This is a genomic window from Rhodanobacter ginsengiterrae, from assembly GCF_050026815.1.
Classification (GTDB): domain Bacteria; phylum Pseudomonadota; class Gammaproteobacteria; order Xanthomonadales; family Rhodanobacteraceae; genus Rhodanobacter; species Rhodanobacter ginsengiterrae.
The window spans coordinates 56,247-108,336 of the sequence record NZ_JALBWO010000043.1; the positions used below are offsets into that span (position 1 = coordinate 56,247).

Annotated in this window: 46 protein-coding genes (1 of these 46 running past the window's edge); 32 read left to right on the plus strand and 14 right to left on the minus strand. The window is 65.9% G+C overall.

All coding sequences use genetic code 11. From position 1 onward, the window contains the following. A protein-coding gene (locus tag ACQGNJ_RS03065) for a hybrid sensor histidine kinase/response regulator (RefSeq protein WP_426687762.1) crosses the window boundary here: on the plus strand, positions 1-570 show its 3' portion. The gene continues 1,866 nt to the left of window position 1, outside the view; the window shows 570 of its 2,436 coding nt (coding positions 1,867-2,436); its start codon lies beyond the left edge, outside the window; it ends in the stop codon at positions 568-570. A 59-nt stretch (positions 571-629) separates the two neighbouring features. Next, positions 630-986 carry a response regulator gene (locus ACQGNJ_RS03070; RefSeq protein ID WP_426687763.1) on the plus strand — a complete coding sequence of 119 codons (357 nt, stop codon included), beginning with the start codon at positions 630-632 and terminating at the stop codon, positions 984-986. A 9-nt stretch (positions 987-995) separates the two neighbouring features. Here ACQGNJ_RS03070 and ACQGNJ_RS03075 read toward each other — a convergent pair whose 3' ends face one another. Then, positions 996-2,471 (minus strand): AAA family ATPase, encoded by a 1,476-nt coding sequence (locus ACQGNJ_RS03075; protein ID WP_426687764.1) that lies wholly within the window; start codon positions 2,469-2,471, stop codon positions 996-998. 100 nt (positions 2,472-2,571) lie between these two features. On the opposite strand from ACQGNJ_RS03075, the gene ACQGNJ_RS03080 reads away from it, so the two are divergent. The 7 genes from ACQGNJ_RS03080 to ACQGNJ_RS03110 all read left to right on the plus strand — a co-directional run bounded on the left by ACQGNJ_RS03080 (position 2,572) and on the right by ACQGNJ_RS03110 (position 7,018). Further along, positions 2,572-3,660 carry a PQQ-dependent sugar dehydrogenase gene (locus ACQGNJ_RS03080; RefSeq protein WP_426687765.1) on the plus strand — a complete coding sequence of 363 codons (1,089 nt, stop codon included), beginning with the start codon at positions 2,572-2,574 and terminating at the stop codon, positions 3,658-3,660. Between the two features lie 25 nt (positions 3,661-3,685). Then, positions 3,686-4,309: a YbhB/YbcL family Raf kinase inhibitor-like protein gene (locus ACQGNJ_RS03085; RefSeq protein ID WP_426687766.1), complete on the plus strand. Its 624-nt coding sequence runs from the start codon at positions 3,686-3,688 to the stop codon at positions 4,307-4,309. Positions 4,310-4,446: 137 nt separating this feature from the next. Then, the gene (locus ACQGNJ_RS03090; RefSeq protein WP_007809737.1) at positions 4,447-4,602 is read left to right on the plus strand and encodes a DUF1328 domain-containing protein; all 156 of its coding nucleotides are present in this window, start codon (positions 4,447-4,449) and stop codon (positions 4,600-4,602) included. A 55-nt stretch (positions 4,603-4,657) separates the two neighbouring features. After that, positions 4,658-5,020: an ElaB/YgaM/YqjD family protein gene (locus ACQGNJ_RS03095; protein ID WP_426687767.1), complete on the plus strand. Its 363-nt coding sequence runs from the start codon at positions 4,658-4,660 to the stop codon at positions 5,018-5,020. Positions 5,021-5,043: 23 nt separating this feature from the next. Next, entirely contained in the window at positions 5,044-5,517 is a 474-nt protein-coding gene (locus ACQGNJ_RS03100; RefSeq protein WP_426687768.1) for an ABC transporter ATP-binding protein, read from the plus strand. Then, positions 5,514-5,840 carry a hypothetical protein gene (locus tag ACQGNJ_RS03105; protein ID WP_426687769.1) on the plus strand — a complete coding sequence of 109 codons (327 nt, stop codon included), beginning with the start codon at positions 5,514-5,516 and terminating at the stop codon, positions 5,838-5,840. Before ACQGNJ_RS03100 ends, ACQGNJ_RS03105 begins: the two co-directional genes overlap by 4 nt. Beyond that, positions 5,837-7,018, plus strand: a complete 1,182-nt coding sequence (locus tag ACQGNJ_RS03110; protein WP_426687770.1) for an AI-2E family transporter — start codon at positions 5,837-5,839, stop codon at positions 7,016-7,018. The genes ACQGNJ_RS03105 and ACQGNJ_RS03110 overlap by 4 nt, the downstream gene beginning before the upstream one ends. A 21-nt stretch (positions 7,019-7,039) precedes the next feature. Here the strand turns inward: ACQGNJ_RS03110 and ACQGNJ_RS03115 are convergent, their stop codons facing one another. Genes ACQGNJ_RS03115 through ACQGNJ_RS03125 form a run of 3 tightly spaced genes read right to left on the minus strand, consistent with a single transcriptional unit; the run spans position 7,040 to position 9,885 of the window. Beyond that, positions 7,040-7,867: a hypothetical protein gene (locus tag ACQGNJ_RS03115; protein ID WP_426687771.1), complete on the minus strand. Its 828-nt coding sequence runs from the start codon at positions 7,865-7,867 to the stop codon at positions 7,040-7,042. A gap of 49 nt (positions 7,868-7,916) precedes the next feature. Then, positions 7,917-8,897 carry a TolB family protein gene (locus ACQGNJ_RS03120; RefSeq protein WP_426687772.1) on the minus strand — a complete coding sequence of 327 codons (981 nt, stop codon included), beginning with the start codon at positions 8,895-8,897 and terminating at the stop codon, positions 7,917-7,919. 28 nt (positions 8,898-8,925) lie between these two features. Next, the gene (locus ACQGNJ_RS03125; protein ID WP_426687773.1) at positions 8,926-9,885 is read right to left on the minus strand and encodes a TolB family protein; all 960 of its coding nucleotides are present in this window, start codon (positions 9,883-9,885) and stop codon (positions 8,926-8,928) included. Between the two features lie 793 nt (positions 9,886-10,678). Between ACQGNJ_RS03125 and ACQGNJ_RS03130 the strand changes: the two genes are divergently transcribed. From ACQGNJ_RS03130 to hsdR, 8 genes are all read left to right on the plus strand, one after another. Then, positions 10,679-12,130, plus strand: a complete 1,452-nt coding sequence (locus ACQGNJ_RS03130) for a class I SAM-dependent DNA methyltransferase (protein ID WP_426687774.1) — start codon at positions 10,679-10,681, stop codon at positions 12,128-12,130. 2 nt (positions 12,131-12,132) lie between these two features. Next, entirely contained in the window at positions 12,133-13,359 is a 1,227-nt protein-coding gene (locus ACQGNJ_RS03135; RefSeq protein ID WP_426687775.1) for a restriction endonuclease subunit S, read from the plus strand. Positions 13,360-13,489: 130 nt separating this feature from the next. Further along, the gene (locus tag ACQGNJ_RS03140) at positions 13,490-13,921 is read left to right on the plus strand and encodes a UPF0158 family protein (protein ID WP_426687776.1); all 432 of its coding nucleotides are present in this window, start codon (positions 13,490-13,492) and stop codon (positions 13,919-13,921) included. Between the two features lie 68 nt (positions 13,922-13,989). Further along, entirely contained in the window at positions 13,990-14,877 is an 888-nt protein-coding gene (locus ACQGNJ_RS03145; RefSeq protein WP_426687777.1) for a DUF3800 domain-containing protein, read from the plus strand. A 502-nt stretch (positions 14,878-15,379) separates the two neighbouring features. Further along, positions 15,380-15,553 (plus strand): hypothetical protein, encoded by a 174-nt coding sequence (locus ACQGNJ_RS03150; protein WP_426687778.1) that lies wholly within the window; start codon positions 15,380-15,382, stop codon positions 15,551-15,553. Between the two features lie 49 nt (positions 15,554-15,602). Continuing rightward, on the plus strand, positions 15,603-15,887 hold the full coding sequence (locus ACQGNJ_RS03155; protein WP_426687779.1) for a type II toxin -antitoxin system TacA 1-like antitoxin: 285 nt from the start codon (positions 15,603-15,605) through the stop codon (positions 15,885-15,887). A gap of 1 nt (position 15,888) precedes the next feature. Beyond that, entirely contained in the window at positions 15,889-16,185 is a 297-nt protein-coding gene (locus tag ACQGNJ_RS03160; protein WP_426687780.1) for a type II toxin-antitoxin system RelE/ParE family toxin, read from the plus strand. Next, the gene (hsdR, locus tag ACQGNJ_RS03165) at positions 16,182-18,497 is read left to right on the plus strand and encodes an EcoAI/FtnUII family type I restriction enzme subunit R (RefSeq protein WP_426687781.1); all 2,316 of its coding nucleotides are present in this window, start codon (positions 16,182-16,184) and stop codon (positions 18,495-18,497) included. The genes ACQGNJ_RS03160 and hsdR overlap by 4 nt, the downstream gene beginning before the upstream one ends. A gap of 63 nt (positions 18,498-18,560) precedes the next feature. Here hsdR and ACQGNJ_RS03170 read toward each other — a convergent pair whose 3' ends face one another. The 3 genes from ACQGNJ_RS03170 to ACQGNJ_RS03180 all read right to left on the minus strand — a co-directional run bounded on the left by ACQGNJ_RS03170 (position 18,561) and on the right by ACQGNJ_RS03180 (position 21,474). Further along, a complete protein-coding gene (locus ACQGNJ_RS03170) occupies positions 18,561-19,319 on the minus strand; it encodes a LytR/AlgR family response regulator transcription factor (protein WP_426687782.1) in 759 nt (252 codons plus the stop codon). After that, positions 19,316-20,428 (minus strand): sensor histidine kinase, encoded by a 1,113-nt coding sequence (locus ACQGNJ_RS03175; RefSeq protein WP_426687783.1) that lies wholly within the window; start codon positions 20,426-20,428, stop codon positions 19,316-19,318. Before ACQGNJ_RS03175 ends, ACQGNJ_RS03170 begins: the two co-directional genes overlap by 4 nt. 101 nt (positions 20,429-20,529) lie before the next feature. Next, complete coding sequence (locus ACQGNJ_RS03180; protein WP_426687784.1) at positions 20,530-21,474, minus strand: TolB family protein; 945 nt, start codon at positions 21,472-21,474, stop codon at positions 20,530-20,532. 353 nt (positions 21,475-21,827) lie between these two features. On the opposite strand from ACQGNJ_RS03180, the gene ACQGNJ_RS03185 reads away from it, so the two are divergent. Further along, positions 21,828-22,331: a nuclear transport factor 2 family protein gene (locus tag ACQGNJ_RS03185; RefSeq protein WP_426687785.1), complete on the plus strand. Its 504-nt coding sequence runs from the start codon at positions 21,828-21,830 to the stop codon at positions 22,329-22,331. Between the two features lie 28 nt (positions 22,332-22,359). Here the strand turns inward: ACQGNJ_RS03185 and ACQGNJ_RS03190 are convergent, their stop codons facing one another. The 4 genes from ACQGNJ_RS03190 to ACQGNJ_RS03205 all read right to left on the minus strand — a co-directional run bounded on the left by ACQGNJ_RS03190 (position 22,360) and on the right by ACQGNJ_RS03205 (position 29,171). Beyond that, positions 22,360-23,103: an SDR family NAD(P)-dependent oxidoreductase gene (locus ACQGNJ_RS03190; protein WP_426687786.1), complete on the minus strand. Its 744-nt coding sequence runs from the start codon at positions 23,101-23,103 to the stop codon at positions 22,360-22,362. Next, positions 23,100-24,542 (minus strand): efflux transporter outer membrane subunit, encoded by a 1,443-nt coding sequence (locus tag ACQGNJ_RS03195; protein ID WP_426687787.1) that lies wholly within the window; start codon positions 24,540-24,542, stop codon positions 23,100-23,102. Before ACQGNJ_RS03195 ends, ACQGNJ_RS03190 begins: the two co-directional genes overlap by 4 nt. Beyond that, the gene (locus ACQGNJ_RS03200; RefSeq protein ID WP_426687788.1) at positions 24,542-27,733 is read right to left on the minus strand and encodes an efflux RND transporter permease subunit; all 3,192 of its coding nucleotides are present in this window, start codon (positions 27,731-27,733) and stop codon (positions 24,542-24,544) included. The genes ACQGNJ_RS03195 and ACQGNJ_RS03200 overlap by 1 nt, the downstream gene beginning before the upstream one ends. A gap of 193 nt (positions 27,734-27,926) precedes the next feature. After that, positions 27,927-29,171 (minus strand): efflux RND transporter periplasmic adaptor subunit, encoded by a 1,245-nt coding sequence (locus ACQGNJ_RS03205; protein WP_426687789.1) that lies wholly within the window; start codon positions 29,169-29,171, stop codon positions 27,927-27,929. A gap of 144 nt (positions 29,172-29,315) precedes the next feature. On the opposite strand from ACQGNJ_RS03205, the gene ACQGNJ_RS03210 reads away from it, so the two are divergent. Beyond that, complete coding sequence (locus ACQGNJ_RS03210; RefSeq protein WP_426687790.1) at positions 29,316-30,284, plus strand: LysR family transcriptional regulator; 969 nt, start codon at positions 29,316-29,318, stop codon at positions 30,282-30,284. Positions 30,285-30,482: 198 nt separating this feature from the next. Then, on the plus strand, positions 30,483-31,517 hold the full coding sequence (locus ACQGNJ_RS03215) for a serine hydrolase domain-containing protein (protein ID WP_426687791.1): 1,035 nt from the start codon (positions 30,483-30,485) through the stop codon (positions 31,515-31,517). Here ACQGNJ_RS03215 and ACQGNJ_RS03220 read toward each other — a convergent pair. Further along, positions 31,514-33,058: a tetratricopeptide repeat protein gene (locus ACQGNJ_RS03220; RefSeq protein ID WP_426687792.1), complete on the minus strand. Its 1,545-nt coding sequence runs from the start codon at positions 33,056-33,058 to the stop codon at positions 31,514-31,516. The two genes, ACQGNJ_RS03215 and ACQGNJ_RS03220, sit on opposite strands and share 4 nt — an antisense overlap. Positions 33,059-33,064: 6 nt before the next feature. Continuing rightward, on the minus strand, positions 33,065-33,862 hold the full coding sequence (locus ACQGNJ_RS03225) for an undecaprenyl-diphosphate phosphatase (protein WP_426687793.1): 798 nt from the start codon (positions 33,860-33,862) through the stop codon (positions 33,065-33,067). 368 nt (positions 33,863-34,230) lie between these two features. Here ACQGNJ_RS03225 and ACQGNJ_RS03230 point away from each other — a divergent pair, with 368 nt between their 5' ends. The 4 genes from ACQGNJ_RS03230 to glnA all read left to right on the plus strand — a co-directional run bounded on the left by ACQGNJ_RS03230 (position 34,231) and on the right by glnA (position 38,285). Next, complete coding sequence (locus ACQGNJ_RS03230; protein WP_426687806.1) at positions 34,231-34,977, plus strand: TorF family putative porin; 747 nt, start codon at positions 34,231-34,233, stop codon at positions 34,975-34,977. A 23-nt stretch (positions 34,978-35,000) separates the two neighbouring features. Beyond that, complete coding sequence (locus tag ACQGNJ_RS03235; protein WP_426687794.1) at positions 35,001-35,339, plus strand: P-II family nitrogen regulator; 339 nt, start codon at positions 35,001-35,003, stop codon at positions 35,337-35,339. A gap of 89 nt (positions 35,340-35,428) precedes the next feature. Then, positions 35,429-36,688, plus strand: coding sequence for an ammonium transporter (locus ACQGNJ_RS03240; RefSeq protein WP_426687807.1), 1,260 nt, complete (start codon positions 35,429-35,431; stop codon positions 36,686-36,688). A gap of 187 nt (positions 36,689-36,875) precedes the next feature. Beyond that, positions 36,876-38,285, plus strand: coding sequence for a type I glutamate--ammonia ligase (gene glnA, locus ACQGNJ_RS03245; RefSeq protein WP_426687795.1), 1,410 nt, complete (start codon positions 36,876-36,878; stop codon positions 38,283-38,285). A gap of 114 nt (positions 38,286-38,399) precedes the next feature. Here the strand turns inward: glnA and ACQGNJ_RS03250 are convergent, their stop codons facing one another. Beyond that, on the minus strand, positions 38,400-39,722 hold the full coding sequence (locus ACQGNJ_RS03250; RefSeq protein WP_426687796.1) for an NAD-dependent epimerase/dehydratase family protein: 1,323 nt from the start codon (positions 39,720-39,722) through the stop codon (positions 38,400-38,402). Between the two features lie 61 nt (positions 39,723-39,783). On the opposite strand from ACQGNJ_RS03250, the gene ACQGNJ_RS03255 reads away from it, so the two are divergent. The 8 genes from ACQGNJ_RS03255 (at position 39,784) to ACQGNJ_RS03290 (ending at position 51,691) form a co-directional block, all read left to right on the plus strand. Further along, positions 39,784-40,830: a glucokinase gene (locus ACQGNJ_RS03255; protein ID WP_426687797.1), complete on the plus strand. Its 1,047-nt coding sequence runs from the start codon at positions 39,784-39,786 to the stop codon at positions 40,828-40,830. A 12-nt stretch (positions 40,831-40,842) separates the two neighbouring features. Further along, on the plus strand, positions 40,843-44,043 hold the full coding sequence (locus ACQGNJ_RS03260) for a TonB-dependent receptor (RefSeq protein WP_426687798.1): 3,201 nt from the start codon (positions 40,843-40,845) through the stop codon (positions 44,041-44,043). A 162-nt stretch (positions 44,044-44,205) separates the two neighbouring features. Beyond that, the gene (locus ACQGNJ_RS03265) at positions 44,206-45,591 is read left to right on the plus strand and encodes an APC family permease (RefSeq protein ID WP_426687799.1); all 1,386 of its coding nucleotides are present in this window, start codon (positions 44,206-44,208) and stop codon (positions 45,589-45,591) included. Between the two features lie 4 nt (positions 45,592-45,595). Then, positions 45,596-48,322: a glycosyl hydrolase 2 galactose-binding domain-containing protein gene (locus ACQGNJ_RS03270; RefSeq protein ID WP_426687800.1), complete on the plus strand. Its 2,727-nt coding sequence runs from the start codon at positions 45,596-45,598 to the stop codon at positions 48,320-48,322. 16 nt (positions 48,323-48,338) lie between these two features. Next, positions 48,339-49,352 (plus strand): LacI family DNA-binding transcriptional regulator, encoded by a 1,014-nt coding sequence (locus tag ACQGNJ_RS03275; protein ID WP_426687801.1) that lies wholly within the window; start codon positions 48,339-48,341, stop codon positions 49,350-49,352. Positions 49,353-49,433: 81 nt separating this feature from the next. Beyond that, a complete protein-coding gene (locus tag ACQGNJ_RS03280) occupies positions 49,434-50,276 on the plus strand; it encodes a sulfotransferase family protein (RefSeq protein WP_426687802.1) in 843 nt (280 codons plus the stop codon). A gap of 474 nt (positions 50,277-50,750) precedes the next feature. After that, positions 50,751-51,134, plus strand: a complete 384-nt coding sequence (locus ACQGNJ_RS03285) for a hypothetical protein (RefSeq protein WP_426687803.1) — start codon at positions 50,751-50,753, stop codon at positions 51,132-51,134. Between the two features lie 155 nt (positions 51,135-51,289). After that, a complete protein-coding gene (locus ACQGNJ_RS03290; RefSeq protein WP_426687804.1) occupies positions 51,290-51,691 on the plus strand; it encodes a hypothetical protein in 402 nt (133 codons plus the stop codon). Positions 51,692-52,090 lie beyond the last annotated feature (399 nt).

The window sequence follows — 52,090 nt, forward strand, 5'->3', positions numbered from 1 at the left end:
TTCTACACCACCAAGCCACTCGGCCAGGGTACCGGCCTGGGCCTGTCGATGGTCTATGGTTTCGCGCGTCAGTCCGGCGGTTTCGTGCAGATCGACAGCAAACCGGGCGCGGGCACCACGGTGAGGCTGTATCTGCCGCGCAGCCACGCCGCAGTGACCGATTCGGCGGAGCAGGCGGCTGCGGATCCGCTACCCGTGGCCACGCCGCGCACCGTGCTGGTGGTCGATGACGAAGCGCATGTGCGCGAACTGATAGTGGCCCTGCTCAATGATCTGGGACATCGCGGCCTGGAAGCGCAGGACGGCCCCGGCGGCCTGGCGATCATCGGCATGCTGGAACATCCCGTCGACCTGCTGATCACCGACGTCGGCCTTCCCGGGTTCAATGGCCGCGAGCTGGCGGCAAAGGCGCGCGCACTGCGCCCCGAACTGAAGATACTGTTCATCACCGGCTATGCCGGCGAGGCCCTTTTCGATGTCGAACCCGGATCGGGCGTGGAACTGCTCAACAAGCCGTTCACCATGGCCGAACTGAGCCGCCGCATCGAGCACCTCACCCGCACCGGCTGACTATCTGGCGCACCGTCGTGCTTGCTGCCAGACTCACGGTCGAACAGGGGAGTGCGCACGTGTCACCAACCACCGCGAGACGGGTATTGGTCGTCGAAGACGATCCGGTCGTGGCCATGCTGGTCGAAGACATCGTGCGCGACATGGGGCACGAGGTGTCGATCAACCTCACCCTCGAGCACGCGCTGTTCGAGATCGAGGATGGCCAGATCGATGCCGTGCTGCTGGACATGCGGCTGCGCGGCGAAGACGCCCGCCCGATCCTGCTCGATCTGCTGGCGCGCAAGATCCCGTTCATGGTGTTGTCCGGGTCCGACCAGAGCGCCCTGAAGAGCGAGTTCCCCGACATCCGCTTCCTGGCCAAGCCGTTCAGCAAGGTCGACCTCGAGGCCGCGGTGCGCGACCTGCTGGCCTGAGCGCCGGCGTCAGTCCGCTGCCACGCAACGGCCTCGCGCCCACCCCCGCAACGTATCGACCTGTTCGCGCATCAGCACCGACAGCGGTCGGGTCTGTTGCAGGGCGTGGATCAGGGTTGCCTGGTCCGGCGGCTTGCCGCTGCCGGCGGCGTCGTACAGTGCACTGACGATGGTCTGTTCGATCTCGGCACCGGAAAAGCCTTCACTGGCGGCCGCCAGCGCCGGCAGCTCGAAGCCGGCGGGATCGAGTTTGCGTCGCGCCAGATGCATCCCGAAAATCTGCTCGCGCACCAGGGCCACCGGCAGGTCGACGAAGAAGATCTCGTCGAAGCGGCCCTTGCGCAGCAGCTCGGCGGGCAGTTCCTGCACGGCGTTGGCGGTGGCCACCACGAACACCTTGGCCTTGCGCTCGGCCATCCAGGTCAGCAGGTAGCCGAGCACGCGGCGCGACACGCCGCCGTCGTCGCCACCGCCGGCCAGGCCTTTCTCGATCTCGTCGATCCACAGCACGCAGGGCGACAGCAGTTCGGTGCTGGCCAGCGCCTCGCGCAGGTTCTTCTCGGTCTCGCCCTGGTACTTGTCGTACAAGGTGCCGAAATCCAGCCGCACCAGCGGCACGCCGAAGCCGCCGGCGATCGCCTTCGCCGCCAGGCTCTTGCCGCAACCCTGCACGCCAAGCAGCAGCACGCCCTTGGGCGGATCCAGCGCGGGGTCGGGCGTGGCGGCAAGAAATACCGCGCGGCGCCGCTGCACCCATTCACGCACGCGGCTGACGCCGGCGATGTCGGCGAAACTGGCGGTGGCGTATTCGTAATGCAGCAGGCCGGAACGGTTGAGCAGGTCGAACTTCGATTGCATCAGCACCGGCAAATCGCTCGCGCCGAGCGCGCCGTCGGCATAGATCAGCTTGCGCACGATCCGCCGCGCGTCCGGTGCCGACAGCCCGAGCAGGTTGCGCACGATGGTGCGCGCGGCATCGTTGTCGACCTCGACCTTGCGGTTCTGTTCGCGCTGCCAGGCCACCGCCTCGCCGCGCAGGATGCCGGCCAGCTCCTTGAGATCGGGCAGCGCCAGCGGCACGCGCAGCGCCAGCGCCTCCAGCTCCTCGGGCAGTTCCACCCTGGCCCCGACCAGCACGATGGTATGCGCGGCCGAGCGATGCCGCTGCACGATTTCGCGCAGCTGGCGCAGGCTCATGGCGTAACGCAGCAGGCTGTGGAAATCGAACATCAGGTAGATGCCGCGTTCGTCCTGCGCGCGGATCGCGTCGAGCGTGGCGGTGGCGTCCGCCGCAACCTCACCGTCGAGTTGGGCGAAGTCGAGCCGGCGCAGGCCGTCGGTCAGCGTCCAGCGCCACAGCGGATGCAGCGCCTGGGCGATCACGTGGCGGAAGCACTCGATCACCCGCTGCTCGTCCACCGTTTCGATCACCAGCAATGGCGTGGCCGCGCGCACCAGCGTGGTGAGATCCTGCAATTCGCTCATGTATTCCCCTCGGAGAACGCAAGTTTACAGAGCGCGGACGCTTCTGGCTTCACGCGCGCCGGTATACGCTGGCCGTTCCGCACGCCGAAGGAGCGCTGCCATGCGCCTGCTGTTGTCGTTGTTGCTGATCCTTTCGTCACTGCCCGCGCTGGCCGCGTCCGCTCCGGACAAACTGGTGCTGCCGCAAGGTTTCCATGTCGCGCTGTATTCCGGCCAGGTGCCGAACGCCCGCGAAATGGCCGTCGGCGCGAAGGGCACGGTGTTCGTCGGCTCCACCGACGCCGGCAAGGTCTACGCGCTCACCGACAGCAATGGCGACGGCGTGGCCGAGCAGGTGCGGGTGATCGCCAGCGGGCTGCAGCTGCCGATGGGCGTGGCCTTCCACGATGGCGACCTGTACGTCTCGGCGGTGAGCCGGATCCTGCGGTTTCGCGACATCGAGCAGCACCTGGATGCGCCGCCCAAGCCCGAACTGGTCACCGACAAGCTGCCCACCGAAACCCATCACGGCGGCAAGTTTCTCGCCTTCGGTCCCGACGGCAAGCTGTATGTGCCGATCGGCGCGCCGTGCAATATCTGCGACCCCGCGCCGGATCACGGCAAGCTGATCCGCATGAACGCCGATGGCAGCGGCTGGGAAGACGTCGCGCGCGGCATCCGCAATACGGTCGGCTTCGACTGGCAGCCCGGCAGCGGCCACCTGTGGTTCACCGACAACGGCCGCGACCTGCTCGGCGACGATGTGCCCAGCGACGAACTGAACGAGATCACCGCCGTCGGCCAGCATTTCGGCTATCCGTATTGTCACCAGGGGGATGTGCCCGATCCTGATTTCGGCAAGGGCAAAAGCTGCAAGAACTATGTGCCACCGGTGCTGAAGCTGGGCGCCCACGTGGCCTCGCTGGGCATGCGCTTCTACACCGGCAGGCAGTTCCCGGCCAGTTACCGCGGCGCCATCCTGGTGGCCGAACACGGCTCCTGGAACCGCACGCAGAAATCAGGGTACCGGGTGATGACGGTGCGTCTGAACCGCGGCAAAGTGATCTCCTACCAGCCGTTCATCACCGGTTTCATGCGCGACGAAAGTGCCTGGGGCCGCCCGGTCGACGTGCAGCCGCTGCCGGATGGCAGCGTGCTGGTCAGCGATGATCTGGCCGGCGCCATCTATCGCGTCACCTATCAACCGTAGCGTTCCCCGTTCCCGAGGCAATCCCATGCAACTACGCAGCGACAGCTTTGCCAATGGCCAGCCGATTCCCGCCCGCTTTGCCTTCGGCAAAGCCGGTGATCCGGTGGCCCTGTCCGACAATCACAGCCCGCACCTTGCCTGGAAGAACGCGCCATCGGCCACGCGTTCCTTCGTGCTCAGCTGCATCGACCCCGATGTGCCCAGCCGCGGCGACGACGTGAATCAGGCCGGTCGCACGGTGCCGGCGGAGCTGCCGCGGGTGGAATTCGTGCACTGGCTGATGGCCAACATCCCGGCTGAGTGCGGCGAGCTGGGCGCGGGCGCGTGCAGCGACGAGATCACCCCACGCGGCAAGCGCGCACCGTTCGGTCCGCCCGGTAGCGTGCAGGGCGTGAACGACTTCACCGGCTGGTTCAGCGGCGATCCGGAAATGGGCGGCGAATACCTGGGCTACGACGGTCCGTGTCCGCCGTGGAACGATGCGCTGCTGCACCACTACCACTTCACCGTGTATGCGCTGGACGTGGCCGCGCTGCCGCTGGTCACCGGTTTCTCGCTGGCCGACCTGCGGGCGGCGATGGCCGGCCATGTACTGGAGCAGGCACAGCTGGTCGGGACCTACACGCTCAATCCTGCCGTGGTTTCCTGAACCGGCACGACGCCGAACGTGGGCGCTGCGTGCACGCCCGCGCCGGTTCTCTTCACACGCGAAAGGCATGGGCTATGGGTGAATGGCGGCACGCGGGTTCAACGCGGGCACCCCTTCACTACAAGAGGATTCCTCCCATGCTTCATTACGCCCTGGTCTTCCTGGTCATCGCCATCATTGCCGCCGTGCTCGGCTTCGGCGGCATTGCCGGCGCGGCGGCCGGCATCGCCAAGATCCTGTTCGTGATCTTCCTGATCCTGGCGATCATCGCCTTCTTCCGTCGCGCCAGTTGACCCCCTCCCGGTTGCGATGCACCAGCGTCATACTGAAGTCTTTCCGGAGCAAGCAATGAACAAGCAAGTCAGCAGCACCGAACAACCGGTCAATGACCGCATCGACGAGCGCGCCGAGCGCATCAAGCAGGCCACCTCCGCCGCCGTTGCCAGCACCAGGGACACCGTCGATCGCGCGGCTGAGCATGTCGAGGAAGGTCTGCATCACGCCACCGACAAGGCCGCCAGCGCAGCGCACAAGGCCAGCGACAAGGTGGCCGAAGTGAGCGAGCGCGGCCGCGAGGTGTATGACCACACCATGGACCGTGCCGACGAATGGCTGGAGCAGGCGCGCGACTACGTGCGCGAAAAGCCGGTGCAGTCGGTGGCCATCGCGCTCGGCGCTGGCTGGTTGCTTGGCCGCATCCTGCGACGGTGAGCAGGCCCGGCCCAGCTGACTCCATGCACGCTGACGGAGCATCAAACCAGACGGCGGCACCGGATCCGGTGCCGTCGTCCGGTTTGTTGACCGAACTGGGCCAGTTCGGGCGAGCCATGCGGCGTCTGTTTGGCGCGCAGCTGGAATTGCTCGCCGCGGAACTGGGGCTGGCCCGCAGCGCGGTGTCGTGGGCGCTGCTGGCAGCGCTGGCCGCCACGGTGGCCGGGGTCGGCCTGGGCCTCACCTTGCTGGGTCTGGTCGGCGTGATGCTGGCGGCATGGTGGGGTTCGTGGTTCTGGGCCCTGCTGGGCCTGGCCGTGTTGCAGCTGTTGTTCCTGCTTGGCGCGATCGTGCTGTTCCGGCGTTGCATGCACTGGATGAGCCTGCCTGCCTCACGCGGTCAGTGGAGTGCGATGATGCGCGAAACCCGGCACAAGGCCGGGCCAGCCGCTGCCGCGCAGGCGCCGCCCGGGTCGCAGGAAGGGGAGACGAGATGAGTCTGTTCAATCGCATCGCCCGGGTGAAAGCCGCCCAGTTGCGCATGGAGCTGGCGCGGCACGACGTTGCCAGGCCGGCATCGGCCTTGCTCGCGCGCGGGCGCAAATATCCGCTGACCACCGTCGGCGTGGCCGCTGGCGCCGGCGTGGTGCTGGGCTCGCTCGACGTGCATCCGCTGCGCGTGCCCGGACTCGGTCCGCTGCTGAGCGGCGGTTTCGCCGAGGTGGTGGCGCAAGGCACCCGCCTGGCGGCCGAGTTCGCCGAAACCGCGATCGTGGCGCACGCGGCGGCAGGGGCGGTCGAGCCCGGCGAAACGGCATGATCGAGGCGGAGCCCTTGCCGACCCCGGCGCCGGACGCGTCAGCACCGACCTTGGACGACGCCATCGCCGCAGAAGCCGCCGAGGCATCGGCCGAACTGGCGGTTTCCCCGCTGCGCCGGCGCAACCCCGCGCTCGGCATACGCCGCCACTTGCGCGCGATGCGCCTGGTGTTCAACGTCCTGCTGCTGCTGGCCCTGCTGTACACCATCACCCTGACCAAGGCCTTGCTGATACCGCTGGTGCTGGCGGCATTCATTGGTCTGGCCCTGAACCCCATCGTCGCTTTTGGCGCCCGCTTGCACGTCCCGCGCTGGCTTACCGCACTGGTTCTGATGATCGGGTTGATCGCCGGCATCAGCACCGGCGTGGGCCTGCTCGCGCAGCCGGCGGTCGGCTGGTTCCACGGCGCACCGGCCGCGATCAAGAGTTTCGTGCCGAAACTGCGCAGTGTGACCCAGCCGCTGGAGGCGGCCAACCGCGCCACGCAAACTCTGGTCAACGGCACCAACCGGGCCCAGGTTCCGCAGCCGACATCGGTATCGATAACCGCCTGGGACGTGGTTTCCACCGCGCCCAAGGTGCTCGCGGCGGTGCTGAGCGTGTTGTTGCTGGTGTTCTTCTTCCTGATCTATGGCGACTCGATGCTGCGCCGGCTGGTCGAGATCACCCCCAGCTTCGCCTACAAGCGCCATGCGGTGACGATCGTGCGCGGGATCCAGGCCGAGATCTCGCGCTACCTGCTGACCGCCTTCGTGATCAACGCCAGCCTCGGCGCGATCACCGCCGGCATGTTGTGGCTGTACAAGGTGCCCGACCCCTTGCTGTGGGGCGCGGTGGCAATGTTCGCCAACTTCATTCCGTACGTCGGCGCGTTCGTCACCACCACCGTGCTGGCCATCGTTTGCATGCTGTACGCCAAGGACGCCAACCTGGAAGTGTTCCTGCCGGCGCTCACCTTCGCCGGCATCACCGCGGTGGAAGGCAACCTGATCACCCCGTTGATCCAGGGCGCCAGCATGCGGCTGAGCCCGATCGCGATCCTGTTGTGGTTGCTGATCTGGGGCTGGCTGTGGGGCATCCCCGGCGCCTTGCTCGCCGTGCCGATGCTGACCTGCACCAAGCTGATCTGCGAACGCGTGCGTGGCTGGGAGTGGTTCGCGCACATCGTGCAGCGCTGAGCGCGGTCGGTACCGTGCCGCTCAGAGCGCATCCTGTACCAGGTTGAGCAAGGTATAGGCGCGCTGCTGGCCTTCGAATCTGTCGCCGCTTGCGGCTACCAGCGTCACCTGCCGGCGCACCATGATCACGTCGCTGATGACGACGCCCCGGCGGATCGTCGTATAGCCGCGCCAGCTGGTCTGGCCAGGGATCACCGACACCTCGATCGCTTTTCCGGCCGTGGTGATGATCTGCATCGATTTCCCGCTTTTCTCGCGGTGCTGATCGTCGGACGATGGTCCCGTACCGTTGCCGATACGGGTCAGCGTGACGCTCCCGTTGCGCGGATCTACGCGCAGTACGTGCACCTGTCCGGTGCCGACCGGGCCGATTTCCCAGGGCGCGGCGATCGCAAATTTCCAGCTCGCACCGGGACGGAGCTGATCCGGCGCCTTGCCCCACAGCAACGGATTGAAGATCACGCCGCTGGTCTGGTCGTTGATGCGGCACTGACCTGCGTGACAGGTGGTGACGCCGTCGCGAAGGATCTCGATGTCGTGTACCGGCCCGTTGGCCGGATGCCCATCGTAGCGATCGTCCTCATCGAAGATGATGGCCTTCGGCGTGACGCCGGTCACCACGTAGTCGGCTGTGCCGCTGATGCGATCGACCTGTTCCTTGAAACCCGTGCCCTTCGTCGAGACCGTCTTGGAGAACACGTCGGACAAGTGTTCACCGACTTCGAGGTCAGGGCGCAGAAATGTCGTGGTGGACTGGGCATGAACCCATGAGGTGCCAAGGCAGAAGACCCCGGCGCACAAGGCGAGGTGTCGGCTAGCGCGGAAGCGGGGTTTCATGATGTTCTCCATGGCGTGTTCGTCGTTGCCCGCTACCCATCGGCCCTGGCGCGATGGATATTCAATGCGTGATGCCGTGTGTGCGCAGCACTTCGCCGATGTCGAAGCGCCAGAGGTTGCGCGAGCCATTCAGCGGCGACTGCAGGCGGCGTTGCAGTGAGTCCGCATCGTCGCGCCGTTTGGGAAAGGACATCTCGTCCCGGCGTGCACTGGACACAAACAGCTCGCCAAACGCCGGGCCCAGCGACGGCGCGTTCTCCAGCACGCGGCTGTTGACGTCACCGCCCAGATGCTCGGGTTTGCCCCAGCCGCCGTCCGGCTGGCGGAACACGATGTAGATGTCGGCACTGCCCAGCGCATCGCCCTCGTTGCCGGCGTACAGCAGGAAGCGCCCTTGCGGATCGATCGCAGGATCCATCCGGTTATGGTCGAGATCGCCCAGCGGCAGCCGCTCGGGCGCGGCGTGACCCTGGTCGCGCGCCACATAAATCTGATAGGCCTTGCCGGAATCCGCACGATGGGCGGAGAAATAGATGTCGCCGTTCGCCGCCACCGACGGGTTGTAGATCATCGCGCCGTCGTTGAGCGCGCCATCGACGTGCACGGCCGCACTCCAGCCACCATGTGCCTGCCGCTCGACATACCAGAGATTGCTGCCGGCGAACTGCCGCCCGTTCATCGCGGCGGTCACCGGCGCGCCGCCCGGCCGCAGCGGCCGGTTGGAGACGAAGTAGAGGCGCTTGCCGCTGGGTGACAACGTCGGTTCGGAGTCGTGCCACTGGCCGGAAAACGCGGCCACCCGTGGCGTCGACCAATGGTCGTCGACACGCTGCGAGACCATGATGGTGTCGTCGGCCTCGGCGAAGTCCGAGCGCATGAAATACAGCGTTTTCCCGTCCGGCGTCAGTGCGGCCGACGTTTCCTGCAGGCCGGTGGAAATCACCCCGGGCCCGACCAGCTCGCCGGCGCCGACGGTCGATGCGGGCAAGGTGGCGGACGTGGCCGCGAGGCCGGCGGTGAAAGCGAGAATGCGTAGTGACATGGTGGCTCCTGATGAGATGCGCACGAATTCACTTCGCGCGATGCGCGTCCAGCCACGGCGCCAGCGACACGCGCCAGATGTGGTCGCCACCGTTGTCCCAGGCACGCATGCGCGCCAGGTCCGCGCGCGCCTGCGTCGGCGTGCGCGGATAACTCACTTTCGCCGTGTAGTTGCTGGTGAAGTACAGGCTGCGGCCGTCCGGGCCCAGGTGCGAACCCCAGGGTTCATAGCGGTTCACCGCATCGCCGAGATCGATCGGCTTGCTCCAGGCATCGCCTTCGCGGAAGACGATGTACAGCCGGTCGGGCTGGTCCTTGCCGGCGTAATTGGCGTCGAACACCATGAACGACTGGTCCGGCGCGATCGCCGGGTCCAGCTCGTGCGCGGCCGGATCGCCCAGCGCCAGCCGCTGCGGTGGCTGGTAGTGGCTGTCGCGCCAGGCGGTGCGGTAGAGATGGAACTCGTGGGTGGCCTCGTCGCGGCGCTGGTAGTACACGTCGCCATTGGCCGCCACGCTGGGTGCATAGACACTGGTGCCCACGTTCACCGCGTCGGGCAACCGCCGCGGCTCGCCCCAGCCGTCGCCACGGCGATCGACCCGCCACAGATGACCGCCGCGCAGCGCCGGTCCGCTGGCCACATCGGCGCGGTTGGAGGTGTACAGCAGGAACGAGCCGTCCGGCGCCATCGCCGGATCGTGGTCCTGCCACTGCCCGGAAAACGGTGCGATCCGCGGCGTCGACCAGCCCTTGCCGATCCGGTGCGATTCCATGATGAAGCCGTTCCAGCCGGCCTGCTGGTCGAAGTAGACAGTGTTGCCGTCGGGCGCGAAGGTCAGGCAATCCACGCCGGCCGGGCCGGAAATCGCGCCGGGGGCGAAGATCTCCGGTGTGGTGGGTGCGGTGTCGGCGGCGCGGACGGTGCTGATGCCGCAAAGGGCCAGCGTGAGGAGGCTGCAGGCGAACAGGGGAAGTGGATGGCAGGCCATGCAGGTGCCTCGACAGGATGATGTGCGGTCGAGTCTGCGCGGCGGGGGCGACGCGTTGCTGGCAGTTTGTGACGAGTGGGGATTCGCTGGGATCAGCGGTTGACATCGCGGGACCATCGGTCCGCTTCGCCGGGGAATCGACTCGCTCGACGCGTCGTGCGCTGAGCCGTTGCAGGAAGCGTGCTCGCACCCCACCTCGTCATGCCCGCGAAGGCAGGCATCGCACTTCAGTTGGTACGCCTGTGGCGAGGCTTGCGCGTAGAGCGAAGAGCTTTCGCCCTCCTTCGGAGGCCGAGTTACTTTCTCTTTGCGTGGCCAAAGAGAAAGATAACCAAAGAGAAAGGCCACCCCGCTTGGCGCTTGCCGGGCTTCCTGCCCGGCAAGTCCGTGAGCCGGGGCCGGGCTTTTCGAACGGGCATCCTGCCCGTGCGAAAAGGAGTCGACGTCCCTGTCGACTCCCGCTGCGCGGCCTGTCGACCCCGCCTCACCGCCGCACAGGGGCCCCGGGTAGAGCAGCGGGCCATCCTGGCCCGCACTCCTCAGAAGGGCAAAAGGGCAAAGGCCAAAGTGGGTAGTGCGCTCTTGCAGCAGTGGTTTTCAATCCGCAGGGAAGCCGGCAGGAATGGGTTCACCGCAAAGCTCCGTCCCGTCAGTCGGACGGGTGCGGACGTTGTAAAGTGCGCGCTGCCCCCGGTTTTGTGCCGGATGCGTCCGATCGAAAGCGCATTCGGCGGATTGCCTCGGCAGCAAGCCATCGGCTGCGCCCGATACCCCATCAGGAACACCGCATCGCATGTTTGAAAATGCCTTCAACAACATGGACCGCGTCATGCGCAATGACGAGGGGCTGGCGTCCGAGCTGGACTACGCCGAACAGACCTCGTGGCTGCTGTTTCTCAAGTACCTCGACGACATGGAGAAGGAGTGGGAAGACGAGGCCGGACTGGAAGGTCGCGATTACTCGCCGATCCTCGACGAGCCCTATCGCTGGCAGACTTGGGCCGCGCCGAAAAGCAAGGACGGCGCGCCGGACCTCAACGCGGCACGCACTGGCAAGGATCTGATCGAGTTCGTCAACGGCAGGCTGTTTCCGTATCTGCAGACCTTCCGCGAAGGCACCGACGATCCCGATTCGCTGGAATACAAGATCGGCGAGATCTTCGCCGAGATCGCCAACCGCTTTCGCTCCGGCTACTCGCTGCGTGATGCGCTGGAAATCATCGACCAGCTCAACTTTGGCAGCCAGGAGGCCAAGCACGAGCTGTCCGACCTGTACGAAACCCGCATCAAGCGCATGGGCAACGCCGGCCGCAACGGCGGCGAGTACTACACGCCGCGCCCGCTGATCCGCGCCATGATCAAGGTGGTGCAGCCGCAGATCGGCGAAACCATCTACGACGGCGCCTGTGGCTCGGCCGGATTCCTGTGCGAAGCCTGGGACTACTTGCGCCGCGACAACCTCTCCGCCGCCGAATGGGACACGCTGCAGCGCAAGACCTTCTACGGCCAGGAGAAGAAATCGCTGGCCTACGTACTGGGCGTGATGAACCTGATCCTGCACGGCGTGGATGCGCCCAATATCCGCCACACCAACACGCTCGCCGACAACGTGATGGACATCCAGCAAAAGGATCGCCACGACATCGTGCTGGCCAATCCGCCATTCGGCGGTGGCGAGCGCAAGGAGGTACAGCAGAACTTCCCGATCAAATCCGGCGAAACCGCCTACCTGTTCCTGCAACACTTCATCCGCAAGCTCAAAGCCGGCGGTCGCGGCGCGGTAGTCATCAAGAACACCTTCCTCAGCAACACCGACAACGCCAGCGTCGCCCTGCGCAAGGAGCTGCTGGAAACCTGCAACCTGCACAGCGTGCTCGACTGCCCCAGCGGCACCTTCCAGGGCGCCGGCGTCAAGACCGTGGTGCTGTTCTTCGAGAAGGGATCGAAGACCCGCAAGGTCTGGTTCTACCAGCTCGATCCCGGCCGCAGCATGGGCAAGACCAATCCGCTCAACGACGAGGATCTGGCGGAGTTCGTGACCTTGCAGGCAACCAAGACCGACAGCGACAAGAGCTGGACGGTGGCGGTCGCGGATGTGGACAAGGCGACTTGGGATCTGTCGGTGAAGAATCCGAACGCGCCGGAGGCGGAGGCGTTGCGCAGTCCAGAGCAGATTATTACCGACATGCTGGCGCGGGATGCGGAGACGGCGCAGATTCTGCAAGAAATTCGGGGGATGTTGTGAGCGTGGCTATTGCGACAAGACTGGACGTTGTGCCTTTGAAGATGGTGCCGCTGGCTGAACTGGTCGAGTTTCGTCGTGGACTGACTTACAAGAAGTCCGATGAAGTGGCTCTTTCGTCCAACGCGGTCCTACGAGCGAACAACGTCAACTTGGAAACCGGTAGTCTCGATCTCACGAATATTCGATTCATCTCGGATGTAGTGCCTGTTCCGGCGTCCAAGAAACTTCTGAAGAACTCGCTACTGATATGCACCGCGAGCGGAAGCCGCAGCCATCTCGGGAAAGTTGCCTACGTCGAAGATGACTTCGACTATGCGTTCGGCGGCTTTATGGGGCTGGTCGTTCCATGTGCTCAGGTGCTTGGGAAGTTTCTCTATTACTTCACTCGTTCAACGGCGTATTCGGATTTCATTGACTCGCTGTCCGCTGGCGCGAACATCAACAACTTACGGTTCTCGGATCTGGGGCGACTGCTGATTCCTCTTCCGCCGCTAGAGAACCAGAAGCGGATCGTTGCGGTGCTCGATCAGGCCTTCGCCGCCCTCGACCGCGCCCGCGCCCATGCCGAGGCCAATCGCGAGAGCTGTCGGGAGCTGTTCGGAACATTGTTGGAAGCAACACTCAGGCGCGATGCTTCTGGCTGGAAGCGACTACCTTTGAAGTCCCTCGGTACAACTCAGACGGGAACAACACCAAAGGCATCTGAAGCAGAGAGCTATGGCGATTTCATTCCGTTCATCAAACCTGGCGATTTCAAGTTGGATGGCTCACTTGAACTCGAAAATCAGGGCCTGAGCGAGCTTGGAGCCAAGAAGGCGCGCACGGTGCCTGCGGGTTCGGCGCTGATGGTGTGCATCGGTGCAACCATCGGCAAGGCTGGGTTTACGGAAACCGACATAGTCACTAATCAGCAGATAAATTCAGTCTTTCCGCGCGATGGAATTTCCGGAGAATTTCTTTACTATCAGTTCATCACTCCGAGCTTTCAGAAGGACGTGATGCGACGTTCAGGTCAAGCAACGCTACCAATTATCAACAAAAGTAAGTGGAGCGAAATTGAGGTGGCGTTTCCCTCTGACCTGGCGACGCAGTCGCGCTTAGTCGAATCATTGCGCGCGATTCACCGTCACACAGAGGAACTTGTGGGCAAATACGACCAGAAGCTCGCCGACATCGCCAACCTCCGCCAATCCCTCCTGCAAAAAGCCTTCTCCGGCGAGCTGACATGAAGCGGACTCGAAAAATCTCGCCGTGGTCATCTGCAGGAGCGCACCCTGTACGCGAAAACACGCTGCGACGTGGTGTGCCATTCGCGCACAGGGTGCGCTCCTGCAAAAAGCCGGGTTATTCGAGCTTCCCATGAGCGAGCAACCCCCCGTCAAGCTGGGTGACCTCGAAGACGCCCTGTTGTTCGTGGATGCGGGAAGCGGCTTTGACACCGCGGCCTGGGTATGCCAGGAAACGGGCACCGTGCTGTGGCACGGCGAGGACAGCGACGATTTCGAACCGTTGCCGGCGGATATCGACGACGCGGAGCGCTACGTGGCAGTGCCGGACAAGCGTGAATTCGGGCTGGGCAAGCCGCTGGCGCTGGAGTTCGCCCGCACGCAGCTGCCGGCATGCTACGAACAGGTGTGCGCGATGTTCTCGCACCGCGGCGCCTATGCCCGCTTCAAGGATCTGCTGGAGCGCCACCAGAGCCTCGACGCCTGGCATCAGTGGGAGGCGGAGCAGACCCGCCAGGAGCTGCGCGAATGGTGCACGGACAACGGCCTCACCCTGGCCGACTGACCTATGGCGCCGAACTCCGCTGATATTGCCCGCAAGAAGCTTTCTCCGGACGGCTGTAAGCTCGATCCATGACCAAATCATCATCGACCAGTGCCGGCGAAATGCCATCGCCGGATGCCTCCGGCCAATACCCGCTGTTTGGCAAACACGTGGCCAAGTCACTGCCGGAAGCCGCGCCGATAGTTCCGGGCAAAGAACATAGTCATTACGTGGTCTATGTGGATGAGAGCGGGGATCATGGTCTTGAGAGCATCGACCCGCAGTATCCGGTGTTCGTGCTGGCATTCTGCGTCTTTCAAAAGGCTTATTACGTCAGCCACGTCGTGCCCGCGCTGGAGAGCTTCAAGTTCAAGCATTTCGGGCATGACGTGGTCGTGCTGCACGAGACGGACATCCGCAAGGAGCGCGGCAGCTTTCGGTTCTCCAGTCGACCCCACAAGAAAGCGTTTCTGGATGAGTTGACGGGCATCATTGAAACGAACAACTTCATCTTGATCGCCAGCATCATTGACAAGGCACGGTTACGCGAGCACAGCGAGAATCCTTACCACTTGGCCTTGGGCTTCTGTCTCGAAACCCTGTACGAGTTCGTGCAGGAGAAGCACCAGGACGAGCTGCCCACTCACGTGGTGGTCGAATGCAGGGGCAAGAAGGAAGACGCGGAGCTTGAGCTGGAGTTCCGGCGCGTGTGCGCGGGCGAAAACAAGTTCGGCAAGCCGCTGCCGTTCGAAGTCATCTTTGCCGACAAGAAGACCAACTCGACCGGATTGCAGTTGGCAGATCTGGTGGCCCGCCCGATCGGCTTGTCGGTGGTCAGGCCGGAACAAGCCAATCGCGCATTTGAGGTGCTGAAGCGGAAGTTCTTCTGCAGTGGCGGCCGCAAAAACGTGGGCGTCGGATTCGACGGATGGGGATTGAAAATTCACCCAGCTCCAGAAAGCGAAAGGCCCCGGTGAACGCACCGAGGCCATAACGCCGGCCGGGAACCCCCAACCCATTTACGGATAAGTATGGGTCTCATGTAGTGAGAATTGCAAGGCGACTCGGACATGCTGCTCAGGGCTCGATTGTGGGCCTGAGCGATCTGAACACTTTCGATGCAAGTGTTCGTGCGGAGGATCCGGGGAAGCCGGGGACGGTGGAAGTTAAATACCGAACTCGGGTCGATAGAGCGGGCAGTTGCCTTAGATTTTGATCTTGATCTCCACCCCCTTGTGAGGCGGTGAGATGTGGACGACGGGCCCGCAGGGGCATCGGCATGGATGCCGATGCCTTTTCGCCAGGACAGGAGTCCTGTCGAAAAGCCCGGCCGCGGCTCACGAACTTGGCGGGCGAAGCCCGGCAAGCGCCGAGGAGGGTCGCCCTCTCTTGGTTACTTCTCTTGGCGACTCAAGAGAAGTAACGCGCCCTCCGCAGGAGGACGCAACGCCTTTTCCGACGACGCAATCGAGGTGAATCATGCCCCTGACCAGAGACTTCAAACAGACGCTCGTGGAGCGTGTGCAACGCGAGCCAGCGTTTGCGGCGGCGTTACTGGGCGAGGCCGCGGCGCTGTTCCTCAACGGCGATCCGGCGACGGCCCGCGTCATCCTGCGCGATCTGGCCAACGCCCCTACTCGTCCGTCCATGTAACACAAACGTGCTACATTCATCCAAAGCCGAGCCAGCCCCGGAGCGCCGCATGAGCACCACCACCATCCGCCTGCCCGACGACCTGAAAGCCCGCGTAGCCGAGGCAGCCGAACATGCCGGCACCACCGCGCACAATTTCATCCTGGAGGCGATCGCCGAAAAGGCTGATCAGGCCGAGCAGCGCGCCGCGTTCCACGCCTTGGCGGATCAGCGTTACGCGCAATTCCTGGAGTCCGGAAAGAGCATCCCGTGGGAGGAAGCGCGTGCCTACCTCAAGGATCGACTCGCCGGAAAAACCGTGAAGCGGCCAGTGGCTCGAAAGCTGGATCGATAAGGTGACGCGCGTCAGGCTGGCGCCCGAAGTCATCGGGGATCTCGAACGCATCGTGGAACATTTGCGTCGGCATGAAAGCGATGCCGCCGAGACCCGGGCAGATGAAATCATCAGCGCCTTCGACGTGCTCGCCGACAACCCGTTTATCGGCCGCCCCGCCGGTGACGACAAACGGGAATTGGTCATTGGCCATGGGACACGGGGATACATCGCGCTGTATCGATATCTGCCCTTGATCGATATGGCGTTGATACTGGCCATTCGTGCGCAACGCGAAGGGAGCTACGCACAAGCATGAACGAGACCGAAGCCGATACGCGCGCCAACCGCATCGACCCGGTGCTGCGCGATGCCGGCTGGGGCGTGGTCGAGGGCTCGATGGTGCATCGCGAGCTGATCTGCCCCGGCCGCATCACCGGCGGTGGCGGGCGGGTCAATCCGCTGTCGGCCGATTACGTGCTGACTTACCGCGACCGCAAGCTGGCGGTGATCGAGGCCAAGCGCGCCGGCCTTGGCCACACCGCGGGCGTGGGCCAGGCCAAGGATTACGCCACGCGGCTGCAGGCACGCTTTGCCTACGCCAGCAACGGCATCGGTTGGTATGGCATCGACATGCAGACCGGCAAGGAAGGCGATATCGCCTTGCCCTTTCCGACGCCCCAAGAGTTGTGGACACGCTGCTTCCCCGAAGGCAACGACTGGCGCGACCGTTTCGGCGCGGTGCCGTTCGAAACCGGCGGCGGCAAGTGGCAGCCGCGTTATTACCAGCACAACGCGATTACCGCGGTGCTGGAGGCCATCGCCAAGGGCGAGCAGCGCATTCTGCTGACGCTGGCGACCGGTACCGGCAAGACCTCGATCGCGTTCCAGATCGCGTGGAAGCTGTTCGAGTCGAGCTGGAACCTGAGTCGTGATCCGGTGCGTCGGCCGCGCATTCTGTTCCTGGCCGACCGCAATATCCTGGCCGATCAGGCCTACAACGCATTCAGCGCATTTGCGCCCGATGCGCTGTGCCGCATCAGCCCGGAGGAGATCCGCAAGCAGGGCAAGATCCCGAAGAACGCCAGCGTGTTCTTCACCATCTTCCAGACTTTCATGACTGGCACGGATAGCGCGGGCGAACCGCAGTTCACCTTCGAAGGCTACCCGGCGGATTTCTTCGACTTCATCGTGATCGACGAATGCCATCGCGGCGGCGCGAAGGACGAAAGCAGCTGGCGCGGCATCCTCGAATACTTTTCACCCGCCGTGCAGCTGGGCATGACCGCGACGCCCAAGCGCGACGCCAACACCGACACCTACCGCTATTTCGGCGACCCGGTGTACACCTATGCGTTGAAGGAAGGCATCGGCGACGGCTTCCTCACGCCGTTCAAGGTGCGCCAGATGGCCAGCACGCTCGATACCTACACCTACTCCGACGAGGACGAGGTAGTCGGCGGCGAGATTGACCCGGACCGGGAATACACGGAGGCCGACTTCAATACCAAACTGATCATTGATGCGCGCGAGGAAAGCCGTGTGCACGAGTTCATGGACCAGATCGACCAGCGCCAGAAGACCCTGGTGTTCTGCGCCACCCAGGATCATGCCGCGCGCGTGCGCAATGCCATCAACCAGATCAAGGACAACCCCGACCCGCATTACTGCGAGCGGGTGACCGCCGACGACGGCAAGCTCGGCGAACAGCATCTGCGCGAGTTCCAGGACAACGAGAAGACGCTGCCGACGATCCTGACCACTTCCAAAAAGCTGTCCACCGGCGTGGACGCGCGCAACGTGCGCAACATCGTGCTGCTGCGCCCGATCAAGTCGATGATCGAGTTCAAGCAGATCATCGGCCGCGGCACGCGTACCTTCGACGGCAAGGATTTCTTCACCATCTACGACTTCGTGAAGGGCTACGAGCACTTCAACGATCCGGAGTGGGACGGCGAGCCGTTGCCGCCGGACGAGCCGCGTCGCCCGAAAGGTGCCGCGGGCGCCGATGAAGTCCCGCCGCCGCCCCGCGAGGTTAGGGAAACCCCGGAGCCTACGCCCAAGATCATCGTCAGGCTGGCCGACGGCAAGGAGCGCTCGATTCGTTATCTCGCCGCCACGACCTACTGGCACGAGGGCCGGCAGATCACCGCACAGGAATTCATGCAGCAGTTGTTCGGCGACCTGGGCACCCTGGTTGCCTCCGAAGACGAGTTGCGTGCGGTGTGGAGCGATCCCGACCGGCGCGAGGCCTTCCAGCAACGGCTGAGGGATCTCGGCTACGACGCCGATCGGCTGGACGCCATGCGTCGCCTGATTGATGCATCCGACAGCGACATCTTTGACGTGCTGGCTTATGTCCGCTTTACGCTGGCGCCGTTGTCCCGCTCAGAACGCGCCGGTGCCGCGCGCACCACGGGGCTGATTGGCTACCAGCGCGAAATGCGGGCATTTCTCGACTATGTGCTCGATGCGTATGAAAAGCATGGCGTCGACGAGCTGGCTTCGCGCAAGATCGCCGATTTTCTGCGCATCCGATACGGCGGCACCAACGATGCCAAGCGCCTGCTGGGTCCGGTGCCGGCGATACGCGAAGCCTTCATCGCGATCCAGGCGCACCTCTATCACTAGTTGTCTTGATACGCCCAACCTCTGCAGAAACAGGGTTAGGCTGAGTTGGTTTCGCGCAGCTCTTCAGGGCAAGCCAAGCACGCTGCGCGCCCCGGCACGAAAGCGTCGACTGAGATCCAGCCTGGTGCCATCGTGCAACACGATCTCGGCCCCGCCCTTGAACAGCGGATGCACTTCGCGGATGCGCGCGAGGTTCACCAGTGTGCCGCGGTGGATGCGCAGGAAGCGCGCGGGGTCGAGCTGCGCCAGCACGTGGCGCAGGGTGTCGCGGTGCAGGTAACGCACCGGGCCGACGTGGATGTGCAGGTAGTTGCCGTCGGCGCGGATCCAGTCGATGTCGTCGACGGCAAGCACGCGGATGTGCTCGCCATGGCGCACGCTGAGGCGCTGCACGTAACTCCCGGCGGGGGCTGGCTCGCTCGCTGCGCCGGCCGCCGCGTGCAGGCCTTGCCAGTGCTGGTTCACGCGCACCATGGCCTGGTCGAAGCGGGCCTGATCGATCGGTTTCAGCACATAGTCCAGCGCCCTGGCGTCGAACGCGCGCAGCGCGTGTTCGGCGAAGGCGGTGGTGAACACCACCAGCGGCAGGCGGTCGGGGGCCAGTTCGTGCAGCAGTTCGAAGCCGTCCATGCCGGGCATCTGGATGTCCAGCAACAGCAGGTCCGGCTGCAGTGCGCGCACCGCCTGCATCGCCTCGGCGGCGTTGCCGCATTCGCCGACGATCTCCACTTCGGCGTGGCTGGCCAGTGCCTGGCGCAGCGCGAGGCGCGCCAGCACCTCGTCGTCGACCAGCACGGTGCGCAGGCGTGGCGTGTGGTTCATGCGACGTGCTCGGCGAAGGGCAGGCGCACTTCGGCACGGGTGCCGCCGCCGGGGATCGCGCTGAGTTCGAGCCCCGCCGCGTCGCCGAACAGCATGCGCAGGCGTGAACGGGTATTGCCCAGGCCGATGCCTTCGGGCGTGCCGGCGGGCGGCAGGCCGAGGCCGTCGTCGTCCACGCGCAAGTGCAATTGCGCGCCATCGCGCCGGGTGGAAACGCGCAGCATGCCGGCACCGGGTTTGTCCTGCAGGCCGTGGCGCAGCGCGTTTTCCACCAGCGGCTGCAGGATCAGATTGGGCACGGCGGCCGTGAGCGTGTCGTCGGCCACGTCGAGTCGGGTGCTCAAGCGATCCTGGAAACGCACCTGCTGGATGTCGAGATAGCAGGTGAGGAATTCCAGCTCCCGTGACAGCGGCACCTGCGGTGCGTGGCGTTCCTCCAGGGTGAGGCGCAGGAAGTCGCTCAAGCGCGCAATCATCAGCCGCGCCTGCAGCGGGTCGGCCAGCGCCAGCGCGGAGATCGCGTTGAGCGTGTTGAACAGGAAGTGCGGCTGCAGCTGCATGCGCAGCGCCTGCAGTTGCGCCTGCGCCAATTGTGATTCCAGCTGGGTGCGGCGCAGGCGTTCGTCGCGCAGGTGCCGCCGCGATGCCATCCCGCGCAGCACCGCCAGGATCACCCAGTAGGTCACCAGCCCCTGCTGGAACTTGTAGGCAAATTCCATGTGCACGAAGCCGCCGAACGACGTCACCGGCATCTGGCCCGGGCCGCTGACGGTCCAGAAGATCAGCAGCTGCAGCATCGTCTGCGCCAGCGCCACGCCGAGGCTGGCGGGCACGTGCAGAAGCAGGAAACGCGACCAGCTGAGGCCGGCGCTGCGTCGCCCCAGCCAGCCGATGCCCGCAGCCAACAGCATCCACCACCAGAAATCCGCGAGATTCCAGCTCAGCCCGCGCAGCCAGTTGGCGTCGCGTCCTTCGCTGAGCGAGGACAGCCCCGAGCTCAGCGCGTACGACAGCGCCAGCAGGGTCCAGAAACCGAACGCCAGCAGCCAGACCTGGCGGCGCGCGGGTTCGGCGCGCTCAGGCACATGATCGGCACGGGCGATGTTCATCGCTTTCATCCGCGCAGTGTGCCCGTAGCGGTACGGCGATGGATGTGCCGGAAGATACGCCGGCACGGGAAGCCCGGCGCGCGATCGCGGGAACATGCCGCTCAGTGCGGCGCGCGACGCGCGTCCAGCCAGGGTGCCAGCGACACCTGCCAGATGTGGTCGGCGCCGTTGTTCCACGTTGCCGCGGCATCCGGGTCCGACGACGGCAGGCGGCGGTCGCTGTAGAAGTACAGCGTGCGGTGATCGGCACCCAGCTGGGCACCCATGCTGTGCTTGCCGCCGTTCACCGTGTCGCCGAGGTCGCGCAGTGCGCTCCAGCCGGCGGGCGTGCGGAACGCGATGGCGAGCCGATACGGTTGCTGGCTGCCCGTGGGTTTCGTGCTGACGACGATGAACGAGCGATCGGGAGCGATCGCCGGATCGCGGATCTGCATGCCCGCATCGCCGAGCTTCATCGCGTAGGGCGGCTGGTAACTGCCGTCGCGGTAAACCGAGTGCAGCAGATGAAGCTGGACGTCCGACTTGCTGCAGCCGATGAAGTAGATGCTGCCGTCGGCCGCGACGCTGGGCGCGAACGTCGTCGAGCAGCTGTTGACGATGTCAGGCAGGCGCGTCGGCGCGCCCCAGCCGTTGCCTTGCCGGTTCACCCGCCACAGGTTCATGCCCTGGCCCGCGCCGCGTTGACCGGCGTGAACCGCGTCGATCGGTTCGCCGCCGGGTCGCGCCGGGCGGTTGGAGACGAACAGCAGGAACGAGCCGTCCGGTGCCATCGCCGGATCGAGATCGCGCCAGTGCCCGGAGAACGGCGCGGCCTTGGGCGTCGACCAGTGACCGCGATCACGGTGCGATTCCATCAGCGTGAAGCTGTCGGTGCCGCGCATGAAATACACCGTCGCGCCATCCGGGGTGAATGCCGCCGCGCCGTCGTCGGCGGTAGCGGCAATCTCTCCCGGCGCGAAGATCGTTGCGATCGCGCCGGCGGTCGTGGCCGCGTGGGCCGACGTTCCAACGGCGAGCAGAACGACCAGCGCAGTCGACAATTTCATGCAGCTTCTCCCTGGTGGCATGGCCCGCGCGTCGATCGAGGAGCGGCGCCATGGACGTGGACGATCCATGCAGGCTGGCACGGGCCGTCGCCTGCGTCGCCGCTGCTGTGACCACCGGCGCGGCGGCGATGACGAACGGTGCATCGGCCGATGCAGGCGGCTGGTCACCGTGTCCTCGAAGGCCGGCTGCACGGATGCTCGTCGCCGCGCTGCAGCCGGCTGTCGCCGCTGAACCGTCCCAGCCAACCGCTGGTCACCGCGTCGCGGGCGCTCATCACCGAAGCGGCGCGGTTGGCCGGCCGGCGAGGCACGCTCGTCCGGCGGCGATCCCGCCACGAACCAGGACTTAGCGCATGCGCAGCAAGCAACATTTCCTCCCGCTGGGCATGGCCTGCCTCGCCGTGCTGGTGTTGGGCGGCGAGGCAGTGATCGCGGCCACCTCGGCCGCGCGGGCCGCCGGCGTCGATGAATCCGCCCGCAGCGAGGCGGCGGTGATCGCGGTCGACCAGCACTGGCTGGAGGCTGAACTCGACGGCGACGCGGCGTGGCTCGACGACATGCTGCTGCCGGAATACCGCTCGGTCGGTGCCGATGGCGCGGTGCATCCGAAGTCGGCGATCGTGGCGCATGCGGCGAAGAATCGCGGCTCCGACACCGAGCGGCGCAAGGTCGAGGCGTGGCTCAAGGCGCATCCGTCGGGCAAGGCGGTGGTGATTCACGGCGACACCGCGATCCTGTCGTTCTACGACCCAGCCAAGGGGGCGGCCAGCGATGTGCGTTCGTCCGATATCTTCGTCTACGTCGACGGGCGCTGGCACGCGCTGTACTCGCAGCACAGCGGCACGCCAAAAAGCTGATCGATCGCCAGGGCGACCGCCGCGGCGGTCACCAGCTGATGCGCTGACCGTCGCGGAAGAAGCCGCCGCTGATCGGCTCGGGCAGGCAGGCGGCCCAGACGATGCCGGCCGCGCCGTCGGCCACCGGTCGGCCACCCGGGCCGCCCATGTCGGTGGCGACCCAGCCGGGGCACACCGCGTTGACCTGGATGCCGCTGCCTTCGAGCTCGCTGGCCAGCGCGCGGGTATAGGTGTTCAGCGCCGACTTGGAGACGCGGTAGGCCGGGCAGTTGTCGCTGGTGGTGGTGCTCGCACCGCAACCGCTGGAGACATTGACGATGCGGCCGTAGCGATGGCGTCGCATCAGCGGCAGCATCGCGCTGGAGAGACGCCAGCTGCCGAACAGATGGGTTTCCAGTGCATCGCGCACCGGTGCGATGTCGGTGCCGGACGGGTGCGCCGCAGGGTCGTAGAAAGCGCCCGCATTGTTGACCAGCACGTCGAGCCGGCCGTAAGTGATCTCGATCCAGCGCGCCAGCGCGTCGACCTGATCCTGGCGGGTCACGTCGAGCTGCACCGCGATCACCTCGCCGGGCGCACCGGCGAGCTTGCGCGCCGCATGCAGGCCCTTGTCGAAATCGCGTGCACCCAGCAGCACGGTCATGCCGCGCTCGCTGAGCTGGCGCGCCACCTCGAAACCGAGGCCGCGGTTCGCACCGCTGACCAGCGCCACGCGGTACACGGGCGCGGTCGCCGTCGCAGGCGCCGGCACGCGTCGGGCCGGCCGGCTCATGGCGCGGCGTCGGTCTTGGCCACCGCGCTGCAATGCTCGTCGCCGCAGGCCTGCCAGCCACCGCCGAGCGCCTTGTACAGCGCTACCGCGCGGGTGTTGATCGCCGCCTCGGCCTGGGCCAGGTCGTCTTCGGCGGCGAGCTGGGTGCGCTGCGCATCGAGCAGTTCGAGGAAGCTGGTGGCACCTTCCTGGTAGCGCACGCGGGCCAGGTCGGCGGCGCGCTTGCTCTGCGCGCCTTGTTCGATCAGGTGATCGACGCGCACGCGCTGCTGGTTGAAGCCGGTGACCGCGTTGTCGATGTCCTCGATCGCCAGCAGCACGGACTGCTGGTAGTTCGCCTGCGCCGCATCGGCGCGTGCCTCGCTGGCATGCAGGTTGGCGCGCACGCGCTGCACGTTGAGGCCAGGCCAGCTGATGCTTGGCGCCAGCGACCACGCGCGCGTCGCCGGGCTGCCGAAGTCGTTGCTGCGACCGGACAGGAAACCGAGGAAGCCGCCCAGCGTGATGTGCGGGAAGAAATCCGCCTTCGCCACGCCGATGCGCGCGGTGGCGGCGGCGTATTCGCGTTCGGCCATCCGGACGTCCGGACGGCGCGACAGCACGTCGCCGGCGTCGCCGATCGGCAGACTCACGGCGATCGGCGTGAAGCTCTTCGGCGAGACGTCGATGTCGAGCTCGCCCGGCCGTTCGCCGAGCAGCACGGCGAGGCGGAATTCGCTGGCACTGGCCTGGCTCTGCAGCAGCGGCAGTTGCGCCTGCACCGCACTCAGGCGGGCCCTCGCGCTGGCCACGTCCTGCTCGGAACCGGAACCGAGTTGCTGGCGCACCTCGGTCAGGTGCACGGTCTGCTGCTCGCTGTCGATGTCGCGCCGGGCGATGTCCAGCCGCAGCTGGCTGCCGCGCAATTCGAAATAGTTGCGTGCGACTTCGGCCAGCAGGCTGACTTGCGCGTTGTGCAGCGCGGCCTCGCTGGCGCCGAGATCGGCGCTGGACGCCTCGACCGAACGGCGCACGCCGCCGAACAGGTCCAGCTCCCATGATGCGTCGAAGCCGGCCTGGTACGTCGTCACCGTCTGTCGCTGCGTACCGAAGCCCGGCTGCTGGCCGCGGCTGCGCGTGTAGTTCACGTTGGCGTCGATCGTCGGCAGCTGCTCGGACTTGGCGCCGCTGAGCAGCGCGCGCGATTCGTGCAGGCGCGCCACCGCGATGCGCAGGTCCAGGTTGTTCGCCGCGGCGCGCTGGATCAACGCATCCAGCACCGGATCGTTGAACTGCTTCCACCACGCCGCCTGGAACTGCGCGTTGTTTTCCTGCGCCGCATCGAGGCCTTGCAACTGCGGTGCGGCAGGTTTCACTTCGTGGTAGTTCGGGCCGACGCTGGCACAGCCGGCGAGGGCCAGGGCCGCGGCGAGCGCGGCTAGCTTGAACATGCTTTTCATCAGTGGTTCTCCAGCGCCGGCAGCGCATGCGCGGCGGCACGTTCGGCCGCGCGCGCCTCGCGGCGTTCGACCAGGGCGCGAATCAAGACGTAGAACAGCGGGGTGTAGATCAGCCCGAAGATGGTCACGCCGAGCATGCCGGAGAACACCGCCACGCCCATCGCATGGCGCATCTCGGCGCCGGCGCCGTGCGAGGTGACCAGCGGCACCACGCCCATGATGAAGGCGAACGAGGTCATCAGGATCGGGCGCAGTCGCAGTTTCGCCGCCTCCAGCACCGCCTCGTGGCGGCTCATGCCTTCATGCTGGCGTTCGCGGGCGAACTCGACGATCAGGATCGCGTTCTTGCACGCCAGTCCGACCAGCACGATCAATCCGATCTGGGTGAAGATGTTGTTGTCGCCACCGCTGAGCCACACGCCGGCGATCGCGGACAGCAGCACCATCGGCACGATCAGGATCACCGCCAGCGGCAGCGACCAGCTTTCGTACAGCGACGACAGCACCAGGAACACCAGCAACACGCACAGCGGGAATACCAGGATCGCGGTATTGCCGGCGAGGATCTGCTGGTAGGTCAGTTCGGTCCACTCGAAGCTGATGCCGTTGGGCAGGTTGTCCTTCGCCAGCTTCTCCATCGCCGCCTGCGCCTGGCCGGAACTGAAGCCGGGCGCCGGGCCGCCGTTGATCTCGGCGGTCGGATAACCGTTGTAGTGCTGCACGCGATCCGGGCCGGCACCCTGCTGCACGGTGACGAACGAACCCAGCGGCACCATCTGGCCCTGCGCGTTGCGCGTCTTCAGCGCGAGGATGTCCTGCGGCGTATGGCGGAACGCCGGATCGGCGGACACGTTCACCTGGTAGGTACGGCCGAAGCGGTTGAAGTCGTTGACGTAGAGCGAGCCCATGTACGCCTGCATGGTCTGGTAGACATCACCAAGATTCACGCCCTCGGCCTTGGCCTTCTCGCGATCCACGTCGGCATCCACCTGTGGCACGCTGACCTGGAAGCTGGAGAACAGCCCGGCGAGTGCCGGATCCTTCCGGCTGGCGGCGATCAGGTTCTGCGTCTGCTTGTACAGCTCGTCGAAACCGCGGTCGCTGCGATCCTCCAGCTGCAGGCGGAAGCCGCCGATCGTGCCCAGGCCCATCACCGGCGGCGGCGGGAATACCGCGATGTACGCGTCCTGGATCGCCGCGAATTTCTGGTTCAGCGCACCGGCAATCGCGCCGGCCGACAGCTCCGCGCCGCGGCGTTCCTCGAACGGCTTCAGCGTGACGAACACGATGCCGGAGTTGGTCGAGTTGGTGAAACCATTGATCGACAGGCCGGGGAACGCGACGGCATGTTCGACGCCCGGCTGCTTCAGCGCGATCGCGCCCATGCGCTGGATCACGTCTTCGGAACGGTCGAGCGAGGCGGCGTCGGGCAGCTGCGCGAAGGCCACCAGGTACTGCTTGTCCTGCCCCGGCACGAAACCGGTCGGCACGTGCGAGAAGCCGAACCAGGTCAGCGCGATCAGGCCGGCATACACCACCAGCGCCAGCTTGCCCTTGCCGACGATGCGCTTGACGCCGCCGACGTAGCGCTCCGAGCCACGATGGAACATCCGGTTGAACGGACGGAACAGCCAGCCGAACGCGCGGTCGATGCCGCGGGTGAGGCGATCCTTCGGCGCATCGTGGCCCCTCAGCAGCACGGCGGCCAGCGCCGGGCTCAGGGTCAGCGAATTGAACGCGGAGATCACCGTGGAGATCGCGATGGTCAGTGCGAACTGGCGATAGAACTGGCCGGTGAGGCCGCTGACGAAGGCGGTCGGGATGAACACCGCGCACAGCACCAGCGCGGTGGCCACGATCGGGCCGGTGACTTCGCGCATCGCCAGGCGGGTGGCGTCGCGCGGCGACTGGCCGAGCTCGATGTGCCGCTCGACATTCTCCACCACCACGATCGCGTCATCGACCACGATGCCGATCGCCAGCACCAGTCCGAACAGACTCAAGGCGTTGAGCGAGAAGCCGGCCAGGTACATCACCGCGAACGTGCCGATCAGCGACACCGGCACCGCCACCAGCGGGATGATCGAGGCACGCCAGGTCTGCAGGAACAGGATCACCACCAGCACCACCAGCAGGATCGCTTCCAGCAGCGTGTGCGCCACCGCCTCGATCGAACCGCGCACGAACACGGTGGGGTCGTACACGATCGAATAGTCGACGCCCTGCGGGAACTCCTTCTTCAGCTGCGCCATGGTGCTGCGCACTTCGTCGGAGATCTGGATCGCGTTGGAGCCGGGCCGCGCGAAGATCGGCAGCGCCACCGCCGGCTTGTTGTCGAGCAGGCTGCGCAGCGCGTAGTTGTTCGAGCCGAGGTCGACCTTGGCGACATCACTCAGATGCGTCACGCCGCCGGTGGCGTCGGTGCGCACGATGATGTTGCGGAAGTCGTCCTCGCTGATCAGTCGTCCGCGCGTGTTGATGTTGAGCTGGAACGCATTGTTGCTCGGGCCGGGCGGTGCGTTCAGCGCACCGGCGGCGACCTGCACGTTCTGCTCGCGGATCGCGTTGATCACGTCACCGGTGGTGAGCGAGCGCTGCGCCAGTTTCTGCGGGTCCAGCCACACGCGCATCGAGTATTCGCCGGCGCCGAAGATCTGCACGTCGCCGACGCCGTCGAGCCGGCCCAGCACATCCTTGACGTGCAGGCGCGCGTAGTTCGACAGGTACAGCATGTCGTAGCGCTGATCGGGCGAGGTGAGATGCACCACCATGGTCAGGTCGGGCGAGCTCTTCTGCGTGGTCACGCCCAGCCGCTGCACTTCCTCGGGAAGTTTCGGCAGCGCCTGCGCCACGCGGTTCTGCACGTCGACCTGGGCAGTGTTGAGATCGGTGCCCAGCGCGAACGTCACGGTCAGGGTCAGCGCGCCGTCACTGGTCGCTTGCGACGAGGTGTACAGCATGCCCTCGACGCCGTTGATCTGTTCTTCCAGCGGCGTGGCGACGGTTTCGCCGATGACCTTGGGGTTGGCGCCGGGGTAGGCCGCGCGCACCACCACGGTGGGCGGCACCACTTCGGGGTATTCGCTGATCGGCAGCTTGAACACCGCGATGCTGCCGGTGATCACGAACAGCAGCGACAGCACGGCGGCCATGATCGGCCGGTCGACGAAAAATTGGGCGATGTTTTTCATGCAATGCATCCTCGACGAGGCGCGCTTCGCGGCCTCGGTCTTTCTGTTGCTCCTCCCCCTGCTTGCAGGGGGAGGTCGGGAGGGGGTAACGCTCTTGCTCTTGGCTTCCTGGCTCGCTGGAGGGCTTCACCCCTCCCCAGCCTTCCCCTGCTGCAAGTCCCGCCAGGGGACTTGCGGCAGGGGAGGGAGCACATCAGCCCTGCGGAATTGCCGGGTTCGGCGACTTGTTCTGCGCCGTGCGCGAGTCGCCACCCGACGCATCGCCGCGCTCGACCAGCGCCTTGTCCGCGGCGTCGAGGCGATAGCTCATCGCCACCTTCTGCGGGTTCACCTCGACGCCGGGCCGCACGCGCTGCAAGCCGTTCACCACCACCACGTCATTGGCGGTCAACCCGCTGTCGACCACGCGCAGGCCATGCACCAGCGCGCCGGTGTCGACCTTGCGGTATTGCACCTTGTTGTCCTTGTCGACCACGTAGACGAACTGGTTGCCGAGGTCGGTGCCGATCGCGCGGTCGTCCACCAGCACGCGCGGGCGGGCCTGACCGCTCTGCAGCTGCACGCGGGCGTACAGCCCCGGTGTGTACAGCCCATCGGCGTTGTCGAACACCGCGCGCAGGCGCATCGTGCCGGAGCCGGTGTGCAGCTGGTTGTCGACGAAGTCGAGGCGACCCTGATGCGGATGGCCGGTTTCGTCGGCCAGTCCCATCGCGGCCTCGATCCGGGCATTGCGACCGGCCTTCGCCGCACCGCTGCGCAGATGGTCGAGCTTCAGCCAGGTCTGCTCATCCACGTCGAAATAGACGTAGACCGGATTGACCGAGACCACGCTGGTCAGCACGTCGCTGCTGGTCACCAGGTTGCCGGGGGTGACCCGGGCATTGCTGACGCGGCCGTCGATCGGCGAGCGCACCCGGGTGAAATCCAGGTTCAGTCGTGCGGCGGCCAGTGCGGCGGTGGCGGCGGCCAGCTGGGCGCGCGCGCTCTGTTCGGTGGTGCCCTGGCGATCGGCTTCCTGCTGCGCGATCGCATGCTGGGCCAGCAGCATCGCGGCACGGCGCTGGTTGGTCTCGGCCAGGCTCAGCTCCGCCTTGGCCTGCGCCTGGTTGGCGGCGAGCCGGTCGACCTCGGCCTGATATGGGCGCGGATCGAGCTGGAACAGCACGTCGCCCTTGTGTACCAGCGCGCCTTCCTGGAAATGTACCGAATCGACGAAACCGCCGACCCGCGGCTGTACCTGCACCGTGTCGACCGCCTGCAGCCGGCCGGTGAATTCGGCGCTGTCGCTGACCTGGCGGCTCAGTGCCTGGGCCACGGTGACTTCGGGCGGCGCGCCACCGGCGGGGGTCTGTGCCTGGCTGTTGCCGCCGTGCAGCAGCACCCAGCTGCCCAGCACACCGGCAGCGATCAAAGGGGCCAGCATCCATTGTTTTTTCATCTCGCGCTCCCAGAACCTTGGTGGCCGGACGCAAGTCGTCCGGCGAAGGGTCGAGAGAATAGGTGTACTTCGCGGTATAGAAAATCCGTTTCTTGCGCACTACACTCGTGAGCCGCAGTCACGAATCGTCGAGGAATTGAAACAATGGAAGACTTTTCCGCAATTTCGACCTTCGTCCGCGTGGTCGAGGCCAAGAGTTTCGCGGCGGCGGCGGCCCAGCTCGGCATGACCCCGTCCGGCGTGAGCCGGGCGGTGGCGCGGCTGGAAACCCAGCTGGGTGCGCGCCTGCTGTTTCGTTCCACCCGCTCGCTGCGGCTGACCGACGTGGGTGCCTCGTTCCATGCACGCTGCAGGGAAATCCTGGCCGATCTGGCCGAGGCCACCGAGGCGCTGAACTTCGCCAACAGCAAGCCGACCGGCAAGTTGCGCGTGGGCATCTCGCTGTCGGTGGGCCGTGCCGCGGTGATCCCGCGGCTGACCGAATTCGAGCAGCGCTACCCGGACATCCGGCTGGAACTGTCGATGAGCGACCTGCCGATGGACCTCAACGGCGAGGGCCTCGATTGCGCCATCCGCGTCGGCCAGCTGGAGGATTCCAGCCTGATCGCGCGCAAGATCGGCTACCTCAGCAACGTGGTGTGCGCCTCGCCGGAGTACCTGCGCAAGTACGGCGCACCGCGCAGCATCGAGGACCTGAAAGACCATCGCTGCATCAACTACGTCTACCCGAACGGCCGTCCGCGCCAGTGGCAATTCGACACGCCGCGCGGGCAGGTGAGCCTGGACATCGACGCGCACATGCTGATCAACGACGGCGAGTCGGTGCTGCAGGCGGTGGCGGCCGGACTGGGCATCACCCAGGTGCCGCGCATGCTGGCCGCGTGCCTGCTGGACAAGGGCATGCTGGAACTGGTGATGACCGACACCACCTCGACCGGCAAGCCGGTGTGGATCGTCTACCCGCAGAAGAAGCACCTGTCGGCGCGGGTGCAGGCCTTCATCGAATGGGTGCGCGAGCTGTTCGAACGGACCAACCAGCCCGGCCAGTGCGCGGTCGGCACGCCCGGGCTGCCCAGGCCGGTGCGCGAGAAAAGCCTGGCCGCCGTGGCCTGACCGTCGCTTCGGCGTCGGCCACGGCGAAACCACGGCAACGGCCCGTGCGCCGGACCGCGTGCGGCAAGTGAGCAGCCGCAAGCCTTCGCGGCCGGCGTGCGGGGCACTTCATGATTCTTCAGACGCATTTCCGGCACTTCATCCGCCGCTCTGGCCTCATGCGCCAGCGGTCGATCGACCGTATTGCCAGGAATTGCCATGAAACGTCTGCTCGCCACACTGCTGCTCGCCACCACCACCGTCCACGCCGCCGACCTGGCCCGACTGACCCCGGTCGAGGCGAAGATCGCCGACAAGACCTACAAGGACATCACCAGCATCATGGTGGTCCAGGACGGCAAGACCGTCTACGAACACTATTTCAACGGCAGCACCGCCGACACCCTCAACGACGTGCGCTCGGCCAGCAAGAGCATCACCGCCCTGCTGGTGGGCGCCGCGATCGATCGCCATCTGATCAGCGGGGTGAATGCGCCGGTCTACGCCTTCTTCCCAGGCCACCAGCCGGCGGACCCGCGTCTGAAGAAAACCACGCTGGAGGACCTGCTGACGATGAGCTCGCTGTGGGAGTGCGACGACGAGAACCCGTTCTCCAGCGGCAACGAAGAGCGCATGTACGTCACCGAGCGCTGGCTGGACTTCGCACTGGCGCTGCCGGTGAAGGGCTTCGCGCCGTGGATGGAGAAACCCGCGGACAGCCCGTTCGGACGCTCGTTTTCCTACTGCACCGCCGGTGCCTTCGTGGCCGGCGCCGCGGTGGAGCGCGCCGCCCGGCAGCCGCTCGCGCAGTTCGCGGGGCAGGTGCTGGAACAGCCGCTGGGCATCACCGCGGTGAAATGGAACACCTCGCCGGAAGGCATCGGCATGGGCGGCGGCGGCACGCGCTACCGCACGCGTGACCTGGCGAAGATCGGCCAGCTGGTGCTCGATGGTGGCCGCTGGAACGGCAGGCAGGTGATCTCGGCCAACTACATCAAGGCGATGACGACGCCGCACGCGCAGCCGCGCGAGGACGCGGAATACGGCTATCTGTGGTGGCACTTCCACTTCACCGTCGACGGCAAGGATGTGGCGGCGTGGTCGATGTCCGGCAACGGCGGCAACTACGTGCTGCTGGTGCCCGAACGTCACCTGGTGGCGGTGGTCACCAGCAAGGCCTATAACCAGCGCTATGCGCACCCGCAGTCGCGCGAGATCATCAGCGACTACATCCTCAAGGCGACCACGCCCTAGTGCGTGGCTGGCGGCAGGTCGGCGGGCTTCCAGTCGGCCGCCAGCACCTGCTGCCGCTGCCGGGCCACGTCATCGCTGATGCGAGCCAGCTGGCGGGCGAACTCCGGGTCGCCCGCCAGCGCCACGAACAGTGGCGACACCTGCAGGTAGGCGCGGTCGCGATAGCCCGCGTCGATGGCGCGGCCGATCGCCGCCACGGCGGCGTTCCGGTTGCCGCGTGCCAGCTCCAGCATCGCCACCTCCAGCATGCTGCTCGGCCACGGCTGGGCTTGCTGCATGTCGGTGGTCAGCGCGGTGATGCGCTGATCGATCCAGCCGCGCGCCACGCCGCTTTCCCCATACAGCGCCAGCAAGGTCTGCGGCAGCGTGGCCTCCGGCCGAAGTGCCACCGCCTGGCGGAACGCCGCGGCGGCGCCGGCACGATCGCCGCCTTGCAGGGCAAGCTCGCCCTGCATCAGCAGCAGGTCCAGATGCGGCGTATGCCGCGCCAATGCGGTGGCCAGCGCCACGCGCGCATCGCCAAAGCGTCCCTGCGTGTACAGCGAGCGGGGCCAGGCGATATTGCTGAAGACGTTGTCCGGATCCAGCTGGAAGATCTTCGCGAAGCGCGCGTCCGCGGCGGCGCTGAAGCCGAGCAGTTCGAGTTCGCGCGCCACCTGCGTGTCGCGAAAGCGCACCCGCGGAGCATCGGCCGGCACCTGCAGATTCATGCGCAAGGCGTCGGCCAGCCGGCCTTTCTCCTGATAGAGATAGGCCACCGACGCGCGGGTGGCATGGTCCGCCGGATTCAGCGCGATGGCGTGGTCATAGCTGGCGATCGCATCGTCGATGCGGCCGGCGCAATCCTGCGCGTAAGCCAGCGACGCCCAGGCAGCGGCGTTGTGCGGGTCGCGCGCCAGCACGCGGCGCGCCATCGCATGGCCCTGCTCGATGTCGGCACGGCTGCCATTGAACAGGCACGCCCGCGCGCTGGATGCACGACTGAGGCCGAGCATGGCGTCGGTGTCGTCGGGATTGGCCTGCAGGGCCTGTTGGTAGAGCGACAGCGCGCGTTCGTTGTTCTCGGCCTGGCCGATGGCCGCGTAGTAGGCGGCGCGGCGCACCAGCGGACTGCGCAGGTCAGGCGCCCCCGACCGCGACGAGGCGAGCCAGAAGCCGGCGCCGGCAAGCACCAGCATGAGCGCGCCACCGGCGGCAAGCCAGCGTCGGCGCGGCTTGCGACCCTCGCCTGCGGGCTCCGGCGCACTGCACAGTTGATAGCCCTTGCCGCGCACCGAGCGGATGTAGCGCGGTTGCCGGCTGTCGTCGCCGAGCGCCTGCCGCAGCAGCTTCACGCGTTGGGTTACGGTTTCCTCGTTGACCACGGCGGGCGCCCAGACCTCGGTCATCAGCGTGTCGATGTCGACCACCGCATCGCCGCTGGCAAGCAGGCAGGCAAGCAGGCGGAAATTGAGGCCGCTGACGTTCAGCGCGACACCGTCGCGCGTGACCCGCTGGCTGGCCGTGTCGACGATCAGGTCGAGCAAGCGCAGCCTGGTCACGCTGGGTCAGGCTCCCGCCGGGATGAACAACAACAAGGCGACGCCGAATGCGATGCGGTACAGCGCGAACGGCGTGAAGGTGTGGCTGCGGATGTAGCCGAGCAGCCATTTCACCGCGACGAAGGCAACGATCGCCGAGACCACGAAGCCGACCAGCAACGCGGTCCAGTCCTCGTGCGCGGCGCCGCCGTTCTTCAGCACCTTCAGCAGCTCGTAGCCGGTGGCGGCGTACATCGTCGGAATGCCGACCAGGAAGGCGAACTCGGTGGCGGCGGCGCGGTTGCTGGTACCGAACAGCATCGCGGCGAAAATGGTGGCGGCCGAGCGCGAGGTGCCGGGGAAGATGCCGGCGACCATCTGCGCAATGCCGACCAGGATTGCCACCTTCCAGGTCACCTCGCGGCGATCGGGCTGGCGCGCGGCCATCTGTTCGGCGCCGATCATCCACAGGCCGCCGATCACCAGCGCCCACGCGATCGGCGTCACCGTCTCGGGCAGCTTGAAGTTCATCTTCACCGCGATGAAGCCGAGCACCGCGGTGATCAGGAATGCCACCAGCAGTTTCAGCAGGTAGTCGCGGTTGGCCGGGTCGCGCCACTGCGTCAGCAATTGCCAGATGCGCTGCCAGTAGATCAGCGTCACCGCGAGGATCGCACCGGCCTGGATGCCGATGTTGAACAGGTCCGAACGCGCGCCCAGGCCGAGCTTCTCGGCGATCAGCAGGTGGCCGGTCGAGGAGATCGGCAGGAATTCGGTGATGCCTTCGATGATGCCGAGCAGGATGACGTGGAGCAGGTCGATCACGGGCAAGTCCGTTGTGTGGATGAGATGTTGCCGGCCTGCCGTTGGCCGGTGCCGGGCGCCATAGCTTACGGGTTTTGCCGGCGCCCTGGCGTGGCCATGCCCGGCTTCGGCATCGGACGCGGCGCGCACCGGAACAGTGCAAGCGTGTCGGGCGGGCGCGTGCTGCTGGTGCGAATGCCCTGCTCGGGCAAGCCTCGCGATGGCCGCGATCGGGCTGCAGCAACGCCCGCGCCCGCTGGCACGCCGCTTGCTGAAGTGGCTTGAGGGGGGTCGCTAAGCGGCGCCTCACGAAAAGGCTGATGGACGTCTGGACGTCCATCAGCCTCACCCACCGCAACCAGGGGAACGGGCTCATGAAGCGAAGCTGGATGGCAGTACGGGCTCTATCAGCGTTGGGCATGGCATCCATCGTGTTGCCGGCACGGGCGGCCGAGGCGCCGGCCAGCAGCTGGGTAGGCAATGCCGGCGTGGTCAGCGACTACCTGTTCCGCGGCATCTCGCAGACCAATCGCAAGCCCGCCGTGCAGGCGGGGCTCGAATTCGACCACGCCAGCGGCTGGTATCTCGGCGGCTGGGGCAGCAATGTCAGCTGGCTGTCCGACGCCTCAAGCCCGGCGGCGCCGATTTCCAGCAGCGTGGAGCTCGATCTCTACGGCGGCTATCGCGGCAGCCTCGGCGGCGACTGGAGCTACGACGCCGGCATCTACCGCTACCAGTATCCCGGCAGCTATCCGGCGGACTTCACCCTGCCAAACACCACCGAGGTCTACGCCGCGCTGGCCTGGAAAGGTGTCTCGCTGAAGTACTCCTGGGCGCTCACCAATCTGTTCGGCTATGCCGCCAGCAAGCACAGCGACTACCTCGACCTGTCCTGGAACCGCGAATTTGCCCCCGGCTGGCTGCTGAACGCGCATGCCGGTCGCCAGCGGGTGCAGAACACCTCGGCCGCTTCGTACACCGACTGGAAGCTGGGGGTGACGCGCAACTTCAGCGGCGGCTGGTCGGCGGCGCTGGGCTGGTACGACACCAACGCGCGTCGCGCGACCTATACCAATGCTGCCGGCCACTACCTGGCGCGGGCCACCGCCGTGCTGACGCTGGCCAAGTCGTTCTGAACAACGTCCACCCGGAGCCACCCATGAAAATGATCACCAGCATCATTCGCCCCTACAAGCTCGACGAGGTGCGCGATGCACTGGCCCGCACCGGCGTGTCGGGCATCACGGTCACCGAAGTACGCGGATTCGGTCGCCAGAAAGGGCATACCGAGCTGTATCGCGGCGCCGAATACGTCGTCGACTTCCTGCCCAAGCTCAAGGTCGAGGTGGTGGTGCCCGACGAGCTGCTCGACGCGGTGCTGGAGGACATCCAGCAGGCCGCGCGCACCGGCAATGTCGGTGACGGCAAGGTCTTCATCACCAGCGTGGATCAGGTGATCCGCATCCGAACCGGCGAACTCGACGCCGACGCCCTGTGAACCATCCACGCGAGGTTGCCATGAAAGATTCCAAGCTGTTCCGCGTCATCCGTACGGGATTGCCCTTGCTGCTGGGCCTGGTCGCGCCGATGCTGCATGCCGAGGCGGTGGTGCCGGTGGTCGACAAGGGCGACGTGGCGTGGATGCTCACCTCGACCCTGCTGGTGCTGCTGATGACGGTACCGGGACTGGCGCTGTTCTACGGCGGCCTGGTGCGTTCGAAGAACGTGCTGTCGGTGTTGATGCAGGTGATGACGGTGTTCTCGCTGCTGCTGCTGCTGTGGGTGGCCTACGGCTACAGCCTGGCGTTCAGCGGCGGTGGCGCGCTGATCGGCAATTTCGACAAGGTGTTCCTGCGCGGCGTCACCAAGGACACGCTGGCGGCCACTTTCAGCGCCGGGGTGTCGCTGCCGGAATACGTGTTCGTGGCGTTCCAGGCCACCTTCGCCGGCATCACCGGGGCGCTGATCGTGGGTTCGTTCGCCGAGCGCATGCGCTTCCGTGCGGTGCTGCTGTTCGCGGCGATCTGGTTCACCTTCGCCTATCTGCCGATCGCGCACATGGTCTGGTACGGGCCGGACGGTTACCTGTTCGCGAAAGGCGCGCTGGATTTCGCCGGCGGTACCGTGGTGCACATCAACGCGGGCGTGGCCGGTCTGGTCGGCGCGTATCTGGTCGGGCCGCGGCTGGGTTTCGGGCGCGAGCCGATGAAACCGCACAACGTCACCTTCACCATGGTCGGTGCGGCGCTGCTGTGGGTGGGCTGGTTCGGCTTCAACGCCGGCTCCAACCTGGAGGCGAACTCGGGTGCGGCGCTGGCCTTCGTCAACACCTTGCTGGCCGCGGCCGCGGCGGTGCTGGCGTGGCTGGTGGCCGAGTCGCTGCTGCGTGGTCATGCGTCGATGCTGGGCGGCGCTTCCGGTGCCGTCGCCGGCCTGGTCGGCATCACTCCGGCCTGCGGCACGGTGGGCCCGCTGGGCGCGATCGTGATCGGCGTGCTGGCCAGTCTGTGCTGTGTGTGGGGCGTCACCGGACTGAAGCGCCTGTCGCGCGCCGACGATGCGCTGGATGTGTTCGGCGTGCACGGCATCGGCGGCATCGTCGGTGCGCTGCTGACCGCGGTGTTCACCGCGCCCGCGCTGGGCGGCACCGGTGCGGCGAACTTCGCGATCGGCCACCAGCTTGGCGTGCAGGCACTGGGCGTGGCGATCACGGTGGTCTGGAGCGGGCTGGTTTCGGTGCTGGCCTACTTCATGGCCAAGGCCGTGTTCGGCCTGCGGGTGCCCTACGATGCCGAGCGCGAGGGGCTGGACATCACCACGCACGGCGAAAGCGCCTACGATGTCTGAGCGGTTCGCCGGGGACGCCATGAGCGTGCGATGATGGTGCAACGTGCCACCTTCATTGCACCATCATGTGGCATTCGGGCTCGTCCGGTAGGCCGGACGAGCCCGAATGCCCCCGTCCCGCAATGCTCCCGGCCATTGGCACGGGCCTTGCCTCCACCAGTCCATCATTCATCGCCGAGGTTGCTCCATGTCTGCCAACAAAGTGCTCGACCTGATCCAGGAACATGACGTCGAGTTCGTCGACTTCCGCTTTGCCGACATGCTCGGCGTGCACCACCATGTCACCTTCCCGGCCCACGCGATCGACGAGTCGACCTTCGAGGACGGCAAGATGTTCGACGGCTCCTCGATCACCGGCTGGAAGGGCATCAACGAGTCGGACATGATCCTGCTGCCCGACCCGGACACCGCCCACCTCGACCCGTTCAGCGCGCACCCGCAGCTGATCCTGCATTGCGATGTGCTGGAGCCGAGCACCATGCAGGCCTACGGCCGCGACCCGCGCTCGATCGCCAAGCGCGGCGAGGCGTTCCTGAAATCCACCGGCATCGCCGACACCGCGTTCTTTGGTCCGGAGCCCGAGTTCTTCATCTTCGACTCGGTGCGCTGGCAGAACGATCCGGGCCGCGTGTTCTACGAGATCGGCTCCGAGGAAGCGGCGTGGTCGTCGCGCTACAAGTACGACGGCAACAACACCGGCCACCGCCCGGGCGTGAAGGGCGGCTATTTCCCGGTCAGCCCGGTCGATTCGCTGGGCGACCTGCGCGCCGACATGTGCAAGGTGCTCGAATCGCTCGGTCAGAAGGTCGAAGTGCATCACCACGAAGTGGCGAATGCCGGCCAGTGCGAGATTGGCGTGCGCTTCAACACGCTGGTGAAGAAGGCCGACGAACTGATGACGATGAAGTACGTCATCAAGAACGTGGCGCACCAGAACGGCAAGACCGTTACCTTCATGCCCAAGCCGCTGGTCGGCGACAACGGCAGCGGCATGCACGTGCACCAGTCGCTGGCCAAGAACGGCGAGAACCTGTTTGCCGGCGATCTGTACGGCGGCCTCAGCCAGACCGCGCTGTGGTACATCGGCGGCATCTTCAAGCATGCCCGCGCGATCAATGCGTTCGCCAACTCCACCACCAACAGCTACAAGCGCCTGGTGCCGGGCTTCGAGGCGCCGGTGATGCTGGCCTACTCCGCGCGCAACCGCTCGGCCAGCTGCCGCATCCCGTACGTGGCCAGCCCGAAGGGCCGCCGCATTGAAGTGCGTTTCCCCGATCCGATGAACTCCGGCTACCTGGTGTTCACCGCGCTGATGATGGCCGGCCTGGACGGCATCATCAACAAGATCGACCCGGGCGCGCCGGCCGACAAGGACCTCTACGACCTGCCGCCGGAAGAAGAGAAGAACATCCCGCAGGTCTGCTCCAGCCTCGACGCGGCGCTGGAAGCGCTGGACAAGGATCGCGACTTCCTCAAGGCCGGCGGCGTGTTCACCGACGACTTCATCGATGCCTACATCGAAGTGAAGATGAAGGAAGTCACCAAGTACCGCGCCAGTACCCACCCGCTGGAATTCCAGATGTACTACTCGCTGTAAGAGCGATAGCCATGGGGTGAAGACAACGGGCGCTGCGGCGCCCGTTGTCATGTTTAAGGCTGCGCCGCTGACGAGGATCTGCTTGCCGGCCGCGTGGTCGGCGACCGGCGCGCGTCAGCCTGGTCCGGCCGGAAGATCGCCGGCGGCGATCAAGGCTGCGACCGCCTCCTGGATGGCGGCCAGGCTGGTATGGCGCGGCTGGAAACCGAGGCGCTGGCGCGCCTTCTCCATCGACATGCAGGGGCTGCGCGCGATGTGTTCCCAGGCGTGCTCCGCATGCTCGGGGGTCTGCCCGGCCTTCCACGCGTCGAAAGGCTGGAAGCGGATCTTCGGCTCCCGTCCGAACCAGCGGTACATGGCCTCGGCGTAGCCACGCAGGTTCAGCGCCTTCTCCGCGACCACATTGAACGTCTCCCCGATGGAGGCAGGCCGGTTGGCCATCGCGCGCATGACAAATTGCGCGATGTCATCCGCGTGCACGTGGTGGAGGGTTTCCAGGCCGAAGTTCGGCAGCGCGATTTCCTCGCCGCGTGCGATGCGCGCGAACACCTCCAGGTCGAGATTGCCGCAGGGACCGATCGGCGCCCAACCGGGCCCGACGATATGGCCGGGCCGGAACACCGTCGCCGGGAAACCGGTGCGGCGGGACTCGTGCAGCAGCCACGCCTCGGTGGCCGCCTTGTTGATGCCGTAGTCGCCGAACGGATTCGTTGGCTCGCTTTCATCGACCGGTATCGCCGCTTTGTGGCCGTACACCCAGATGGTTCCGCAATGCAGGAAATGCTCGACCTTGCCGCGCAGAGCGTGCACCAGTCGCTGCGTGCCGGGCAGGTCGAACGCGATCAGGTCGACGACGATGTCCGGGCGCAGCTCGACCACGCACGCGGCAAACCTTCCCGATCGCTCTTCGACCGTGCGGTCGATCGTCACCTGTTCCACGGAGCGCCAGGCCGGATGCGGGCGGTACGGCGTGGATTGGCCGCGGCTGATGTTGACCACGTCGTGGCCTTGTTCCACCAGCGCGGGAATCAGATAGGCGCCAATGTGCCCGCTGCCTCCGATGACGACGATTCGAGACATGCATCCTCCAGGTAGTCGGGCAAGTGGTGTTGTCGAAGTGAGCCGCCGCCGTCCGCAGTGGGCCGCTCGCGCCCGCCGGATCATCGCGCAATCGCGGCGGCAAGTGACAGGGGCTGCCGCCCTCGAGCAATGGACCGGCACCCGCGGCTGGCCGGCCGCGGGCGACACGGCGATGGCGCGCCATGGGCGAGGCGCGCGCCGCCCCCGCATGCGCCGCCCTGCCGACCCTGCGCCTTTGACGTCGAAATGTTGCATCGCAGCCACTTCGATTTCAATGTGGTCATGTGGATCGCGTAAATAGTAATATTTATCATAAAGTTGTACGCGATATCCCCGTGATTTCTCCCGTGCTGCCATGCAAGTTGACACCGGTGACAATGAATCCCAATCTGATGCCGTTCCGGTGCGGGGAGGCACAGTGGACTTGGCAATCACCCATTCCGATCTATCCATTCGCGTCGCGGCGTTGCCCTTTCTGGCGGCCGACGTGGGCGGCACGTTTGCCCGCGTCGCCTTGATGCAGGCGCCCCAAGACGGCGCGCGCGAGCCCGAAGTGCTGGCCTATCGCAAGCTCGCCTGTGCGGAGTTCGACGGGCTGGCGGCGCTGTTGCAATCGTTCGTGGACAGCGACGCCAATACCGGCGTGCGGCACTGCGTGCTCGCCTGCGCCGGCCACCTGAAGGACGACGAGGTGTTGAACGACAACTCGCCCTGGCCGATCCATCTGGCGCCGCTGCGCCAGTCGCTGGCGCTGGACGAGATCGCCGTCCTCAATGACTTCGAGGCCCTGGGCTACGCACTGGGCAACGGGTCGGCCAATGGCTCCCGGCTGCTGTGCGGACCGGCGGTGCGGACCGATGATGGCCCGGTGCTGGTGATCGGACCCGGCACCGGCCTGGGCGCGGCCGTGCGCTTGCCCGCCGCGGCAGGCGGCCACGTGCTGGCGACCGAAGCCGGCCAGATGGATTTCGCCCCCGGTTCGATCCGCGAACGCGAGCTGCTCGCCCACCTGGCACCCCACGGCGGCTACGTGGCGTACGAACGCATCGTGTCCGGCCCCGGCCTGCTGACTTCCTATGCGGCCCTGTGCGCCATGCGCGGAGAAACGCCGCGGCTGGCTACGCCCGGCGAAGTCACCGCCGCGGCCGCGGCCTGCAGCGACGCGCAGGCGGTGGAAGCCGTGCAGCTCTTTTGCGCGGCGCTGGGAAGTTTTGCCGGGAGCCTGGCGATGACCTTCATGGCCACCGGTGGCGTGTATCTGGCCGGTGGCTTTCTGCATTCGATGTTCGCGTTGCTCGAGCACAGCGCGTTCGAAGAGCGCTTCCTGCACGGACGCAGCGTGCGCGCATTCCTTTCGCAGGTTCCGGTGTGGGTCACCGAACACGGCCGCCACGGCGTGCTCGGTGCGGCCCAGTGGTATCTCAGGCGTGGCGTGCCCCAGGCGGCGCGGCAGGCATCAACCTAAGAGGTAAGGCACATGTCCACCCTACATCGCAGACACCCCTTGTCCCTGGCCGTATCGATGTCCCTGCTGGCGGCGGTGGCGACCTCGGCGGCGGCATCCCCGCGCCCCGGCACGCCGACGGGTGCCGCCGCGCCGCAAGACACGCCGGCAACGCCCGCGCCCGACACCGGCAAGGTCAAGCCGGCGAAGAAGAACAGCGCGGCAGACAAGGACGCGAAGAATGCGGTTGCGCTGTCTGCGGTCAACGTCGTCGGCGTGCGCGCCTCGCAGATGCGCGCGATCGAACTGAAGCGCCAGGCGCCGAACATCCAGGACAGCATCACCGCCGAGAGCATCGGCCAGTTGCCCGACGTGACCATCACCGATGCGTTGCAACGCGTCACCGGCGTGCAGATCAATCGCGACGCCGGCGTGGGCACCACGGTCGACGTGCGCGGCCTGCCCGAAGTGGGCACCATGTTGAACGGCGAAGCGTTCATCACCGCCGACCAGATCGACTCGCAACAGCCCGACTTCACCATGCTGCCGGCCACGCTGTTCCATGGCGTGGACGTGATCAAGTCACCCACCGCCAGCACCACCGACGGCGGCATCAGCGGCGCGCTCGACCTGCACACCTATCGCCCGTGGGACCTGCCCAGCGGTTTCACCTACAGCTACTCCGCCAACGGCGAGCGCGGTCGGACCAGCAGCAAGTGGGGACCCGAGGCCAACGGCCTGATCTCGTTCAACGATGAAGGTCGCTGGGGCCTGCTGGTTTCCGCCGACTATTCCGACACCACGCGCTCCAACTCGAACGAGGGCCTGGACCAGTACGGCGTGGTGCTGAACGGCGAAAACGCGGCCAGCGCGGGCGGCTACAACGGCTTCCTGACCCCGTGGAACGGCGCGCCGATTCCTCCGCAGATCGTGCAGAACCCCGACGGCAGCGTCGACGTCAACGGCGACGGCAAGTCCAACGGCGTGTTCATGGGCAGCCAGAACATCGGCCTGTACGACATCACCACCCAGCGCAAGCGCAAGTCGGCCAGCGCCTCGTTCCAGATGGACCTGGGCAGCGGCTTCACCTTCACCAGCGACTACTTCTACGCGAACCAGAAACAGTTCGACCGCAACGTCGGCATCCAGATCAACTCCACCAACTGGCAGGGCGCGACCTACGTGCCGCTGCAGTCGCGCGACACCGGCAGTCCGGTCGCCGGTTCCTACGGCACGCCCGAGCCGGGCTGGGACGGCAGCCACCTGTACACCACCCAGGTCTATCAAAAATGGCCGGGCGACGTGGAATCGTTCTCGCAGATCACCCGCAAGGATTCCACCGCGAAGAACTTCAACGCGCAGCTGGATTTCGACGACGGCGGGCCGTTCACGGCAAGCCTGCGAGGCATTCACGACACCGCGCGCCAGTCGAACGTCGAGACCGACATCAACATCTCCAATTCCGATGGCGGCCTGTGGTCCAACGTGCTGAAAGACGGCGTGCCCGATGACGCCGTGCCACCCGGCACCTACATCTTCCCCGACCAGCTCGGCGGCAACCGCGTATTCAATGCCAACGGCATGCCGCAGAACACGGTGCCGGTCACCGCCGACCTGCGTGGCCGCTACCTGACGGTGGGCCTGCCTTCGTCGCTGGCCAACCAGTTCGCCGACCCCAACGGCTGGACGATGAAGACGCTGGAGTCGTCCGGCGACTACGACCGCAAGGTCGCCCTCAACGTGCTGCGGCTCGATGGGCACTACGCCTTCGACAACGGCATCAAGCTGGATTTCGGCGTGCGCAACAGCATCCGCCACGCCGACAACATCGGCTACACGCTGGTCACGCCGGTGTACGCCGGCATGGGCGCCAGCGACCCGAACGGATGCCTGGTGCGTTACGTCGGCGCCGACGTGGTGTTGAACAGCGGCTCGTGCACCGCCGGCAACGATCAGGGCTATTTCCGTGCCGGCCCGATCTCGGCCTTGCAGATTCCCAACACGCCCGGACCGCTGGCCGACAACTGGAAGAAGTACAGCAATCTGCTCGGTTCGGGGATCACCTTCTGGGCGATCGATCCGCATGCGATGGACAACCCCGAGGCCTACTGGAAATCGCTGTATCCGCAGACCCAGCGCCAGGGCGAGCCCGGCACCACCTGGGCGGTGGGCATCAAGGAAACCTCGGCCTACCTGCAGGCCAATTTCGACGGCAGCCTGGGCAACATGCCGTACAGCGCCAACGTCGGCATGCGCGTGATCCGCACCAACCTCGGCGTCACCCAGCGGCTCAGCGGCGACCCGGGCGCGTACGGCACCGAGCCCGCCGATATCGGCGCGCAGGTCACCCGACGCAGCTACAAGGACTATCTGCCGGCGGCCAACTTCGCGCTGGATCTCACCGACAGCCTGAAGTTTCGCCTCGGCTTCTCCAAGAACATGATGCCGCTGGACCTCAGCACCTGGGGCGGCGGGCTGCAGCTGAACTATTCGCTGGTGGAAACCCCGCAGGGCCCGTTGTTCCGCGTGGCGGCCGGCAGTTCCAGCGGCAACCCCAAGCTCGACCCGTGGCGCTCGAAGAACTACAACGCCTCGCTCGAGTACTACGTCAACCCCACCAGCATGCTCAGCCTCGCGCTGTTCCGCATCAACGTGCAGAGCTTCATCAAGAGCGGCAGCGTCATCGACTGCACCCTGCCGGACGAGGATGGCGTGGTGCGCAATCACTGCGTCACCATCAGCGAGCCGATCCAGGGCACCGGCAACAGCATCCACGGCATGGAGTTCGACTATCGCCAGGGCTTCACCTTCCTGCCCGGCATCCTGTCCAGGACCGGCATGGAAATCAACGCGACCTACGCGCCGAGCAACTCGGGCGCCACCGACCTGGCCGGGCACAAGATCCCGTTCCAGGACAATTCGACCAAGTCCGGCAACTTCATCCTGTGGTACCAGGACGACCGCTTCCAGGCTCGCGTCGCCTACAACTACCGTTCGCGCCGCGCGGTGTCGGAGGACGTCGGCGGCATCACCGGCATGGAGATGTACGAGGCGCCGCAGAAGTATCTGGACGCGTCGGTCTCGTACAAGATCGCCAAGACCGCCGAAGTGTTCGTGGACGGCACCAACCTCACCAACGCGTACCAGCGCTACTACCTGGTGTGGCCCGACCAGCCGGCGCATTCGAACTTCTCCGAACGCATGTTCATGGTCGGCATCCGCGGTCAGTGGTGATCGCAACAGCGGCTTCCGCCTCCGTGCCTGCCGCGGCACGGGCGCGGCAGGCTGCACGATTGAGGCCATCCTGCCGAAGGTGCTTGCTGCACCGGCAAGCCGGCGCCACGCAGATACCATTCCATCCACCACCTAGCCGCGTCGCACGACGCCAGGGCTGACATGCAGGCCAACAGCACACAATCCGCCCGCGGCAGCAGCTTCCATCGCTCGATCGGCCTGTTCACCGGCACCGCGATCAACATGACCCAGATGTGCGGCATCGGGCCATTCATCACCATCCCGATCATGGTCGCCACGATGGGCGGGCCGCAGGCGGTGATCGGCTGGATCGTCGGCGCCATCCTGGCGATCGCCGACGGCATGGTCTGGGCCGAGCTGGGCGCGGCCATGCCCGGCTCCGGCGGCACCTACGTCTACCTGCGCGAAGCGTTCCAGTACCGCACCGGCAAGCTGATGCCGTTCCTGTTCATCTGGACCGTGCTGCTGACGATCCCGTTGCTGATGTCCACCGGCATCATCGGCATGGTCGAGTACCTGGGCTTCTTCTTCCCGCACCTGGGCTGGTGGCCGGTGCATCTGATCAGCCTGCTGGCGACGGCCCTCGTCACCCTGCTGCTGTACCGGCGGATCGAATCCATCCGCGTGATCACCATTGCCTTGTGGGTGATCATGCTGCTGTCGGTCGTCGGCGTGTCGGCGGCGGGCTTCTCGGATTTCCATGCCAGCTACGCCTTCAGCTATCCGGCCGGCGTGTTCGGCGGCCATTTCTTCGTCGGCCTCGGCGCGGGTCTGATCATCGGCATCTACGACTACCTCGGCTACTTCACCACCGCCTACATGGGCGACGAGCTGCGCGACCCGGGCCGCACCATGCCCGGCTCGATCATCATCTCGGTGATCGCGATGATGTTCGTCTACCTGATCCTCAACATCAGCGTGCTCGGCGTGGCGCCGTGGCAGGAGATCGCCCACTCCACCTCGGTGGCGTCGCTGGTGGTGGAGCACAGCTGGGGCCACATGGCGGCCGCGGTGATGACCCTGCTGATCATCGTGACCGCGTTCGCCTCGGTGTTCGCCGGCCTGCTCGGCGGTTCGCGCGTGCCGTTCCAGGCGGCGCACGAAAAGGTGTTCCTGTCGGTGTTCGGCAAGCTGCACGCGAAGCACGGCTTTCCGCACGTGGCGCTGCTGACGATGGGCGTGCTGACGGCCGTCGGCACCTTCTTCGACCTGACCGAAGTCATCAACATGCTGCTGGCCGCGACCATCATCGTGCAGTTCATCGCGCAGATCGCCGCGCTGGTGGTGCTGCGCCAACGCCAGCCGGGGCTGCACCGGCCGTACCGGCAGTGGCTGTATCCGGTGCCGTGCGTGATCGCGCTGGTGGGCTGGATCTACGTCTATGTGTCGGCGTCCACCTTGTCGCTGATCCTGTCCGGCATCTGGATCGTCGCCGGCCTAGTGGTGTTCGCGATCTGGGCGAAGGTCAACCGCTCCTGGCCGTTCGCGCCACTGGAAATCCGTGAAGCCTATCTTGAGAAGGACTGACGCCATGCGCCTCCTGGCCACCTCCGTGTTCCTATCGATGATCGCGCTGGCCGCCTCGGCGGCCGTGCCGACTGCGCGCAGCGGAACCTTCGCGCCCACGCGGGTGGACGCTGGCGTCGGCGTCACCACCGCCGTGGCCGGCTGGCAGATCCAGGCCAGCGACAAGGCGCAGGAAGGCGGCGCCGAGATTTCCAGCGCTGGCTACGCCACCCAGGGCTGGTACCCGGTCAGCGGCCGCGCCACGGTGATGGCGGGCTTGCTGGAAAACGACGCGTACAAGGATGTGTTCTACAGCGACAACCTGCGTGCGGTGCAGGCGCCCGACGCCAGCGGCACGCTGTTCGTGAACCCCTGGTGGTATCGGACCGAGTTCGTCCTGCCCGCGGTGAAGCACGGGCGGCACACCCTGCTGCACACCAACGGCATGATCGCCAGTGCCGACGTGTGGGTGAACGGGCATCTGGTCGCCGACCACGTCACGGTGGCCGGCGCCTATCCCGTGCACGAGCTCGACGTGACGCCGTGGGTGCACGCGGGCAGCAACATCCTCGCGCTGCGCGTGCATCCGGACGACCCGCGCCGCAGCCTGTCGATCGGCTGGGTCGACTGGAACCCCACGCCGCCGGACAACAACATGGGCCCGTGGCGCGGCGTGGACATCGTGCAGAGCGGACCGGTGCAGCTGCGCTTTGCGCATGTGACGCCCGCGCTGTCGCTGCCCCATCTCGCGCACGCCGCGCTGACCGTGAAGGTGGAGGCGCGCAATCTCGATACGGTGGCGCACGAGGCGACGATCACCGGCACGGTGGCCGGCGTTTCGCTGCAGCGGACGATCCACCTCGCCGCCGGCGAAACGCAGACTGTCGCGTTCACGCCGAAGACCGATCCCGGCCTCGAGCTCAGCCATCCCAACGTCTGGTGGCCCATCGGCATGGGCGCCCATCCGCTGTACGCGCTGCAGCTGGCGGCCAGCGTCGATGGCGCGACGTCCGATAAAGCCGGCGCCACGTTCGGCATCCGCAGCGTCAGCTCCCGGCTGACCAAGCAGGGCTATCGCCAGTTCCTCGTCAACGGCATGCCGATCCTGATCCGCGGCGGCGGCTGGGCGCCGGACATGTTCCTGCGCGACGATCCCGCGCGCATGGAGGCCGAGTTCAGCTACGTGCGCAACCTCGGGCTCAACACCATCCGCAGCGAGGGCAAGCTGGAAAGCGCGCGCTTCTACGAGCTGGCCGACCGCGACGGCATCATGATCCTGGCCGGCTGGGAATGCTGCGACAAATGGGAGTCGGCCGCCAAGACCGGCGGCGCGCCATGGGATGCGGCGGACATGAAAGTGGCGCAAGACTCGATGGCCAGCGAAGCGCGCCTGCTGCGCAACCATCCGTCGGTGATCGGCTTCCTGATCGGCAGCGACAACCCACCGCCGCCGCCCCTCGCGAAGATGTACGTCGACACCTTGCACGCCGAAGACTGGGCGCTGCCCATCATCGCGGTGGCCACCGACAAGGCCACCGCCGAGACCGGGCCGTCCGGCATGAAGATGACCGGGCCCTACGCCTGGGTGCCGCCTTCCTACTGGTACGCCGACCAGCTGGGTGGCGCGTTCGGCTTCAACTCCGAAACCAGCGCGGGCGCCGACATCCCGCGGCTGGAAGACCTCACCCGCATGCTGTCGCTGCAGGAACAGGAAGCGCTGTGGAAGCATCCCGAGCTGCGCCAGTATCACGCCGCCGCCGACTGGTCGACGTTCTCCAGCATCGCGCCGTTCGCCACGGCGCTGGCCAAACGCTATGGCGCGCCGAAGAGCCTCGCCGACTATGTGGCCAAGGCGCAGCTCGACAACTACGACAACACCCGCGCCCAGTTCGAGGCGTACAACGCGCACATGGATGCGGCCAACCCCTCGACCGGCGTGATCTACTGGATGCTCAACAACGCCTGGCCGTCGCTGCACTGGCATCTGTACGACTACTACATGAATCCGGCCGGCGCGTACTTCGGCGCGAAGAAGGCCAACGAGCCGGTGCACATCCAATACTCGTATGACACGCGCGACGTGGTGCTGGTCAACCAGACGCTCACCGACGCGCACGGCCTGCAGGCGCGCCTGCGCCTGCGCAACCTGGACGGCAGCGTGCGCTACGAGCGGCGCGTGCAGGGCATTGACCTGCCCGGCAACGGCACGCGGCAAGTGGCGACGCTGCCGGTGCCGGCCGGCCTGTCACCGACGTACTTCATCGAACTCGAACTCGCTTCCGCCGGTGGCCGTCCGATCAGCCGCAACGTGTACTGGCTCTCCGCCCAAGCGGACGCGCTCGACTGGGCGCATTCGAACTGGTACCTCACGCCGGTGACGCACTACGCGGACCTCACCGCATTGCAGTCCCTGCCGGCGGTGACCAGCGAGGTGCACGCGTCGATGCAGCATGTGGGAGCGGAAGAAACGGTCAGCGTGACCCTGACGATGCCTGCGTCGGCCAAGGGCGTGGCGTTGTTCCAGCACCTGTCGATCCGCCAGGCCGCTGGTGGCAAACTGGTGCTTCCTATCCTGTGGAGCGACAACGACGTGACCCTGTGGCCCGGCGAATCGCTGACCGTGACGGCGCGTTATGCAGGGCAGGGGGGCGCGGCACCGATCGTCGAGGTCAGCGGCTGGAATGCGCCCACGCGCAGCTTCCCGATCGTCGTGGAAGAAGGCGTGACTGCCGCGCAAGGAACGAAGCATTGAACCAGGACAGACCCGCATGGCGCGCGTGACCATCACCGACGTCGCCCGTGCCGTCGGCACCTCGAAGAAGACCATCTCGCGGGTGCTCAACAACGATCCGAACGTTAGCGCCGCCATGCGCCAGAGCGTGCTGGCCGCCATCGCGGAGCTCAACTACCGGCCGCTCACCTCGGCGCGCAGCCTGGCCACCAATCGCTCCTTCATGATCGGCCTGCTGTACGACAACCGCTCGCCCAGCTACATCATGGAGGTGCAGGCCGGCGTGCTGGAGGCGTGCGAGGCGCAGCACTACAGCATGATGCTGCAGCCGCTGGTATCGACCTCGCCGGACTTCGTCGAGCGGGTCGAGGATCTGCTGTCGCGCCAGCGGCCGGACGGACTGATCCTCACGCCACCGCTGACCGACCACCCGCAATTGCTTGACTGCCTGCGCCGGCACGACGTGCCGTTCGCCTCCATCGCGCCGCGCCATCCCGAGGGCTGCATCGGCGTGATGCTGCGCGAACGCGAAGCCGCCGCGGCGATGGTCGATCATCTGGTGGCGCTGGGTCACCGCCGCATCGCGCATATCATCGGCGATCTCGAACACGGCGCCGGCATCTGGCGCCTGGCCGGCTACCGCGACGGCCTCGCGCGGGCCGGGCTGCAGGAAGATCCGGCCTACATGATGCAGGGGCGCTTCTCGTTCGAGTCCGGTGTGGCAGCGATGCGCCAGTTGCTGGCACTGCCGCTGCGGCCGACCGCCGTGTTCGCCGGCGACGACGACATGGCCGTCGGCGCGATCTGGGCGGCGGCGGAGGCCGGCGTGTCGATTCCCGCCGAGATGTCGATCTGCGGCTTCGACGACACCACCATCGCGACCCAGGTCTGGCCGCCGCTGACGACGATCCACCAGCCGGTGCGCGAGATGGGTCGTCGCGCCACCGAGGAGTTGCTGCGGCGCGTGCTGAACAGGGGCGAGTCGAGCATGGTCGAGGTCGACTACCAGATGCGCATCCGCGCCTCGACCGCACCCGCGCCCGCACGCTAGTCGTCCGCTCGCGTACCATTCGATGGGCACCCCGGCCGGGCTGCCTGTCCCATCACATCGCTGATCCAGAGGAGTGCCTGCATGTCTGCACACGACGTCGCGAAGTCGGCCCGGAAGTTTCACTTCATCTCCGGCCTGCCGCGCTCAGGCAGCACCCTGCTGGCGGCGATCCTCAACCAGAACCCGCGTTTCCGCGCCGGCATGACCAGCCCGCTGGCCGACATCATGGGCATGGTGATGGCCGAGGCGAGCAGCAAGAACGACTTCTCGTTCGATGTCTCCGACGAGCAGCGCGTGGCGATGTTGCGCGGTCTGGTCGAGAATTTCTATGCAGCGCAGGCCGACGCCGGCGTCGTGTTCGACACCAGCCGCCTGTGGTGCAGCCGCATGCCGCTGCTGGGCACGCTGTTTCCCGCCGCCAAGGTCATCGCCTGCGTGCGCCCGTTGCCGTGGGTGCTCGACAGCATGGAGCGGCTGGTGCGCAACCAGCCGGTCAGCGTCAGCAAGGTGTTCCGCTTCGATACCAACACCACGGTGTACTCACGCGTGGAGGCGCTGACCGACCCGCGCGGGATGGTCGGTTTCGCCTACCAGGCGATCAAGGATGCGTTCTACGGGCAGTACGCGCCTGGTCATCTGCTGCTGCTGACGTACGAGAGCCTGGTGCGGAATCCTGCGGCGGCGATGCGTGCGGTTTATCAGTTTATTGGCGAGCCGTGGTTCGAGCATGACTTCGACAACATCGCCTTCCAGGCCGACGAGTTCGACGCCCGCGTCGGCATGCCCGGGCTGCATACGGTGCGCCCGAAGGTGGAACCCGTTGAACGCACCTCGATCTTGCCGCGCGAAATTTTTGCGCGCTTCGTCAATGAGTCGTTCTGGATGGATCCGAAGAACAATGTTAGTCAGGTGCCGATTGTGTAGGAGGCGTTGCCTGTTTTAGAGCAAGAGCGTTTCGTCCTCCTGCGGAGGTCGAGTGGCTTTCTCTTGAATGGCCAAGAGAAAGTCACCAAAGAGATGGCCAACCTCCTCGGCGCTTGCCGGGCTGCGCCCGACAAGTCCGTGAGCCGCGGCCGGGCTTTTCGACAGCACATCCATGTGCTGGCGAAAAGGAGTCGACATCGTGTCGACTCCCCTGCGGGCCTGTCGTCCACGGCTCACCGCCTCACAAGGGAGTGAACGTCAAAATCAACGGCAACAGCCAGAGCAACGGCGCTGAAGCGCAAGCGTGCTCAAGTTGTGAGTCATCGGTGGCAAGACAAGACCTGACGCTTTGGGGTCTGTTTGCGACAGACATGACGCTGCTGCACACTGGGAGCGATGGTCATTTTCGGCGAGATCGATTGCCGCTTCCATGGTCATGCGTTCCAACTCATCCTATTGAATGGAGACAACCGAATGACCCGCATCCTTTTCGTTGGCCAGAAGCCGGAGACGGTAGATTTCTCCGACCCGTCGCTTCCGCCGGGCTTTGATGCGGGCAAGATCAACGCCGGTATCGCCGTGGCTGTCACCAAGATCCAGGAACGCGGATGGCAAGGCGACACGTGCATGATCACACCCGATGAGGCCGGCGGGGCCATGCTTGAAAGACAGCTGAGCAGCGCAACTTACGACTGTGTCGTGATCGGCGGCGGGCTCAGGATTCCGCCAAAAGGCTTGGCCCTTTTCGAGACGGTGGTGAACATTGTCCATAAGGCAGCGCCAGGTGCCGTCATCGCATTCAACACGCGCCCGGAAGACACGGCCGACGCTGCTGCTCGCCAGCTCCGTCTTGCTTGACATACAGCTGACGTCGCTCGATCGGATGCTCCTGCGGGCGTGTCGTCCGCGGCTCACCGCCTCACAAGGGAAGTCGAGATCAAGATCTGGATCAGGTTCATTTCCTCACGGCCTTAAGTGAACCTGACCCCGATAGTTTTAGGCTGCGCGAAGCGATGTCGGAGCTGTACCGCGCTTTAGTGATCGACGGCGCATCGGCGGATGAGGCTGCGAGTCGCGCCAACCGAGAGCTAGACGACGATCAGCGGCTACGCTTCACCGAGGTTCTTGGGCTTATCCGGAGCTCCGTCGCCCAATCTATGGATCAATTTACTGGGGAAAAATTCAAGAGCTACCGGACAAGCATGATTGCCAGAGTCAGCTTGGAAAAGGGTCACCATGTGAGTCTCGGTGCTTCGGAGTTGAAGCGGATCATGTTCGATGCTCAAGTCAACGTGGTGCAGGCGACTATCGCTAAAATGCTTGCTTACGATCAGATTCCGAGCAATAGACAGCGTTTCGGCTTCGATGCTCGAGGGTTCGTGAAGGAAGAGCTGCGTCGGCAGCTGCGCAGATGAAAGCCGGGGTCACCATTTCGCACCAAAAACCCGGGCAAAACACGAGTCAGTGCCCAAAACCCGGTTCAGAGTCTGAGGTTTCCCCACGTTTTTATGCCGGCACTCCCAGTTGATCCAGCAGTTGTGCGCTGGGGTATCGTAACTGATCGATGAGTTCGCTCAAGCGCGTGCTCGACCATCGTCGCACAAGTGCCTCGCGACCCAGCCGCATGACCGAAACAGGGGTCACAGTGAACTTTCTTGGAGATTGCGCTGTGGAAACTCGACTCTGGCCCTGAGGTTTCCCCACGAATCTTCTCGCTCAATCAACACCTTGCGTGCGGACTGAGGGAACAGTGCGCGCATGATGCGGTCATTCCTCACGGGTTACGAAGCCAGAGGAGACCGCACCATGCACGC

What these genes read in the sequence shown, in the direction of transcription:
- ACQGNJ_RS03075 (WP_426687764.1), bottom strand. Translation starts at nt 2,471, where the DNA reads ATGAGCGAATTGCAGGATCTCACCACGCTGGTGCGCGCGGCCACGCCA.
- ACQGNJ_RS03080 (WP_426687765.1), top strand. Translation starts at nt 2,572, where the DNA reads ATGCGCCTGCTGTTGTCGTTGTTGCTGATCCTTTCGTCACTGCCCGCG.
- ACQGNJ_RS03085 (WP_426687766.1), top strand. Translation starts at nt 3,686, where the DNA reads ATGCAACTACGCAGCGACAGCTTTGCCAATGGCCAGCCGATTCCCGCC.
- ACQGNJ_RS03090 (WP_007809737.1), top strand. Translation starts at nt 4,447, where the DNA reads ATGCTTCATTACGCCCTGGTCTTCCTGGTCATCGCCATCATTGCCGCC.
- ACQGNJ_RS03095 (WP_426687767.1), top strand. Translation starts at nt 4,658, where the DNA reads ATGAACAAGCAAGTCAGCAGCACCGAACAACCGGTCAATGACCGCATC.
- ACQGNJ_RS03100 (WP_426687768.1), top strand. Translation starts at nt 5,044, where the DNA reads ATGCACGCTGACGGAGCATCAAACCAGACGGCGGCACCGGATCCGGTG.
- ACQGNJ_RS03105 (WP_426687769.1), top strand. Translation starts at nt 5,514, where the DNA reads ATGAGTCTGTTCAATCGCATCGCCCGGGTGAAAGCCGCCCAGTTGCGC.
- ACQGNJ_RS03110 (WP_426687770.1), top strand. Translation starts at nt 5,837, where the DNA reads ATGATCGAGGCGGAGCCCTTGCCGACCCCGGCGCCGGACGCGTCAGCA.
- ACQGNJ_RS03115 (WP_426687771.1), bottom strand. Translation starts at nt 7,867, where the DNA reads ATGGAGAACATCATGAAACCCCGCTTCCGCGCTAGCCGACACCTCGCC.
- ACQGNJ_RS03120 (WP_426687772.1), bottom strand. Translation starts at nt 8,897, where the DNA reads ATGTCACTACGCATTCTCGCTTTCACCGCCGGCCTCGCGGCCACGTCC.
- ACQGNJ_RS03125 (WP_426687773.1), bottom strand. Translation starts at nt 9,885, where the DNA reads ATGGCCTGCCATCCACTTCCCCTGTTCGCCTGCAGCCTCCTCACGCTG.
- ACQGNJ_RS03130 (WP_426687774.1), top strand. Translation starts at nt 10,679, where the DNA reads ATGTTTGAAAATGCCTTCAACAACATGGACCGCGTCATGCGCAATGAC.
- ACQGNJ_RS03140 (WP_426687776.1), top strand. Translation starts at nt 13,490, where the DNA reads ATGAGCGAGCAACCCCCCGTCAAGCTGGGTGACCTCGAAGACGCCCTG.
- ACQGNJ_RS03145 (WP_426687777.1), top strand. Translation starts at nt 13,990, where the DNA reads ATGACCAAATCATCATCGACCAGTGCCGGCGAAATGCCATCGCCGGAT.
- ACQGNJ_RS03150 (WP_426687778.1), top strand. Translation starts at nt 15,380, where the DNA reads ATGCCCCTGACCAGAGACTTCAAACAGACGCTCGTGGAGCGTGTGCAA.
- ACQGNJ_RS03155 (WP_426687779.1), top strand. Translation starts at nt 15,603, where the DNA reads ATGAGCACCACCACCATCCGCCTGCCCGACGACCTGAAAGCCCGCGTA.
- hsdR (WP_426687781.1), top strand. Translation starts at nt 16,182, where the DNA reads ATGAACGAGACCGAAGCCGATACGCGCGCCAACCGCATCGACCCGGTG.
- ACQGNJ_RS03170 (WP_426687782.1), bottom strand. Translation starts at nt 19,319, where the DNA reads ATGAACCACACGCCACGCCTGCGCACCGTGCTGGTCGACGACGAGGTG.
- ACQGNJ_RS03175 (WP_426687783.1), bottom strand. Translation starts at nt 20,428, where the DNA reads ATGAACATCGCCCGTGCCGATCATGTGCCTGAGCGCGCCGAACCCGCG.
- ACQGNJ_RS03180 (WP_426687784.1), bottom strand. Translation starts at nt 21,474, where the DNA reads ATGAAATTGTCGACTGCGCTGGTCGTTCTGCTCGCCGTTGGAACGTCG.
- ACQGNJ_RS03185 (WP_426687785.1), top strand. Translation starts at nt 21,828, where the DNA reads ATGCGCAGCAAGCAACATTTCCTCCCGCTGGGCATGGCCTGCCTCGCC.
- ACQGNJ_RS03190 (WP_426687786.1), bottom strand. Translation starts at nt 23,103, where the DNA reads ATGAGCCGGCCGGCCCGACGCGTGCCGGCGCCTGCGACGGCGACCGCG.
- ACQGNJ_RS03195 (WP_426687787.1), bottom strand. Translation starts at nt 24,542, where the DNA reads ATGAAAAGCATGTTCAAGCTAGCCGCGCTCGCCGCGGCCCTGGCCCTC.
- ACQGNJ_RS03200 (WP_426687788.1), bottom strand. Translation starts at nt 27,733, where the DNA reads ATGAAAAACATCGCCCAATTTTTCGTCGACCGGCCGATCATGGCCGCC.
- ACQGNJ_RS03205 (WP_426687789.1), bottom strand. Translation starts at nt 29,171, where the DNA reads ATGAAAAAACAATGGATGCTGGCCCCTTTGATCGCTGCCGGTGTGCTG.
- ACQGNJ_RS03210 (WP_426687790.1), top strand. Translation starts at nt 29,316, where the DNA reads ATGGAAGACTTTTCCGCAATTTCGACCTTCGTCCGCGTGGTCGAGGCC.
- ACQGNJ_RS03215 (WP_426687791.1), top strand. Translation starts at nt 30,483, where the DNA reads ATGAAACGTCTGCTCGCCACACTGCTGCTCGCCACCACCACCGTCCAC.
- ACQGNJ_RS03230 (WP_426687806.1), top strand. Translation starts at nt 34,231, where the DNA reads ATGGCAGTACGGGCTCTATCAGCGTTGGGCATGGCATCCATCGTGTTG.
- ACQGNJ_RS03235 (WP_426687794.1), top strand. Translation starts at nt 35,001, where the DNA reads ATGAAAATGATCACCAGCATCATTCGCCCCTACAAGCTCGACGAGGTG.
- ACQGNJ_RS03240 (WP_426687807.1), top strand. Translation starts at nt 35,429, where the DNA reads ATGCTGCATGCCGAGGCGGTGGTGCCGGTGGTCGACAAGGGCGACGTG.
- glnA (WP_426687795.1), top strand. Translation starts at nt 36,876, where the DNA reads ATGTCTGCCAACAAAGTGCTCGACCTGATCCAGGAACATGACGTCGAG.
- ACQGNJ_RS03250 (WP_426687796.1), bottom strand. Translation starts at nt 39,722, where the DNA reads ATGGCAGCACGGGAGAAATCACGGGGATATCGCGTACAACTTTATGAT.
- ACQGNJ_RS03260 (WP_426687798.1), top strand. Translation starts at nt 40,843, where the DNA reads ATGTCCACCCTACATCGCAGACACCCCTTGTCCCTGGCCGTATCGATG.
- ACQGNJ_RS03265 (WP_426687799.1), top strand. Translation starts at nt 44,206, where the DNA reads ATGCAGGCCAACAGCACACAATCCGCCCGCGGCAGCAGCTTCCATCGC.
- ACQGNJ_RS03270 (WP_426687800.1), top strand. Translation starts at nt 45,596, where the DNA reads ATGCGCCTCCTGGCCACCTCCGTGTTCCTATCGATGATCGCGCTGGCC.
- ACQGNJ_RS03275 (WP_426687801.1), top strand. Translation starts at nt 48,339, where the DNA reads ATGGCGCGCGTGACCATCACCGACGTCGCCCGTGCCGTCGGCACCTCG.
- ACQGNJ_RS03280 (WP_426687802.1), top strand. Translation starts at nt 49,434, where the DNA reads ATGTCTGCACACGACGTCGCGAAGTCGGCCCGGAAGTTTCACTTCATC.
- ACQGNJ_RS03285 (WP_426687803.1), top strand. Translation starts at nt 50,751, where the DNA reads ATGACCCGCATCCTTTTCGTTGGCCAGAAGCCGGAGACGGTAGATTTC.
- ACQGNJ_RS03290 (WP_426687804.1), top strand. Translation starts at nt 51,290, where the DNA reads ATGTCGGAGCTGTACCGCGCTTTAGTGATCGACGGCGCATCGGCGGAT.